Raw genomic sequence first — 57,671 nt, forward strand, 5'->3', positions numbered from 1 at the left:
CCCAAAATGAAACAGTAACATTTACGTACAAGGAACAGCTGCAAAGTCACAATTAAGGTAAAGGATAGCGCCGGAAAAGGCTTATCCAATCTGGTGAATCAGGAAACAACACCACTCGTGATACCAGTGCTGAAAGGTGACAATGTAAGAGTAGAGGCGCCAGTGATAGATGGATATAAAGTTCAGGGAGATAATTTCCAGGAATTCAATCCAATCACGAAAGACGAGACAGTAACATTTACTTACAAGGAACAGCTGCAAGTCACAATTAAGGTAAAGGATAGCGCCGGAAAAGACTTATCCAATCTGGTGAATCAGGAAACAACGCCACTCGTGATACCAGTGCTAAAAGGTGACAATGTAAGAGTAGAGGCGCCAGTGATAGGCGGATATAAAGTCCAGGGAGAAAACTTCCAGGAATTCAATCCAATCACGAAAGACGAGATAGTAACATTTACTTACAAGGAACAGCTGAGCGTGACGATCAAGGTAAAAGATAGCGCAGGAAACGACTTATCCAATCTGGTGAATCAGGAAACGACGCCACTGGTAATTCCGGCACTGAAAGGTGACAACGTAAGAGTACAAGCACCAGCGATAGATGGATATAAAGTTCAGGGAGAAAATTTCCAGGAATTCAATCCAATCACGAAAGACGAGACAGTAACATTTACGTACAAGGAACAGCTGAACGTGACGATCAAGGTAAAAGACAGCACAGGAAACGACTTATCCAATCTGGTGAATCAGGAAACGACGCCGCTGGTAATTCCGGCACTGAAAGGTGACAACGTAAAAGTAAAAGCACCAGTGATAGACGGATATAAAGTCCAGGGAGAAAATTTCCAGGAATTCAATCCAATCACGAAAGACGAGACAGTAACATTTACGTATAAGGAACAACTGCAAGCCACAATTAAGGTAAAGGACAGCGCAGGAAATGACTTATCAAATCTGGTAAATCAGGAAACGACACCACTGATAATTCCGGCACTGAAAGGTGACAACGTAAGGGTACAAGCACCAGTGATAGACGGATATAAAGTTCAGGGAGATAATTTCCAGGAATTCAACCCAATCACGAAAGACGAGACGGTAGAGTTTATTTATCAGGAAGAAATAAAACCAATTGAAAAAGTAATGGTCACCATCCATGTAAATGATACTACCGGAAAAGATCTGAGTAATCTGGTAGATCAAAACGTAAATCCTTTATCCTTAGAAGTGGAGAAAGGGAGCGATATTACGGTTACGGCACCTGTAATTGAGGGATATAAACTACAGGGAAAGGGTAATATTAATTTCTTCCCGATTCAAAATGATGAAATAGTAGAGTTCATTTATGAGGAAGAAGTGAAACCTGCAGAAAAAGTTACCGTGACCATTCTTCCTGTGGATACAGAGGGCAATGATTTAAGCAGCCTTGTGAACACGGAAGACAGACCATTAGTTTGGGAAGTGGAAAAAGGCAGCAATGTGAAAGTAGAAGCGCCTGAGATTGATGGGTATGTGCTTCAGGGAGAAAGTTCTAAAGATTTTTCACCAATTAAGCAGGATGAGAACATTGTATTCACATATGCAAAAGAAGTAAAGCCGGTAGAAAAAGTAAATATAACCATTATACCGGTAGATGAACAGGGCAGGGATTTAAGCAGTCTTGTAAATCAGGAAGAAACACCGCTGCATCAGTCAGTGGAGAAAAATTGTAATGTGATTGTTTCTGCTCCTGTAATTGAAGGATACAAAATCCAGGGAGAAAGCTTTCAAGAATTTAAACCCATTTATCAGGATGAAACCGTGGTCTTTGAATATAAAGAAGCGGAGAAGCCTGTGGAAAAAGTAAACATTACAATTCTTTTGAAGGATGAGTCAGGAAATGATTTAAGCAGTCTTATAGACCAGGATATTTATCCATTGGCGAGGACAGCAGAAAAGGGAAGTAATGTGAGAATAGAGTATCCGGAAATGGAAGGGTATGAAATTCAGGGAGATAAAGTGAAAGACTTCTCACCGATTCTTCAGAATGAAGAGATCACATTTATTTACCGCAAAGAAGTAAAGCCGGTGGAAAAAGTTTTTGTCACCATACTTGTGAAGAATGAGCAGGGAAGAGACCTTAGCAGTCTGGTAAACCAGTCGGTTACACCATTAGTGGTGGAAGCGGAAAAAGGCAGTGAGGTCAGAATAGAAGCTCCATTCATAGATGGTTATGTAGTGACAGGCGAAGATGTGCAACTGTTTTATCCAATTGTCAGAGATGAAACGGTAGAATTTATTTACAAAGAAAAGGAAAAACCGGTTGAAAAAGTTAAAATTCACATTTTGGTAAAAGATGAGAATAACAAAGATTTATCCGGGCTGGTTGACCAGTCCGTATCACCGTTGGAAATTGAAGCGGTTAAGGGGGACAGCATAAAGATCTATGCACCTTCCATTGATGGTTACAACGTAAGCGGTCAGCCATATTATATGATTTCACCCATTACAGGAGATCAATCCGTAACTTTCTATTACAAACAAAAGGTAATACCCGTAGAGAAGGTAAAGATATATGTAAAAGTTTTTGATGAGTACGATAATAATATTAGTAATTTAGTTGATCAGTCCATCTATAAAATGGTGTATGAAATCGACAAAGGAAGCAGTATCGTCATCAATGCTCCATCTATTAAAGGATACGAGGTGATAAGCCAGTCTAAGATCCATTTACAGAATGTTAGGTATGAGCAGTCCGCAGCATTTTGTTATCGTAAAGTGCAGGAAAAACCAAAAAATCCTAAGCTTGTATTGAAACAGGATCGGGCAGAGATTTTTATGGGAGAAAATCTGCTATTAGGACAGATGGTATCAGTTGCCACCGACTCCACAAACCAGGATCTTAGATATAGTTTGAGGTATACGGTATTGCCATCGTTCCTGATTAATGGACAAATATTCTGCTCTCCTATTGCAGGGGAATTCAGAGTAGCCATAACATTGCCACATGCAGCAGGGAATGTAACAAAATATCTGCTGGTAAAGGTGAAAGATCGTCCGAAACCTGATTATGCAAAGCTTACTTTGAAAAAGAGTAAAGTAACAATCAAAGTTGGTAAGAAATTAGATTTAAGAACTCTAATCTCTGTGGCTCAGGATTCCAACGGAAAGAATATCAAAGATAAAGTAACATTCATTGCAGATAAAAAGAAAATGATCAAAAGGAATTACTTTGCAGCATCAAAAACAGGAACTTTCAAAGTTACCTTTAAAATGCCATATCAGAAAGGTACTATGAAAAAGCAGTTAAAAGTTGTAGTTAAACCTGCAAGTCCGGTTCTGCGCTTAAAGAAAACTGAGATTACGGTTAAATCCGGAGAAACAGTAAATCTGAATCAGTATATCAAAGAAGCATTGCAGTATAAGGGCGGTAAAAATGCTATGAAATTAGTAAAATGCAAAGTAGGCTCAGAAAATTTGTCAGAGAATATGAAGTTTAAAGCTGATAAGGCAGGTAAATATAAAGTAATGTATTCTTTGACAAATAAGTATGGTATCACCGTTAAGAAATCCATGTACATTATTGTAAAAGCGAAAAAGCAACTTCCTGTTCTTAAATTATCTACGGATAATTTAAGCATCACTCCTGGTAAACGCGTATATTTGAAAGATTTCATAAAAACAGCCAGTGATGAAAAAGACGGTCCGAACTTAAAGAGTAAAGTCATATGTACATTGAATGGTGAACGGCTTTTGGGCGATACATTCTATAGCTATAATACCGGAAGTTACACTATTTTATATCGGTTAACGAATCAGGCCGGACAGACCGCCATGGCAGAGTTAGTAATTAATGTAAAGCCCTGGAGAAGCTAAATATTTAGTATATTAATAAATTCTCCAAATTTTTCAAGGGATCCGCTGTACACAAATACAGCGGATCTTTTTGTCAAATATCCTCTGACTGGGAAGAAGTTTTTTTGCACTGAAATTCTATTTTTAAGGGTTAAAAGAATTAGAATATATTGAAAACAACAATTCATGCAGATAAATAGGCATTTCAGGACAAATCTGGTATTTCAGAAATGAATCTATGATAAACTACCCTCAGAAAAGATTTAAGGAGGGAAATGAAAATGTATGATTACGATAAAATGAATCTGCACACAAAACGATATAAAAGAGCTGGAGCCATAATGGTGTTGGGATTTCTGCTTGCTTTGTTTTTTAGCATGTCAGCATTGGCTGCACCGGGCGCTCCCTCAGGATTGAGACAGACATATGCGTCAGAAGGATCTGCCAAGGTCGTTTGGAATCAGGTTATGGGAAGCAGCATCCGATATGAGGTAGAATATTCACAAGACAACCGGAACTGGTATTCTGTTGGCTATACGATGACAAGTCTGGATTGCAGCAAGAGCGGACTTACCGCCGGAATGACATATTACTTTAGAGTCAGGGCTTATGAAAATCAATACTCCAATAAGATATATGGACCATGGTCAGTTGGAATAGCAGTTGCTACTACACCGGTTCAGATTCCATATCAGAAAGTAATACAGACAAATGCCGGTACATCAAGTGTAACACTGCAATGGGATAAATCAGCCGGAGCAACTGGATATAATGTATATCAGATTGAAAGTAATCAGGAGATCTATATAGGAAAGACGGCAGCCAATACTTATACCATTAATAATCTAAAGGCAGGCGGAACTTATAAGTATAAAGTATATCCGGAACGGAGCGCAGGCGGTTATACAGCGGTGGCCAGCTATGGTACAACAGTTTATGATGTAAAAACAGTACCGTCAAGTGTAAAGAATATTTTTACCGATTATGGATACGCAAATATCAAAAAAGCAAGTATTCAATGGGAAAGAGCAGAAAACGCAAATGGTTACGAAATTGCTTTATACTCTGCTAAAAACAAAAATATAGGATCCACAAAAGTTATAAACTATAACACTAACAGCTATACATTTTCAAACATAAAAAAAGACTTTTATAAAGTAAAAGTACGTGCCTATATTCAGTTAAAAACAGGTAAGAAGTATAGTTCCTGGTCAACCTCCTACATTGCAATTCAACCAAAGGTGGAAGGTAAAAAATCCGGAACGGGAATTAAGGTCTCCTGGGACAAGATAAATGGAGCAACAAACTATACTGTATACATTTCAAGCAAACGTAATTCCGGTTATAAAAAAGCCACTACAACAAAATCAACAAAAACTATAATAAAAAAATATGGTAGCAGCAGGCTGAAAAAAGGAAGAACATATTATATCTACGTAATAGCAAATAAGAAAGTCGGAAGTAAGACTTACAGAAGCAGTGATAATTACACTTATCAAGTTCGATACAGATAAACCTGTTACGTAGTCTGATTGACAGGAGGAGAAAATGGCGGCAACATTTGGGATTATGATATTAATTGGATTTATAATTATGCTATATGGTTGTATTAAAATTAATACCCATTATGATATCATCATTGATGACTGGGAACAGGAAGCGTACTTAAAAATGATTAATAAAAAGTATTAGTTGATTCTATACTTTGAGTAATAACGGAAAGAATTGTAAAAATACACAATTCTTTCCGTTTTTTTAATTAAAAAAAATATTCCAGTTCAAAATTATAAAAATTGTGGCATAATAATTCATGAATATTCACAAATGGAGGGAATGCAATGAAAAGCCAGAAATATGGATACGTACGCGTATCAACAAAAGATCAACACACAGACCGTCAACTGGCAGCTATGGAAAAAGCTGGTATATTATCAAGTCATATATTCGAAGACAAACAATCGGGTAAAGACTTTGATCGTCCGCAGTATAAAAAGCTAATAAAAAAATTAAAGGCTGGAGATGTATTATATGTAAAATCGATAGATCGCCTGGGAAGAGATTATGATGAAATAATATGCCAATGGCGCAGATTAACGAAAGTAATAAAAGCCGATATTGTCGTCATTGATTTTCCTCTGTTAGATACAAGAGTTAAAGAAAATGATATAACAGGTATCTTTATAGCAGACCTTGTCTTACAGATTTTGTCCTATGTTGCGCAGATAGAAAGAGAAAATATCCGGCAAAGGCAAAAGGAAGGAATTGAAGTTGCCAAGGTAAAAGGAGTACAGTTCGGTCGTCCCAGTAAAGAGCTACCGGCTAATTTTACAAACGTATATGAACAATGGTCTGAAAATAGAATCAGTGGCAGGGAAGCTGCCAGAAGATTAGAAGTAGATCATAAAACTTTTTTTAAATGGGCTTTACAAAGCAATCAATTGAATGAATCCCTATAATAAATTAATTGTAATATATTGTCGAAAATATATTGTTTTTGGAGAAAAAGGTAGACTTTTTTCCCCAGCTAAAAATACATAAAAATGACAGCCAGCATGCAGGCATAATCCAAGAAGGAAGTCGGCAGCTGGCTGTCATTTTACAGACCCTGATAGCTTTGCGTCACAGGCTTTCGCCTGTTTTGCTATTGTCATATATCACGTATTCTTTTGTTACAGTTTTCTTACTTGCCTTATTCTATCACATCTGAAGAAAAAAGTCTGATTTAATCACCAGTAATTTCCAGGAACCTATTAGAATGAATAAAAGAAAAGCCTTTGTTATAGGCAATATTTATAAAATCGGAGGGAGCACAAATGAATAAAAAAGTAAAAAAAATAGTGGCTGTTATGCTTTGCATCGGTATTATCATATGCAGTCCGGGAATAACAGAGGCTGCTGGAACAGCAACAGAAAAATACAATCTTATCGGAAAAGTAAATACGATAAGCGAGTATTCCGGTGAAACAAAAAAATCAGTTTCGGAAAATGAAACAAAACTAGAAAAGGCAACAGATTCAGAAAAGGGGACTGAATTACAGAGGAAGACGGATACAGAAAAATTCACCACAGAAATAAATAAGACCCCTTTGACAGAAAAAAATATATCGAATACAGAAAAAAAGGCAGAAGCAGCAGGGACAGATAAAAAAACTCAGGAATCAAAAGACAGTATAAAGGAAACTACAAAAGAAAGTTCAAAAGATAGCACAAAAGAAAGTACAACAGAAACTACAAAAGAAAGTGCAACAGACAGTACAACAGATAATGCAACAGAAAGTGCAAAAGACAGCACAAAGGAAACTCAGTCGGAATCCAAAGAGAACCAAAGCCAGGAGTCACCGGTGCTCTATTGGGATCCATCCGCTGATGCAGACAAAAATACGGATGATAATAGTCGGGATGGTAAAAGTGCTCAGACTCCTTTGACAAATATAGAGGATATATTCAGTAAGGCAGCTGATTTGAAAAAGTTACCCGGAGATGAGGTTACAGTTTATGTTATGTCCTCAATGAAAATCAATGCTTCTGAAAAAGTAGAATTTGATGGAAGAGGCATCCGGTTTGTTAATTGGGCAGAAAGAAAAGGGGAAGACCAGTCGATATTTCTTATTGAAGAAGGAGGGGCTGTACTTTCTAATATGACATTAGCCTCAGCCGCCGGCAGAGAAAACCAGACACTTATCAGGGTTACGGGCGGAAGCCTTGTGATAGGAGTTGGGCTCAACGTTCAGGGTAATCTGGAATTGGACTACAGAAACAGCCAGGGGAAGAAGCCTTCCATTCAGATTCTGAAAGAATTAGAAAAAGGCAGAACTTACACTATATCTGTACAGGCGGATGCAAATGTAAACGAGGAAATGGCGTTATCAGCACTCTATGAAAATGGGGAAAGCGGAGATAGCTTATTAAGTCATTTTACGTTGGAACAGAGCGCAAAAAATAATTGGAAACTTTGGGTTAAGGAGGACACAGCAAAAGAAATTTATTTAACGCTGCTGTCTAAAACAGATGATAAAGATACAACAAAAGATACAACAAAAGATGAAACCAAAGATGTAGAAAAAGATGTTTCTAAAGTTTCTCCAAAAGATGAAGATAAGACAGACATAAAAGAGCCTGAAAACAATACGGAAAATAAAGTCCGTTCATCGGCTCGCGCAGTGGGCAGCCAGATCGTCTATTGGAATGTAAATAAGGATGCATCAAGTCCCGAAGGTGACCGACCTGCGATTCCGGGAGGCAATGATGGGAATTCGGGTATTGATGATCAGCATCCGGTTCAGAGCTGGGAAAAGGCGAAAGAATTGCTTGGCGGAGAAGGCGGAACTGTTATTGTAATGAGTCCGGTAGTCGTAGGTGATCCGGAGTTTACTCAGAATGGTGTGCCGATAACGGAGCTGGATGGTGAAAATAAGATTGCGTTGTCTCAATGGGAGAAATATCCTACGGAAGTTTTGATCATTCCTCCGGGTGAAACATTTAAAATGTCTAATATTGACGTAGCCTGTAAACAGGGGATCGGTATAAGAATTGCAGGAAGTTATGACGGCGCATCAGGTGATGTTCTTGGCAAGCTGGTGATCGGAGAAGGAATGACCATAACAGGAGGAAGCATCCAGACAGAATTGGATCCGGAATACAGGGACCGTCTGGCAGATTGTACGATAGAACTGGCCGCTGATCCGGGAAACCGTAAATTTAATGTTTATTTTTCGGGGTTAGACGACAATCAGGTATATCAGTATGCAGATGTAATTATGGGACCCGCCGGAAGCGACGCGTCAGATTACCTGGATGCATTTGTTCTCCACAGCCGTAATCAAAATGCCGGGTGGGGACTTCGTAAGGATACGTATGAGGATAGTGACGGTGTATTTGAAAATCATATTGAACTTTATCGTAAGTTTGTCTTTACCGGAGTCTATCTCAATGGACAGAAAGGAAACGATGCGTGGTTTGGAGGAAACTGTAACTGGCCGGTGAATACCTTCGCTCAGGCAAAAAAGATATTATTAGAAAACTGGGATGAGATTGCGCCCGAAAACAGAGTGATCTATATCTGTGATACCGTTGACATTACCGGAACAGAGGTATGGAATTTCATCGATGATTCCGGGAAAGACAGAAGCAGTGAAGCGAAAATTACCTGCTGTAAGACAAATACTGATTACACGACACACCATAAAACGGTGCCGGGTACGCTGGTGTCAGTAAAAGACGGAGGAAACCTAACTACTTCCTCACTTCTGATGGAATATGACTATAAAAATAACAGTAATATCATGATAAATGTACTTCCCGGGGGAACCTATACCTCTGAGGATGGTACTGTTTTAAGAGGTTTTAACAGCTCTTATCTGGGGATCGGAGTTCAGGTTCAGGGAGCATCCGGCAAGGAAACAAGGTTTACAATGAACGGGGGGACGATAACCCGGAAATCACTGGGTGTATCTGTAACAGGTGTAAATAAAAATGATACGATTTTTACTTTAAATGGAGGTAGCATTACCGACAACAGCGGTGCGGACTCAAGCAGATACGGAGCCGGAGTTTATGTAAGCAATGCGCAGCTGGATATGACAGGGGGAACAATTAATTCCAATCTGTCGTTATCTGATTATTATAAAGGCTTTGGAGGCGGTATTTACGCTGCCGGTTCAAACAGTATCCTCAACATCAGTGGAGGAAGCATCACCAATAATGAGGCAAGAGGAACAGGTGCCACATCTGGAAGCAGTTCTTCCTACAATAGTTATGGCGCCGGAATCTATATAACTGGTGGAGAACTAAATGTAAGTGGAACCGCAGTAATATCAGATAATACTGGTACAGGCTATTACGTTTACGGAGGCGGTGTTTATCTGGGTTCCGGTGTGAAAATGGTAATGGATGGTGGAAAGATTTCCGGAAATAAAGCAATTGGAACAAGCAGCAGCAGTCGTTATGGCGGAGGAATCTACAGTACCGGAGGTAATTTAACTATCAAAGGGGGTATTATTGAAAATAATACAAATACTTATTATGGGGGAGGGGTCTATTCTACTGCTGGCAGTTTTTCGATGTCAGGAGGAACAATCCAGGGAAATGAAAGTTATTATGGAGGTGGATTGTATCTCAACGGCGGATACTCAAGCAGTCGTTATTCCATAACAGGCAGTGTCATACAAAAAAACTCCAGCCAGTATGGCGGCGGCATTTATACTTCCAACAGTTATTTAGATATTCTGCAGGGGGTGGAGATAAAAGAAAATAATGCAGTATCCAGTGGCGGAGGATTATATATTAGTGGAAATACGATAAAAGTAACAGAGTCGTATTTAAAAGATAACACAGCTCAGTATGGCGGAGGTGTTTGTACAATCGGTGGAGTGATATATTTGGAGGATACAGAAGTTTCCGGCAATCAAGCAACTGAAAACGGTGGTGGCTTTTTCAACAATGGAGGAACTTCTTATATTGGAACCGGCTCTTCCCTTACAAATAACACCGCGGTGAATCAGGGCAGCAGCTGCTATATATACAGTGCCATGTGGTTTTTAGGCGGAACCTATGATTCGAAAAATACAGAGGCTGGCAAGTTCGGGATATATCTGGATATAAGTACTACTTCTTCCTACAGGATTTACATAGATCCGGAAGCGCTTGATATGAAAGATAAGATCTTTTTAAATACGGCAACAAGTAAATTATATTTGCTTGAAAAAGTGCCGGTAACCGGTTCAGAAGGAAAAATGCCGTTATACTTAAACAAAAATGCTTTTGAAGTGGGCAGTGTAGTCGTTACGCCGGCAAAATATGGCGCAGTTAATGTAATTGATAAAACATATACGTATTCAAATATTCAGGATGCAGAGCCTTATGTTTCCTATTTTACAGGAGGTGAGATACCGCCGAAGACCCAATTGGGAGGATTTAATAAAAATATTATTCTGGTTGGAGAAGGGGTTTATCTGGATGGAACCAATGGAAGTGATTCAAACGCAGGGACCTCTCCGTCTAATGCAGTGCTTACATTTGAGAAGGCAAAAGATATTTTGAAAGACAGGATTGCAGAGGCAAAAATAAATGCCCAAAAGGCTGCGGGAGATCCGGGCTATGATCCGGATGGATTTGAGCCTTACATTTACATATGCGGGGAGGTAAGGATACCAGCAGACGCCGGAGATCAGAAATGGGAGCTGGATTATGAAGCAGAAGAGTTTGTTCAGTCTGACACGACTAATTCCCAAGGGAATGTCATTAATACAAATCTGGCACAGGTAAAACGGTTTGCCAGTTACTATGGCGTTATGGCCAGATTGTTAAACAATGGTTCCGGCAAATTTACCGTGGGCAAGCTTCTGATGGACGGAAATGCAGGCGCTGTAGACGGGGCTAATAATACGATTCAGGCTATGATTTATCTAACCTCCAATACATCGCTGATATTGGAAAACACAATTTTGCAAAATAACTACAGTTTTGGAGTTGAGAGCGCCGGGGGAAGCATTTTAATGAAGGGGCTTAATCCGGATCAATCGGACGGAGCGGTAATCCGTTGGCATGGGAACTGGGCAGTCAGGTTGTTAAGCGGCGGAACTCTAACGATGCAGGATCATTCGGGTATAGAAAATTACAGGTACCTGAATAATAACAACAGTCAGGGGAACCTGCCAGGACTTAATAGCAGTACAGGCGGCATTGGCATACAAGGAGATAATTCCAAAGCTATTATGAATGATTCTTCATATATTCTGGCTCCGGGCAGGTACGGGGCAGGCCTGTTAGGAAGAACGACAGTATCGGATACGCCAATGCTGGAGATGAATCAGGATTCGTCCATTCTACAGTCTGAAACAGGTATATACATGAACGCTGCGAATAATGTTGCATCCTTACATGACAATGCCCGGATCTTGAAAAGCAGTAAAGGTGTTTATGCGATGAATGTTACAAAAAGCAGCCGTTTCAATATGGACGGAAACTCCGCCATTATAAATGAAAATAATTATTATGGTATTTATTTATATAATATATCTGCTACAAATTTTGATGGTGATAATTTATCCGTTGTGTTGGATGGAAATGCAAAAATTGAAGGATCAAGCTACGGTGTATATGGAAGTTCTTCTTATGCGATCAATAACACCAGTATTATTATGCGGGGTAATTCCAGAATAGGTAAAAATAGCTATGGCATATACTTTGATTATTGTACCACTTCAACCAGTACCGCAGTACGTCCTAAAATTATACTGGAAGACAATGCCGTTATTGGAGGGACTTCACGTTCGGAAGCAAATTCCAATTATGGAATCTTGTCCAGAAGATCATGTGCAGTGGAAATAAAAGACAGTGCCAAAGTTTCTAATAATGGTTCATATGGGATTTATCTGGAGCGATATAAGACAACAAGTTCCAGTTATTATTCCGGGCCCAGCAGTATTCTGATGTCAGGAGATGCATCGGTAAACGACAATGGTAATAACGGTATTTTTAATGATGATTATTTATATACAAGCAGTAACATCACGACGATTTATCCAAATGAAATCGAGATAACTATGGAAGGCACCGCTAAGGTTATTAATAATCAGGGGAAGGGTATTATCGTCGGGTCAAAGGGGACACTCACGCTTAAAGATGGTATTGAGATAAAGGGGAATCGCAGTACAGCCATTGGAAATGCGGTGGATTGTGCCGGTAAGCTGAATCTGGGCGGTAAGGCTGAGGTATCAGGAGAGATCTATATACAGGATGTGAATAAGCCGGTTACGCTGTTAAGTGAACCGGATAATCAGAAGTTCAATATCGGGTGCAGCGATAACTTTATCGGACAGGTCTTAGTGGAACCGGATACAGCCCTTACTGCAGGTGCAGATCCTTTTATCGACAACTTTATAAAAACTGCTAATTTTCCAAAAGATAAATCTATTAAGGCACGGACACCGAATCTGATTGTTCAGGGTGAGAATAATGTATATCTGGCGGGACAGGGGGCGCTTACGCCCACTCTGGTACCGGGAAATGACAGTAATAACGGTGGGAGCCGGGGGGCGCCAGTGGCAACATTCGCCAAAGCAGCGGAAATATTAAAAACATTAGATGCCGGAGCCAGTATTATCATCTGCAATTATCCGGTAGATTTCTACTCGTCGTCTTCGGCAAAGCCCCAGGGGGATACCTGGAGCTTTGATGAGGGAGGATCCTTTACAAATGATAAAGGGGATACCTGGAAACCAAAAGTATTAAGGGATGAGCAATTTTTTGGCCATATGATACAGCTTGGCGGAAGTGCAGTATTCACGGTAAAAAACATTACAATTGATGGAAATAAAGAAAATATCCCGTTGAAAACAGCAATTTCCGGTTCCATTATCAATGTCAATAGCAGCAGCGCTGTAGTCAATTTAGAACAGGGGGCGTATTTACAGAATAACCGTAAGACAAATTCCAATGAAGGCGGAGCAGCAATTTTAAATTCTGGCAATGTGAATATTAAGGGTGGAAGTATTGTTGGTAATGAATGCGATGGGCTGTCTTCTAGCTATGCATATGCTGCCGGCATCTATAATTACGGTAAGGTAATCATGACTTCCGGTCATATAGATGATAATGTAAACCGGTCTGCCAGCTATAGTTATGGAGTTGGTGTTTACAATTATAATGTCTATTCGACATTTGAATTTTCCGGTGGGACCATTTCCGGAAACAGAACTGAAAAAATAACATCAACGATCTCTGGAACGGCTTTTTATAATGCCGGAACACTGAATATGTCGGGAAGCGCAGCAATTACAGGGAACATCTCAGATTCGTCAAGCTATTCGGCAAACATAATGGGAACTGTATTTAACAATGGAACCATTACAGTCAACGGCGGAATAATTTCTGATAACGAATTGATCTACAGTGGTACCAATACCTCACCTACTTATGGTGCGCAGGGCGGCGGAATATTTGTTAACAGCGGCCAGGTAACGATAAATGGTGCGGAGATACAGAATAATATATGCAGAGCACTTAGAACGGAAAGCACATCTACTTCCTATAGCAAAGGTGGTGCTATCTCCGTAGTAGGGGGAACGTTAAAATTCCTCAGCGGAAACATCAGGGGAAACAAAGCTAACAGAGGTGCAGGAATCTATTATTACGGAAGTTCCTCTAAGGTGGATGTGGCGGGTGGAGTAATCCGCGATAACATACCACTGAGCACTGCAATACCTGCAGAAAAAATAAATGCCGGTATTTATATTGAGGGACCATCCTTCAATCTGAAGGGCGGCGGAAGTGTAATTTCTGACAGAATTTATCTTTCCAGTACATCCTATCCGTTGGTTTTGGGTGGATCCATATATCAGAGAAACAGGAAATACATGATTGACTGTTCCGGCAGTTTTCAAAAAGGCAGCGTTGTGGTAAAAGCGGATAATGATGTTATTTTAGATGCTACCGGTTACCTTGCATATTTTACAACTCAGGTAGCAGGCTATGTTCTGGAAAAGCAGGCACCAAATCTTGTACTTAAGCAATGTGTTTATATAGACAGTGAAAAAGGTTCAGACAGCAATAACGGTGCTAATCCGGACAGGGCTGTTAAGACTATGGCTAAAGCAATATCTTTGGGGGGCGGAAATAATTATGTAATATATGCCAGCGGTCCGATTGAAGTGAATAAACAAGAGACCTGGGATCTGCCTGATACAGCCTGGATAAGCCGTTATACCGGATTTCCAATTTATGGGGCAGGCAAAGAATGGGCAGCATATACAGGACCGGTTGTCCGGGCAGCTGCGGGTGCAGACCTGAGGCTTGAAAATATCCGGATATTGGGAAGAAGGGAAATAGATGACGTTATAGAAGGAGATTCCTTAATTCGGATAGATCCGGGAGCATCTGTCAGCATGAACACAGATACTAAGTTAAGGCTAAACAATCTCCCAGCGGGTAAAACAGGAGGTGCAGTAAATAATAATGGAGGTACCCTTACCGTAAATGGTGGGACCATACAGGACGTAAGCGCATTAAAAGGAAGTGCAGTCTATCAGGGCGGATCTATGAGCATTGCAGGCTCCTCAACTATTAACGGGGAAGTATATCTGACAGGCAGCGGTGCTGACGAAGCAGCCAGCAGTTACATCAGCGCAGACGAAACTTATAAACCTGTCAACGGTACGGTATTAAAACTGAACATGGACAATCCATATGGAGGACGCCGTGTAATCGAATATCCTGCAGGAGCGGTGCCTGACAGCAACACAAAGAAATATTTCAGCCTGGATTCCTCGATTTTGGCAATTTATCATTTGGAGAACAGAAGCAGCGTTAAGAATATTCTGGAACTTCAGCAAAAAGGGGTTGTTTATCTCAATGGTGAAAGCGGAGATGACAGTGAGGATGGAAAGACGCCAAAAAAGGCAGTCCGTACACTGGAAAGGGCATATGAAATTCTAAAGGCAGGTGCTGAAGGAGGCGTAATCACAATCGTCGGAAAAGTTACCGTGGATGATGAAATCAAAATGAATAATATAAATGATTCAACAGGAGCACACGGATATTATGAAAACGTCGTCAAAGTAATTGATGCAAAAGGTCCGGTCTACTTCCAGAGATACGCACGGCCGGATGCATGGGAAGACTGGGAGAAAGGGCAGTCTGAAGAAGAGCAGTATAAAACAGAGCAGTATAAAACACCTACCTATACCGGCGTAATGATAGAAATAGCTGCTTCCGGAAAATTAACTGTTGATAATGTTTATTTCGACGGCCACAGCCAGGAAGTAGTAGGGAATCCATTATTTGCAGCAGGTAAAGTAGAAGCCGGGGCGCCGATCTTCCAGGTGAAGGGAAGCCTCATTATACCGGCAGGCGCAACGATATACCGAAATCATAATACGGCTGCTGATGTAAAGAGTGCAGGTGTCTATGTTGATGGAGGTACCTTCCAGGCTGTCAGTGTTGAAATCTCGGATGTGAAAACGCCAAACGGCAAAGGCAGCGCTATTTACCAGGACGGAACCTGTATCTTAGACAGGGCACCCAAAATAGAAGGAACGGTGCACCTGACCGGTAGCGGAAGCATCGGCAATACAGCGTCCAGTAAATTTATCGAAATCTCTCTGCGTGGCTTCAAACCGGTGAATGGTGAATTGCAGATAACGATGGATGATCCGTATCTAGGCAGACCGCTGGTACAGTATCCGGGACGGACAAGTACCCAGGAGCCCTATGAGCCAACCCTGGAAGAGGCATCCATGTACCAGCTTGAAAGGTCCGTTACCGACATTTATTCCAAAGGAAGCCGTACAGGAGAAGTAAACATGCTGGAGCTGCAGTTCCGCCGCAGAGTATATATTGATGGTGTGAATGGAGATGATGATACAAATAGCGGAGGGCTGCCTAATGATGCGGTTCGGACACTGAAAAAAGCGTATGAGCTACTGAAGAATATCGGCGGAGGTTATCTGTATGTAGTAGATACGGTAAGCGTTGACAAAGATATTTCCTTATCGTCAACCTCTTATTCGGAGGCAGGCAGTCCGGGCGAAATCAGCATTATCGGGGGTTCCGTAGACATTCGAAGATACGTGGTTCCCGATGCCATGAAGGCAAATCCTAACTTTAGCAGTCCGGGCAGCCATACAAAAGAATTGTTTAAAGTAAAAGAAGGCAGCAGTTTGAGCCTGCAGCAGATTCTTATTGATGGGCACCGCTTGCCGGTTGCCAGCGGAGATCCTATGGAAGATGTTGCGGAAGCAACAAAGTCTGAGGCACCTCTGATTATTACAGAAACAAGAAGTACCCTGAATCTAAATGAGGGAACAATCCTGGAACACAATGATAATACGTTGTCATCAAATGGAAAAGAAGAAGGAGGAGCAATAGCGAATCATGGAAATCTGAACTTAGACGGAGCTGTGATAAAGAATAACAGTGCAGGAAAAGGTGCCGGTATTTACCAGGATGGATATTTTACCATCGTATATGGTGCAGCCAGACTGGCAAATCAGGAGATCTATCTGACAACAGAGAATACTGGGACACAGGACAATCCGGTCTGGGGAGCTGACCGGGTGATACATATCCAGGAAAAGCTGAATGCAAGTGATTATCTGGACATCGGTGCCGACAATCCGGTAAATGGAAGAGATATCGCAGTGTATGACATCAAGGAAGCATATGAGGATGCCGTTGACGATGAGTATTACCACTATAAGCTTGGGACGTCCATTACCTCGGTGAACCCGGCGCTTTATCTGGTGGAATCAACCACGGAGAATGACACTTTGGAACTATACAATTATGAAATTATGGATATTTCAGTGCCATTAGAGGTCTGCCTGGCGGCAGTGGAAAACCCGCTTCAGGCAAGTGCAAAAAACAAAAATATTCGTAATGCTTCATTAGATGCACCGGATTATACCATTACAAACGGTGGAAAATATAAGACAAAAGTCACTGTAGTGGCATTTAGAAATGACAATCATACCGAGGGAATTACGTGGGATCAGATGATACTGGTAGGAGATGAAACGGAACTGACAGGATCAGATCTGGATAAAAAGCTCTATCTGGCAGTAGCGGGAGCAGACCAGGAAAGCAGCAACGGTTTTGCAGGACTTTCGGAATCTGCCCTTTCAAAAGCGAATACCACACCCATAGAATTCGGGGAATTAGAAGCAGGTGCATCGGGAAAATTTACGTTTAAAGGAACAGCTGATACGGCATTTTTCGAAAAATATAATGATACTCTATTTGGTACCTCTTATACGGAGCCAGATACTTATGTAAAAGAAAATGCCAGGGCGAAATACCAGATGGTTTATAAATTTGAATTAGTCCGCTGACAGTAAAGGAGCAATTTATGGAAAAGAAAAAGAGAAAGGTCAAAAAATGGGCCGTTCTGCTGCTGCTCCTTCTTCTGGCGGCAGCAGCTGTGGCAGGGTATTTCCTGCTAAATAGAAATAACATGGATGATACCAGTAAATATTGGTTTGACAAGATGGCAAAGGACGGCACACTGGAGGGGAAAACCCCTACAGAGCTGCAGGGTATGCTGGACGGCATTGTACAAGAAGGGATGTTCAATGTTTCTATGAATGTAGAACCGGTGTTTGAAGATGGTAAAAGTGAAGGTAATCTGGGGATTGAAAATATAAAAGAGAATAGATATTACTGCCGTGTAACGCTTACTCTGGATAAAGACCATACAGTTCTTTATCAAAGTGACGGCTTAAAACCGGGTCAATACATAGACAAGGTAAAACTGGATCATAACCTGGAAGCAGGGGAGTATGACTGCACAGCAGTTGTAACTGCAACCGACCCGGAAAGCCTGGAGGATATCGGCCAGGTGAATGTCAAAGTCAGGGTTAAGATCCTGAACTGACGATCATTTGATTTAAATGGGTTTGCCATTTACCCTTTTAAAATATAAAAAAAATAAAAATACTATTGGAGGAAATTATAATGAGAAGAAAAAACACAGCAAAGAAAGTATTAGGAACCTTAACAGCAGCAGCACTCTGTATGTCAATGACAATTCCGGCTATGGCAGCCACTACGAATTCCGGTGGTGAGGTAGTTACAGTACCCGGAGGTACAGATGTGTATGCCGGTGTTGTAGTGGACGATGAGACAAATGCAGATGCACGTATCCGTGTCACTGTACCTACCGTTTTCGCATTTGTAGTAAACGGAACCTTGGATACTGCTAAAAAAGATAACCTGCTGTCATCCACAGACGGTACAATACTGCTTCCAAATGTGAAAGTAAACGTGTTAGATCCTACTTCAAATACCAGTGATTATGAGATTGCTGTTGAACAGGACAGCACCATGACCTTTACGAATTATTCTACAAAGGCAAATACAGGCGGCGGTCGTGATGGTATTCCGGTGAATCTGACAGGAGCTATTGAAAATAAAGGATCTGATAAAGACCGCAACTACTGGAAGCACAGTGCAAACGCACAAGGATTCAAAGAATTTACCCTCAGCCTGGAAAGCCAGAAATTCAGTAAGGCAGCAGGAGCGAATACTTTCGAAATGGCAAATGCGGTAGTACTGGATGCACCGGATGTATCTGATGCAGCTAATGTAGATGCTACAACGAAACTGGCTAAAACCGGCGCAGCTAAAGACCTGGCATTTGATGTACAGGTTGGCGGAAAACGCGGGGATTACAAACAGATTGAACAGTCTGCAAAAGTAGGAACTATCGTTTGGACGGTAGGATATGAGGTTGACAATACAACAAATAATATTCCTACAGCACCGGGTAATGATTTTTCTGAAACTAACTAATAAATAACAAGAATATGATTGAAATAATAAACTTAAATAAAAAACTTAAATAAAAAACTGAAATAAAAATACTCAAATATTAAAATGGCATCATACCGGGGGATACCAATAAGCAGGTTGGGGCATATCCCAACACGGAATTATCCGTAATATGCTTTGGCGTCCCCGGGAATGGAAAAAGTTTGTTGCAGGCAAATCTGAATGGATAGGTTTTTCTGCAAAAGGTTTTTTCCATAAAATTCTGTTGGAAAGAAGGGATAAACAAAATGAAGATAAAAAGGAAAATAACATTTGCCATGGGAATTTGTATGGCAGCCGGTTTTATGGCGGGAGATGTGTTGTGTATACAGGCAGCCGACCCTGGTCCCAGCCAGAATATATGGCTGGATGTAGCAAAAAAAGATTACAGCCCCCGGATCTCCGTTACCGTTCCCACTACGTTTGCCTTCGTGGTAAACGGGACGTTAGATGCGGGCAGCAGAGTGAAGATATCTGTCGATAACGGGACGCTGCTTTTGCCAAATATCGTTGTAAACGTACTGGACCATGACAATCCGGCAAGCGATTATGAGATTGGTGTGGTGGGAGATTCCAGACTTTGGGTGAAAAATTATTCCACCCAGACTGCGGATCAGGATGCAGATGGAAATGAAAACTACAATCCTGCAGTAAGGCAGGGAAAGGCAGTCCGTTTAAATGCCTGTGTGGAAGGTATCGAAAATCCCGGTGAAGAGCAGGGATACTGGAAAGCAGCGGCAGAAGACAGTAAACTAACCACGGACCAGGGGAATTATAAAAACTTCCGTGTAAGTCTTACAGATGAAAACAGTTCATATATTTTTAACAGTCCGGATACCGCAGATAAAAGCATCTGGCTGGATCAGGAGATATCTTTGCAGGCACCCTTGAATAAAGAGGGCTTCACCCCTTCGGGGACGGCAAATAAACCGTATGAAAAAGAATTGAAACTGGGAGTGGAGGTAGGCGGATACCGGGGACAGTATTCGCAGATTGAGGAATCCGTCAAAGCCGGCAAGATTATATGGCAGGTAAATACTGATTAATTCTGTAGTTACAGCAGCAGAGGACAGAATCAGAAAGGAGCAGACATAAGGTATGGAGCAGAAGAAAAAGGGCAAAAAGTGGCTCATTGTCCTTGCCCTGATCTTAATTCTGGGAGGAATCGCAGGAGGTTTCTATTATCAATCCCAGAAGTCTCAGGGAAAGGACAGGCTTACAAGAGATGAAGACGCCCTGGGCGGGCTTCTTCCGGGAAAAAGCCCTTCGGAGATGGCAGAGCTTCTCAGCCAAAAGGTAGAAGAAGGAATGGTAGATATCGGTATCGCAGCAGAACCGGTATTTGAAGAAGGAGGTAAAAAAGGAAAACTGGGCATAGAAAATGTTCCGGGAAACCGTTACTCTCTTCAGATCGATCTGGTATTAGATGAAACCGGGGAGATAATTTATCAATCGGGTCTGATTGATCCCGGTTATTACATTGAATATGTAGAGCTTAATAAACAGTTAAAAAGCGGAAATTATCATGCAACAGCGGTATTCACCACATACGCTCTGGATGAAACAGAAGATGAAATAGCAAAAACAAAAGTAAATGTTTTACTGCAGATTAAAGATGGAAAAGTTTATTCATGATAAGGATCAGACAGGCATGGAAAAACAAGCTATTATTAGCGGCTTCTGCCATGTGTATGCTGGCAGGAGGATTCTATACCGGACTTGGCATCTACACTGTCTGGAATCCCTCAGAACTTCCTCTGGTCAGGGACAACACAGCCAGAGAAAGAGAGAATGACAGAAAAGAAGAACAGAACAGTCTTCTGGCGGATGCCATGCAATATATAAATATAGAATCCGTTATCTATTTTCAGAACCCGGATGATAAAGGAACGATCCGTTTAGCCAATGGCAGCCGGAACAGGTTCTGCATCAAAGGAAGCATTCTTTCAGACCGGGATGGAAGTGTACTATATGAATCAGATGGGATAGATCCCGGATTTTACATAGATTCCGTATATTTGAATACAAAACTGGAACCGGGTGTTTATCCCTGTACAGTGCTGATACAGTTCTATCAGACGGAAGATGACAGATATATCGGAGAAACAGCCAGAAAAGCAGTTGTGATAATAGAGAGATGAGGTGGTTATGAGGTGATGGTATTATTGAAAAAAACACGTGGTTTTGCAGTTTTGCTGTTAACGGCACTTTTGGCATGGTGCTGCTGCAGTAACGGTGTATCAGCGAAATCAGGAACATCAGGAGAAGTAAGGCCAACTGAGTCCTACACACCGGGCAAAAGCAGCACGGATATAACAGCGGGAGTAGTCGTTGATTATATGGGAAAGCTTAAATTCATTGTCAGGGATGAGGAAACAGCAAAGCCTGTTGAAGGAGCTTCTGTGGAATTGTATGTTCCGGAACTTGGCAGATATGTATTATTTGGACAAAGCGGTACAGACGGTATTTACCAATTGGATGTGGCTTATGGGACAGGAACAGATGCACAAAAGCAATATTTACAGGGGGAAAGCAAGTCCGGGGGAAAAGGGACACTGGCAGAGTTTGAAAATAACCAGATCCGGTGGAAAGTCTATAAGAAGGATTATCTTCCATACCCGGCAGAAGGAGAAGTTCTCCTGGATGCCATTACCCTGCCATACGAAATAGAGGTCAGCCTTTATAAGGAGCCCAGGGAAACGGATGAAACAAAGGCAACAGAGGAACCCGGTGATACGGATGATACAGATGATACAGAAGGAACCGAACCGGCAGAATCAAATAAAACCTCGGAGACCACAAAGACACCTGTTACATATCCCCCCGGTAATAACAATCCACCACACAGCGGACAGATACCCAAGACAGGAGTAGAACAGGCAATTGGTTATGGGGTCATAGGACTTGGATTGTGTGTGGCGGCCATATTATTAATCATACTTTACCTATATAGAAAGAAGGAAAATGAAAAGAAATAAAATTCCAAAGATTCTTCTGGCAGCCTGCCTTGTGATTCTTTTGGCGGGCGCTGTATATTTTGGAAAAAGTATCTGGGAGGATGCCGCACCGCTCCTCGCGTCGGAGGGTTATTACAAAAGTCTTCGAAAAGAGATATATATTCAGAGGGAAAACGGTCAGACACCGGATATGGAAAAGTTAAACGGTCTGAATCAGGACGGGGTTGCCTGGCTTACAAGCCCGGGTACTACCATAGATTATCCGGTGGTACAGGGGAAGGACAATGAATATTACCTTCATCACCTGTCGGATGGAACACCTAATGAAATAGGGGCTGTTTTTTTAGATTACCAGAACAATCCGGATTTCACCGGTGAGATATCTATGATATACGGACACCATATCACTTTGGGGAGAATGTTTTCCCCACTGTCTTCGTATAAAGAGCAGCGCTATTACGAGGAACATCCCCGGATGATACTCTACACGAAGGAGAAAACCTATCATATAGAATTATTTGCAGGAAATATCCTGAGTGGAAGCGAGGGATTCCCTTTGAGCTTCCAATCGGGTAAAGATAAAAAAGAATGGATTCAGGAGATCATCCGTAAATCCACCTTTTCCAGCAACATTACACCGGCAAAGAATGACAGAATTCTGATTCTGTGTACCTGTTCTTATGAATTTTCCAATGCCCGGTATGCGGTGTTTGGAAAACTGACGGAAGTGAAGTAAGTTCTGTACAAACAGGGTCGTATACTTAGGAGATGAAGCATGAAGAAACAAATATTATTTACAATATGCGCCGTTATGGCAATGGCAGTACTGGAAGGCTGCAGCACCAATCAAAACTATGTAATGAAAAGTGCGGACATATCAGAAACGTTTCCGATTGAAGCCACAGATGCAGGAGAGAATCCCCAAACGGCGAAGAGTGATGGACCTTATGCCATTTTCCATACTACAGCCGGAGATATAACCGTGATCCTCTATCCTGATCAGGCACCGGAAACGGTTGCGTATTTTATAAGCCTGGCAGAACAGGGATATTACAATGGCAGCCCGTTTGACTACATTGATAAAGATAATACCATACAGGCGGGAACAAAAGGAACCGATGAAGAAAAAACCGATGAAGAAAAAACTGATGGAGAAATGACTGCTGGAGAAAAAACTGCTGGAGAAAAAACTAATGGAGAAATGACTGCCGGAGAAATGACTGGTGCGGAAAAGTCTCCGGCAAAAGAATATGATGACGGCCTTCACCATTTTCCAGGTGCGCTGGCTATGGCGGGAGGCAAAACGGATGCGGAAAAAAGCCAGTTTTATTTCATAGTAAACCAGGAGATACCGGAAGACCAAAAGTTAGTTTCTGCAAATTTGTACATGAATGAACTGGTTCAGGATGGTACGTTGGAATTAAATGAAAAAAACAAAGAAAGCAAAATGAGTGAAGAAGAAATTAAAGAATACGAAGACCAGTTAAATCAGAAGATACAATCAATTGGTACAGAAGGCGTACCGGAAAACGTTTTGCAGAGATACCAGACAGCATTAGATACTTATATGAAGATTGGCGGAGCTTACTATCTGGATTATAAGAGTACCGTATTCGGTCAGGTGATCAAAGGCCTGAATGTAGCCGAAGATCTTTCTAAGGTTCATGTAGACGCAGTAAAAAAACCAAAGCAAGAGCTGGTGGTTAACAGCATTGAGATAAAAGATAATCTGTAGTAAAGGAGGTACCGGTACATGCAGAGAAAACATGAGCAGATGGGTGTGCGCAGATGGAAAAAGGGGGTATTGTGGGGCGGAGTGTGTATAATCGTGTGTCTGGCAGGTGGATTTCACATATATGAAGGTTACAAACTGGATCAGAATGCAAAAACAGGGGTACCTGTAATAGAAGACCTGCAAAAGAAGGCGGATACGGAAAATTTCCGGTTTCAGATATTGGCGCATCCTCAGTTTGAAAGTGCAGATGAAAAGGGAGAGGTTATGATTACAAATCCGGCAGAGAATCCCTACAAGATGTCTGTGAAAATAACACTGGATGAGTCTGATAAAGAAATATATGCATCCAAGATATTAAGTCCGGGTGAGCGGATCCGCTTTGCCAGATTATCAGGCCATCTGGACAAAGGAGAATACCCGGCAACAGCTGTCTTTTCTGTTCTGGATCAGGAGACGGAAGAGGTGGTAGGGGCAGTGGAAGCAGGAATGATAATCACTGTGAAAAGCTGAAGAAAAGTTAAATATAATGAAAAGAGATGACAGATATGCAAAAATATGAAAGCAAAAAACAAAATATATATTCTCTCGATGTTCTGGGAGATGTGGAGACAGGAAGAAAAAACCTGGGGCCGGAGATGCCCGTAATTGTCTATCGTTTATTTATGTACAGTATGAGGGATACATTGGAGCAGCAGTATGGGATAGAAAAAACAGTTCAGATCCTGAGGATCTGCGGTAAAAAAGCCGGTATGGAATTTGCAGAAAAAGTGCTGGATCTATCGCTGGATATGGATACATTTCTGATCCACCTGCAAAAAACTCTTTCCGATTTTAAAATAGGGATTCTGAGAATGGAATCCTTTGATGACAAAAAACGCAAGGCGGTATTTACTATCAGTGAAGATGTGGACTGTTCCGGACTTCCGATACTGGGGATGGCAGTTTGTAACTATGATGAGGGATTTCTGGATGGCATTTTGGAAAAATATACGGGGAATTCCTACACGGTTACAGAAATAGACTGCTGGGCAAAGGGGGATCGTGTCTGCAGGTTTGAGGCTGTGGAAGGCAGCAATTAAGATCATGAAAACAGGTGACGTTTATGGATAAAAATATAGAACGGATGCAGAATTATGTAAATCATGTTCTCTATGACCATCCCTCGGCTTATCTGGATCCGGAGCAGTTCGACCCGCCGTACAGGGAATTTTCCCAATCATTACTGTTTTTGGGGAAATCTATATTGGACATGTATGAATATATCTGTGAAATGTCAGATGGGGTGCTGGACCGGCAGATGGAAAGACAAAATCCGCTCCTTGGGCCTTTAAAAGATTTACAATCGAAACTTAGCCATATTACATGGCAGACCAAGCAGGTGGCAAAAGGAAATTTTGATATCCAGATCCAGTATCTGGGAGAGTTTTCGGAAGCATTTAAAATGATGGTGGATCAGCTGAGAAAACGCGCTGAGATAGCAAGACGAAATGCGGAGATGGAGAAGCAGATTCTGGAAACAGAAAAACAGCTTCTGGAACATGAGATGGAAAACCAGGTAAGGCATTATAAGTCAATCGTGAACATGAATCAGGAAATAAGGGCATACCAGCACGATATAAAAAATCATTTATTATGCCTGGGAAGCCTGTTAGAAGACGGCAATACAGAAAAGGCAAAAGAGTATCTGAAAGGGATCTCAAAACAGGTATACCACAATGAAAAGATTGTACATACGGATAATTACATATTAGATGCCCTTATATCAGAAAAAGCCCAGATAGCAAAAGAAAAAAATATCCGGTTGACAATGGATCTGAAATTGAAGAAAGAACTGAACATACAGCCGGCAGATTGGTGTGCAATTTTTGGAAATGCTTTGGATAATGCCATTGAAGCATGTGAAAAGGTAGAAGAAAGTAAAAGATATATCCATGTAGTTGCATACTGTGCGGGGAGCCTGCTGAAAATTAAAATAGAAAACGCAATGCAGGGAACCATCGAAGTCAATGGCAGCGGGTTTGAAACTACCAAAAAAAGAAAAGAGTATCATGGATTTGGATTAAAGAATATAGAAAAAACAGTACAGCGTTATGACGGCATCATGGAACTGACTACCGAAAAAGGAATATTTATTATGCAGATACTGCTTTGCGATATTATGAGCCAGGCTGTTTAAATATTTAAAAGAGACAGGGAGTGATATTATGGTAAATATTTGTTTATGCGATGATAATACCGTAATCTTGGAAAAATATGAAGCATGTTTGAAGAAAATTGCTGAAAAATACAATCTTGATGTTTACATTAAGTTATTTACCAGTGGTGAGGAAGTCATTGATTATTTTGAAATATTTTCAGAAAGCCATATAGATATTATTTTTATGGATATAATTATGGACAGGATGAATGGTGTGGAGACTTCAAGGATGCTGAGAGAAAAAGGATATAAAGGAGAAATTATTTACCTAACCTCCAGCAAAGAATTTGCGGTAGATGCGTATGATACTTTTCCCTTCTACTATTTAATGAAAAGTGAATACTCAAAAAAACTGGAAGATGTGTTCCTTCAGGTAATGGGACGTAAGAAAGAAAAAATTAAAGACGGAATATTATGTAAAAAAGGCAGTGTGATGAAGAGAATCCAGCTGGATGATATTCAGTTTATGGAAGTTTACGGGAGAAATATCATCATACATATGCAAAAAGATGTGTTTGAATTTATTGCGAATATGGAAATAATTGAAGATAAGATTAGAAACAAGGGATTTTTAAGAACCAGCAGGTCTTATATTGTAAACTTAAAATATGTGAAAAATATCATGAAAAATAAACTGGAAATGTATTCCGGGGACATGGTTCCGCTGAGTACAAAGAATAGTCTTGCAGTAAAAAAAGAAATTTTACAGATAAATCCGGATAGTTGGAATTAATATTATGATTAACGAAACAGAAAGCAGGATGGTGACCATGAAAGATATGTCAGATTCCGGTATATCTGCGGATGAGAAGACACTATATATTTTATTATGCAATGCATCCTTTTACCTGCTGCAGGTTTATGAGAGCCTGATCCGGTATGTAGCACACAAGTATGGATATCAGACAAATTTTCTTGTATATGAAAATGGAAAAGAAGCAGTTTTCTGTAAAGATGACTGGATGCAGGAAGTAGATATTTTAGTGATTGGATGGGAGCCAGGAAGGATGAAAGGAATAGAAATCGCAAGGGCTTTTCGTGAAGATCAATGCCAGGCCCAGATTCTTTTTCTGGGCAATCAGAAACAAGATATTATAGAATCTTATGAAGTGAATCCATTCTACTATTTTATCGAAAATGAGGTTACTCATAAGAAATTTGAATTGGTTATGAAAAAATGTTTTTGGGAGATTGTGAGAAGCAAGAAGAACTCCCTGCAATTTATCAGCAATGGGAAAATACAGCGTGTTCAATTAGAACTTATCGTATATCTGAAAGTGGACCACCGTATGATTAGTATAACATGCAGGGATAAGAGAGAGATTCTTTTTTATGACAGTTTAAAAAATATTGAAGAGAAAATAAAAGATGACACATTTATGAGGACTCACAGAGGATATATTGTGAATCTGAAATATGTAGATTATTTAGATAAAAATGAATTGTTTTTAAACACCGGAGAATCAATTCCTATTGCCCGAAAATATAAACAGGAACTTGTAGAACGGATGATGGATCAGGAAAAGAATATACTGATCTGATCATAACAATAGAAAGCCGGTAAAGCAGGCTTTCTGTTTTGAAATGAGCGGTAAAGGAGGGAAACGCATGCAAACACTAACAATAAATACAATGCAGAAAATTATATTAAGATTGTATCAAAATCTGCCAAGAGAGGTCTATATTCATCAGAGTTTTACAGCAAAGAATGCCTGCCAGCTTTTTAAGAAATCCAATGAAGAACAGATCTATCCGGATGAAATCGCACAGATTTGTCTGGAAGGCATAAGACTGGGTGCACTTTATCATGATGCCGGTAAGATATTGGTACCGAAAGAAGTACTGTGCAAAAAAGATCTGCTTACGGAAAAAGAACGCTCTATGATTTACTGGCACGCGCTGTATGGCGGAGATATTGCGATCAGCTTGTTAAAGGAATCACATCATAAATATCGGCAGACAGTATGGGCAATGGCGGAGTACCATCATGAGCGCTGGGATGGTCAGGGTTATCCGAAAGGCCTGAAAGGAAAGAAAATCCCTGTAGCGGCAAGAATCTGTGCAATAGCAGACAGTTATGATGCCATGATAAGCTGCCGTCCCTATAACAAAGACATTTCAAAGGAATATGCCTGCAATGAAATAGAGCGTAATGCAGGGAGCCAGTTCGATCCCCTGCTGGCAAAATTGTTTTTATCCTATCAGAAACAAGAAGATGCGGTTTTATGTATCTGAGGATTTAACCGGGGAAATTTGATCTGTCAGTTTCACAGACGCATTCTGAATCAGTGCCACGTCTTCCAGCAGAAAATCCAGATATTTTTCTCCCAGAGTGGTTTTGTTATGACCTTTTTTCTTGATGTAGCCAAGATGCAGCCTGCTAATTTCCTCCTGGAGCGGTTTGGCAAGGATTTCACCCATGCCTTTGTGGAAAGTATCGGCATTGCTGTTGGTTAAATCGGGTCCTATGCTGAAACAATCCGTTTTTCGCACCAAGGCAATCTTAGTACAGCGGTCACAGACATGGACATTTTTATTCAAAATGTTAAAAAATAAAGGCTCTTCTGTGAAGTGTGAGGTTTTTGTCTCCTGATCATAGGTGACAAAAGGGAAATCCTCCAGGTCTTTTAATGTGATCCGGGATTTTCCGGAAAGGGGATGGCCGTTACGGAAGAATACGTAATTCTGCATCAGGGCAATTTCATGGAACTCAATATCATAGGAAGTTAATAATGTCTGAAGTGTACGAAGGTTGGATTCCTGTATTGCCAAAATGCCCAGTTCGCTTTTGCTGCTGGAAACATCATGGATCACGGAATTTGTATCACATTCCCGTATTGCCATATCATAGGTATTAAAATCCAGTTCTGATAAAAACCGGGTAAATGCCCGAATAGCGAAAGGAAGATGCTGGGAAGATACAGAAAAGCGCATTGGGATAGAATTTCTGGCTCGATAGCGCTGTTCCAGATACTGTGTCTGTCCAACGATTTCCTTTGCATACCGGATAAAATCTTCTCCGTCATAAGTCAGGGTTATGCCGCGGTTGGTGCGGTGAAACAGTGTAATCCCCAGATCCTGTTCTATTTCTTTTACGGCTGTAGAAAGTGTGGATTGGGAGACAAACAATACCTGAGCGGCTTTTGAAAATGACTGGTAATTAGATATTTCAATAATATATTTTAAGTTCTGTAAGGTCATGACCGTATCCTCCTTTGGTTTATACTATCAAAAAAATTGATAGCAGGCAATAGAAAAATACTTTTAGATAAGCGGTTGTATTAATAAAGTTGATATGTTATATTAAAAATAGTTTAAGCAGAATATTTTATGGAAGCCGGTCTGAAGCCGGCGCGGTGCCGCCACTGTAGGACGGAGCTGTAACAAAAATGACACTGGAGGAAACTCCGGGAAGTCTGTTGCAGCAGTGAAGTCGAGCCAGGATACTTGAATATTTTGCCGGAACCCTTTATTTAACGAAACATTGAATGAGGGTATAGCAAAGGGGAGTACCTCTCTTTTTTGCATATCCTTTTCTGATGTTCGGAAAAGGATTTTTTTAATTTAGAAAAGTGAGGATAAGAACATGAAGAAGGAAATGCAAAAGAACAGCACAAGCAAACTGACAGGCAAAATTGGTAAAAAGGCAGCAGCTGTGATCCTGACAGCGGCTATGTGTATGTCACTGTTTGCCGGATGCGGGCCGGGAACAAAAACAGGTGAAACGAATGGGGCGCAGGGAACCGCTGCAGAGGAAGCTGTCCGGGAAGTAACGGATGCGGCAGGAAATGTAGTAAAGGTGCCGGCAGATATTTCAAAAATTGCAGTAACGCCGCTGCCCTGGTCGTCCGTTATCTATGCGATAGACGGAAGTTCTGACCGAATGGTTTCCATTAATCCAGGAGCTATGAAGGCATATACCGGTAATTTCTTTGAAAAGCTGGACAGCCATTACGGCACACTGGATACTTCCAGTATCGGGAAAGATTTTTCAATCAATATGGAAGAAATGGTAAAGGCAGGCGTACAGGCTGTAGTCATCTGGGATTATCAGACAGATGAAGCGAAGCAGTTGAAGGATTTGGGAATAGTTCCGGTCATGGTGAAAAACGAAACCGTTGAGGAGCTGCAGAACAGTTTTAAGGCAATCGGACAGCTGCTTGGCAAGGAAGACAGGGCACAGGAATTTATTGATCTCTATGGGAACACCTATGACCGTATCAAATCTTATCAGGACAAGACAGCCGGAGCTGAAAAGCCAAAGGTTTTGTATTTAAGGAATACCGAATTAAAGCTGCAGGGAAATGATAATTTTATCAAAGAAGCGTTGGAATTGGCAGGAGCAGATAATGTGGCAGCCGATATCTCTGATATTACCATGGAAGAAATAATAAAAATCAACCCGGATATTATTTTATTGAGCTGGTTTGATGATTTTGTCCCTGAGGATTTATATGAGAATAAGATTGACGGTCAGGACTGGAGTAATGTAAATGCCGTAATCAATAAAAAAGTGTATAAGACGCCCCTGGGAATTTACCGCTGGGATGCTCCCGGTGTGGAAACCCCTCTGATGATGATGTGGCTGGCAACGTTAATACAGCCGGATATTTTCTCCGATATCAATATAGAACAAGAAGTGAAAGATTATTTCACTAATTATTTCCAATATACATTAACGGATGAGGACTTGGCACAGATCATGAGTGACGCGGCTAATGCAGACAGTGTAAAATAGAAACGGGAGAGGCACCTTATGGAATCAAAAATAAAAAAGAAGAAAACCTATGGGGTGATTTTAACTTTCATGATATTGCTGCTGCTGGCACTGACAATAATGGCGATTGGATTGGGGAGATACTTTATCTCTCCAATTGATGTTATAAAAATAATTTTTTCAAAGATTCTGGACATTCCCCAAACATGGGAGAAGCAGGCGGAAGGAGTTGTTTTTACGCTGCGGCTACCTCGTATCCTGGCGGCGCTTCTTGTAGGAGCAGCGTTATCCTTATCGGGTGGATCTTATCAGGGAGTTTTTAAAAATCCATTAGTGGCACCGGATATGCTGGGCGTATCCGCAGGCGCCTGTGTCGGGGCATCTTTGGCAATTTTGTTTCAGTCAAATCAACTGGTAATCCAGATAGCTGCTTTTGGAGGTGGAATAATAGCCGTAATGGCGGCCACTGCAATTCCCAGATTTATCCGGAATAACTCCATGATGACTTTGGTGCTGGCAGGGGTAATTGTGGGAGGACTGATGAACTCTGTATTAGGGCTGCTAAAATACCTGGCAGACCCGGATACACAGCTTGCATCCATAACCCACTGGCAGTTAGGAAGTCTTTCCAGCATAGTGTGGCGGGATATTATTTATGCAGGACCCGCGATTATTGTGTCTATGCTGGTATTATTGCTGATCCGCTGGAGGATCAATATTCTTTCCCTGGGAGAAGATGAGGCAAAAACTCTGGGGACAAATATAAAAAAATCCAGAGGGCTGGTTATATTTTGTGCTACGGTTCTTACAGCCAGTGCGGTATGTATCAGCGGAACAATCGGATGGATCGGTCTGGTCATTCCACATTTTGGAAGAATGCTGGTGGGGCCTGATAACAGAAAACTGCTTCCGGTTTCTGCAGTACTGGGTGCCATATTTTTGCTGTTGATTGATACGCTGGCAAGAAATTTAACCAGTGCAGAGCTGCCGCTTTCTATCTTGACAGGATTAATTGGAGCGCCGTTTTATTTTTACTTATTATTAAAGCAAAGGATGAAGCTGTCATGATTTTAGAAGTAAAAGACCTTGCATTTTCTTATCATAGTGATCATAGCCGGATGCTGTTTCAGGATGTTAATTTCACTCTGCAAAAAGGAGAAATCTTCTCCATTTTGGGAGCGAATGGTGCAGGAAAATCCACTCTTCTGAATTGCCTGGCTAACTTATTGCGTCCGGCAAAAGGACAAATATTATTAAACGGACATAATCTCACTGATTCTTCTCTGAAAAAAATAGCCCAGACAATCGGCTACGTTCCCCAATCCCATACCCCGGCATATGCTTACTCCACCGAAGAGTTTATCGTCATGGGTAGGGCACCCTACCTTGGATTATGTGCACAGCCAGGGGAACAGGATTATGAACTGGTCAGGGAAGCGATGGGGGAATTGGGGATTACTCATCTGTCAGAACGTCCTTATACGGAATTAAGCGGAGGGGAACGGCAGCAGGTAATCATTGCCAGGGCAATCGTACAGCAGCCCGATATAATCATGCTGGACGAGCCAACCAACCACTTGGACTACGGCAATCAACTGCGCATGATCCAGCTCATTCAAAGATTAGCACAGAAAGGTTATAGTGTCATTATTACAAGCCATATGCCCGATCACGTTCTGCTATTAGGAGGTGCGGTGGGTATGCTTGGAACGGATGGCAGACTGCAGGTGGGAAGTACGGAAGAAATCATGACGGAAGAGAATCTGAAACGTCTGTATGATATTGATGTCCATATGGTTTATATAAAAGAAGTTGGAAGGAAAGCCTGTGTAGCCGGGATGGAAGGCAGTGAAAAGGAAGGCAGTGAAATGGAAGGCATTTAATAGTTATGCAGTTAATAGGAATGCAGTGAATAGGAAGGTAGTAAAAAGAAAGGCAGTGAAATGGAAAGCAGTAAATATGGAAAGCAGTAAAATTGCAGGGGAATCTGCAGTAAGATATGGGGAGAAAGATGAAAACTATTAGAATTGCATTTTATGGAAAAGGAGGTATCGGGAAATCAACGATTGCCTCTAATGTATCGGCAGTACTGGCCTTGGAAGGGAAAAAAGTATTACATATAGGCTGTGATCCCAAAGCGGATTCCACAAGAGGTCTGACAGGGAAGAGGATACCCACTCTTTTGGATCAGCTGAATCAGAAAGATGAGTTATTAGTCCGGGAGGATGTGCTGTTTGCAGGAGTAAACGGTGTGCAGTGTCTGGAGGCAGGTGGCCCTCAGGCAGGCTGCGGCTGTGCAGGACTTGGAATAACGGCAGCTATGGATGAACTGGAACGTATGGGAATCCTGGATGAATCATGGGATGTCATTGTGTACGATGTTCTGGGAGATGTGGTATGCGGCGGCTTCTCAGTACCGATGAGACAGCACTATGCGGATCAGGTATATATTGTTACTTCACCGGATTATATGTCCATTTATGCTGCAAATAATATTTTAAAAGGCATCAGGCGCTATTCAGCAGAGGATAACAGTTTATTGGGCGGTCTGGTTTTGAATCATGTGAAAGATGAACGGGATATACGGATCGGTGAGAGGTTTTCTGTAAAAACCGGAGCACCGATCACCGTAACAATCCGGGAGAGCAGCGAAATGAGGATGGCTGAATTTCAAAGAATGCTCTTTACGCAGGAATTTCCGTACGGCATGAATACGGCTGCATTAAAAAAATTTGCAAATGCTCTGTCTGGACACAAGGCAGTAAGGTGTTTCCGGGGATTGGATGCAGAGGAAATGGAGCAGTTTGGAATGGAGATATTTAGAGAGGAAATATCGGAATGGGATGAGGCTGCGGAAGGAACATCCTATTAAACACCGGTAAGGAAAATGGATGATGAATAAATGTGAAATTGAAATTGTTCTGACAGACGAATCACCTGATATGCAGAAAATTCCGGATCAGATTTTAAAGGAGAAAGGGCTGGCATTGGTAGCAGCAGGCTCTTTAGCCTGTGTACGGATACTATATTTTCGGGCCTGCAAGCTGGGAAAGCTGCAGCAATTTTTTGGCTGTCCGGTGACTGCCCGGGAATATGGAATGGGAATGCAGGGCAGAAAACTGAGAAATTGCATCGGGAAGGCGCTGAAAATGGAAGGCATACGGGGTGTTATTGTCTATGCATCCTGTATGGAAGTTCTGACTCTATGGGATTTTCAAAAAGAGTTGGAACAAGTATCCAATCCACATAACATTCCGGTCAAAATACTGTACCGGGGCCCGCTGGTGAAAAGAAGAAAACCTCCGGCGGAATCCTTACGACGAATCCTGTCGGAGATAGAGGAGAATCAGGAGGCAGCTCAGCCAGAGCAGCAGCCAGATATCCCGCTGCCTCCGCCTGCGCCGGATTTTTCCGGCATTGCGTCACTGCTTCAGGAATGGAACTGTGAGACTTTACTGCTTACACCCGGAGGATGTAAAAGCTGTATTGAAAGTGCTGATGGAACAGACGGTATGCATGACCTGAAAAGCACCAGATTTCATGATGCCAACGTCTGTCTGGGATGTGAAAAACAGCTTATAGATGCAGCTGTCCATCAACTTACCGGTAAGGGACTTTTATGCCTGTTGGGAAGTGCGGTCATTAAAACGGTTGGAATGGATGTAAGAGGCATAACCGGAGAACTTGAAAAATCCGGCAGACCCTGTGTATATCTGCCAAGCGACGGATTTGAGGGAGCGCCCCCGGCAATGGCTCAGGCATGGCTTATGCTGGGACAGAAACTGCTCTTAAAGCATCCGTCTGATGAAAGGAACAGCTGTGACATCTGGATTTTGGGATATTCAAGATTAGGAACAGGTAAAATCGAACATCTGAATCCTATAATAGAACGATTAAACAATATGGGATGCAGTGTTACGATCTGGAGTAACAAGGAAACAGAAAGCAATGCCCCACTCCCTTTTCTGACTTGGGTTGTGAGTACGGAAGGATTGAAACTGGCACAGTGGATGAAAGATAAATATAACATACCATATGTGGATGCATTGCCGGTGGGTGAAAGGATGCTGGAAAGTTTTATCAATAAAATCGCTTCCATCAAAAATAAAACGCAGTATTTGGAACAAGTAATGAAGCACGCTGAGAGTTCAGACAGTAGAGACAGCAGAAATGTTGTGATCATTGGTGAACCTGTGCTGTCTAATGGAATTAAATATTATCTTCAAACGGAAAGAGGATTTACAAATGTGCAAATATCAGCATATGCCCCAACCCAGGGGATGCAGTCCTTTTACCGCCAATATGCAAAAGAGGTGTTACAATTCACCTCTCCTGAAGAATTGTGTGGGCAATTGTGTGGACAAAAGGCAGACATTGTAATTGCAGATCCTTTGTTACTACAGGTATTTAATAGAAATATTGTGCGCATACCATTACCCTATCCGATATTCAGCGGACGCATTTTTGCAGAAGATTTCTATGAATATGCGGGTGGGCGTGGAGCAGAGTATTTGAATCGTTATTTAGATTAATAGAGTAGGCATGTCCCTTCATCTGTTGTGAAATATGACACGGATTGAAGGGATATTTTTTATCAAAAAGTATTTTTACACAAAAACAGGGTGTTTGACATTTGCAAATTTATAAATATATGATAATATGGTAACAGTTGACAGGACAGTTTATACAACGAAAATACAGCTGTATAAAATAACAGTGCAAAGGACAGGTACCATTTAAATATGAAAGACCATGACAAAGAAAAAAGGAAAAAAAGATTGGAGTTAAATCTTAAGATGAGGGTAAAAATATTAATCCTGTGCCTGGGATTGACTTTGTTTGCACTTATTTTACAGACCATCCTGTTTGAAAATTCTTCATCCGGTCTGATCTATAATCAGGCGAAAGAGGAAAGTTTTGCTTCGCTGCAGAACATGCAGAACGAAATATATGGATTTGTAAAAAATATGGAAAGCAATATGATCGAAATTTACAGTGAAAAAGACTTGATTCAAGGACTGAAAAATAAAGAGAAAATAGAAAATCTGAGAACCGATTTTTATCGTTTGGCTTATAATTTTGGCACCAGCCATTTTGCCACTACAGATGGAGTGGTGGCAATGTATCTATACAATCCGCAGCACGAGATTATCAGCACTTATCGAAGGGCAGTTACGCCCAAGCATAATTATCAGACGGATATTTATGAGGATGCGGAGAACCAAAACGCAGGGGTTGTGAAAGAGTATGTGGAGTCGGATGATACGACGATGCTGATATCCAGTTATTATAATCAATACCGGGAAACGGATATTATTCGGTTGGTTTTGAAGATTTATAATAACAGCAATTTAAATGATGTAATCGGATATGCGGTCTGCGATATTGACAGCAAAGTTATCCGTTCCATCATGGAAAAGTACAGTACGGATAAAACCATGTTTATGTGGATTCAGCCATCCGGAGACAGGCCGGCGGTAAGTATCGGCAGCCTGGAAGGCAAGGATGTGGAATACTACAATGAAATCAGCGCCAAGATACAGACTACATCATCCAGTGATGTAGCAAAATTATTAACTACATCGAAACGGGTGTTTTTCCAGGTTCCTCAGAAGAAGTATAACATGGATGCATATTCTCTTATGCCCAGGTCACTGCTGGTGCAGAATCAGAAGGCGCTTACAAAGAATCTGATTTTCATTGCATTGATTATGATTATAGCCGCTGCCATATTGACGATTCTGGTATCCCGGGGACTGACAAAGCCTCTGGATAAACTGATGCAGACCATAGAGCGGATCAAAGGCGGAGAAACCCATTTGCGGGTAGATGTACATAACAGAGATGAGGTGGGGATTCTGGGACAGAGTTTCAACGAGATGCTGGATCAGATGGAGGTACTGATTAGCCAGGAGTATGAGACGAAGCTGCTGCTAAACAGGGCAGAATACAAGGCGCTTCAGGCGCAGATCAATCCACATTTCCTGTACAACACCCTGGACACCATGAGCAGTATCGCTCAGATTCAGAATTGTCCCGAAGTCAGTGGACTCAGCCAGTCCCTTTCTAATATTTTCCGGTACAGCCTGGATATGAAAAATCCCTTTTCTACGGTAGCAAAAGAAATTGTGCATCTGAAAAATTATGTTTATGTTATGAATGTAAGGATGCGGGATAATGTAAAATATAGCTTTGATATAGATGAAACAGTGCTTCAGGATACAGTTCCCAGAATTTCTATACAGCCATTAGTGGAGAATGCTTTAAACCATGGACTGCGCAACACCAGGGGGGACAAGGAGATTATAGTCTGCGCCCAGGTGCGGGAGGGAAATTTATGGATCAGTGTGCAGGACAACGGAGTTGGAATGGATGCTGCAAAAGTGAATGAGATTCTGGAGAAAAACGATATTAACCTGGTGGAAAAAGGAAGCTCCATCGGATTAAATAATATTAATGCCCGTATGAAAATGCTGTATGGCAGAGAGTATGGAATCCATGTGGAAAGTGAGGTGGGAAAAGGAACCAGAATATATCTGAAAATACCAAGAGTAAAAATGGAGGAGGTCAGTTCATGGATGCAGCAGCCTATAAAGTCCTGATTGCAGATGATGAGTATTGGACAAGGGAGAAAATAAGGAATATGATATGTTGGGAGAAATATTCCTTAGAGTTTATGGAACCGGCAGTAGACGGGGAAGATGTGTTAAATAAAATCCAACTGGAAGAGCCGGATATACTGATAACCGATATAAACATGCCTTTTATAAATGGAGTAGAACTTCTGTCCATTATCAAAGACAAATACCCTGATATAATTACTTTCGTCATAAGTGGGTATGATGATTTTCAATATGTAAAGGATACATTTATGTCAGGGGCAATAAACTATCTGGTAAAGCCTGTGACCAAAATCGATCTGGTAAATGCGCTGTCGAAGGCGCTTGAAATTATCAGCACCCGCAGGTGTGCAAAACAGGAGGAAGAAGAACGGCAAATGAAGCTGCTAAAAGCAGCCTCGCTGATACAGGACCGTGAATTCAGCCTTTTGGTGGAGCGGGAAGATACGCCGTTTACACCAACCATTACTATGAACAGTGAAATTAATTTTGCAGGCGCAAGCCTGATGCTGATTAAAATACATAACTTGAATGAGCTTATGAAGAAGTATCAATATGATATGAATAAGCTTTCTTATCATGTGAAAAAGGAAATCAAAAATATTGTTTCAAAAGAGAGCTCTATGGTATTTAATCATATTTTCCGATCCAACGAGTTTATTGTAGTTTCTGAAATCGAAAATGAAGAATTGAAGAAGGCGGCTGAAAAACTTATCATATATCTTGCACCGGCAGCGAATTCTCCGGTAACAGCCTGCATCAGTGAGCACAGCTATACCATGGACAGCATACATATGGCATATGTTCAGACCGTGGCGCTGTTTATGACCAGAATTTACGAAAATAGAAATGAGATTCTCATTGCCGGCAGGGGCACGGAAAACCAGAAAAAGGTTCATAACCAGTTGAGCAGTGAGTATGAAAAACAGATTAAGAGTCTCTTGCAAAGGGGAAATAAATCTGCGTTAAAACAATTGATCTTTGATACTATTGGACTGCGAAGATGTCAGGAAGAAAAGTGGGAATATCTGGAGGTAAAGCAGACAGTCAAGAAAATTCTTAATATTTTTACAGATTATACCGCAGAGCAGGGAAATCCGAAAAAATTAATGGATATGGAAAATATGGCAGATGTGGCAGATAAGATCATCGAACTTCTGGATGCGGATGTGCTGTGTGAAGTGCTTTGTGACATTATAGAGTTTGCCGTCACCAATCAGGGAGAAGCTGCAACAGACTCTATACGAAGTGTAGTAAAACAGGCAGTACAGTTTATAGACAGCAACTACTTTGAAGAATTGAGCCTGTCCTCTCTTGCTCAGCAGTTCAATGTGGAAAGTTCCTATTTTTCCAAGATGTTCCGGCAGGAAACAGGGGAAAATTTAATGGTCTATATCACTCGATTAAGAGTTGAAAAGGCAAAAGAATTTATGGATAATAAAGAGGTAAGCCTTACCGAAATTGCCTTTATGGTTGGGTACGATGATTACACTTATTTTAGCCGTGTATTCCGGAAAGTGGAGGGGAAAAGTCCGAGAGACTACAGAACGGGTATTACCGGACAGAGGGAAGTATGAGAGAATATCATGTATACAAAAAAACAGCCCGCAGCATCCCCTTCATGCGGGCAAATTCTCCTGCAAACTGTGATGTACAGCCAACGGAAAGCAATTTTAAAACATGCCAAAAAATAATCCTGATGTGCATAGCTGTCCTTTTGTTTCTTACAGGATGCGGGCAGAAGGAAGTGCCGGTGTACCATCAGGACGAAGACGGGATTTTGCTGACGGTTCTGGCGGGACAATCGACTTCCGATGCAGGTATAGAAGATATGATTGATGAAGTTATCGCTGAAGAATATCCAAATGTAAAACTCCAGTGGGAGTGCGTGGATTGGGGAGAAAAATTCAATTCCCAAATGCAGGGCAGGTTTGCAGCAGGAGACATTCCCGATATTATGATTGGAAAAGCACAGGACGTTCAGGCATATGCCCATACCGGGAATCTGTCTGTTCTGCCAAAGGATTATACAGACAGAATCAGAGCAGAAGCGTTAAAAGCAGTGACGGTAGACGGTGCCGTGTATGGAATGCCATATAATGCCTGGTATCAGGGAGTCATTTATAACAAAGAGATATTCAGAAAATATAATCAGATAGTGCCGGAAACACAGAAAGAGCTGAGTGATATTATAAAAGTTCTAAAAGAAAATGGTGTAACACCCTTTGCCAGCCATTTCAGGGAGAGCTGGAAAGTGGGAAATATGACCATGCAGTTCTTTATGAATGAAATATTCAGCAGCACACCTGAATGGGGAGACCGGTTCAGGCAGGGTGGGGTTAACTTTGCAGACAGCCCGGTTATAAGACGCTGCCTGTCTTATAACAAAATGATACTGGATGCCAGCTGGCAGGACGCACTATTGATTGATCAGTTTGAAAGTGACAGCCGGTTTACGCAAGGACAGGCTGCAATGTATCTGACCGGATCCTGGTCCATGCAGTTTACGAGCCAGTATAACGAGAATATGGAGCTGGGAATCTTTCCATTTCCCAATGAAAATGGTGATGCCCGGCTTATCAGGGAGACAAACATGACCTTTATGAAAAGTTCCAAAACAAAGCACAGTGAATTGATTAACGATATCTTCAACACCCTGCTGACAAGCGAAAAACTGGAACGTGAAATTCTGGACTTTACCCAGACGGCTTCAGTCGTAAAAGGAGTAGAACCGGCCAGCCGCAGCAGGATTCAGGATGACATAGACAGATATGAGAAAAATGGCCAGGTCGTAGAAGTGAGCCTGGGCAACTCTCAGTTTGTCTGGTCCTTTCAGAATGATCTGGCTGCCCAGCAGCTTTTATGGCTTCAGGGTGAGAAAACCCTGGATGAAGTATTGGCATATGCGGATCGGGAACGGGAGGAGAGTGCGTATTGAATGAGTAGCTGAAAATATTGATTATATTTTATCACATAATAGGTTAGATTATAGGTTGTTTATAAGTTAGATTATAGGTTAAATGATAGCTAAATTAGAATCAGATGTCTCCCTTTTCAGATTGATTAGAGAATGGTATAATGTTTATAATTAATAATATAGTGCAGCATATGTTAAGAAGAATATGACACTTATAGAAAAGTCATAATGATTGCAAATAAATATGTTGGATAGAGATGAGGTGGGTATTTGGAACTTAAAAAATTACCGGTTGGTGTAGAGGATTTTTGTGAGATGATAACAAAAAAATTCTATTATGTAGATAAAAGTATAATGATTAAAGAACTCCTGGATCTAAAAGGAAAAGTAAACTTATTCACAAGGCCAAGAAGATTCGGTAAAACCCTGAATATGAGCATGTTACAATATTTCTTCGAAATTTCGGAAGAAAATAATAAAGAAATCTTTTTAGATTTAAAGATTGCCCGGACCGGGGAACAATACATGAAATATCAAGGAAAGTATCCCGTCATTAATCTTACACTAAAGGGTGCAAAACAAGCAAACTTTGAGTATGCTATTTTGAGCATTAAGAGAGCAATTTCAAGTGAATTTCAGAGGCACAGGAAAGAAGTACTCAAATATGAAGCAGAAAAAGACCGTGTTCTAAAGATATTAGACGCAGAAGGTGATACAGGTGTTTATCTGGATTCCATACAGCTTTTATCCAAGTGTCTGTATGAGTATTACCAGACGCCGGTAATCATACTGATCGATGAATATGATGTTCCTTTGGAAAATGCATATTTCAGAGGATTTTACGATGAAATGGTTTCTTTTGTTCGATCCTTATTTGAATCGGCGTTAAAAACTAATAAATATCTGGAATTTGCCGTAATGACAGGCTGTCTGCGCATCTCAAAAGAAAGCATTTTTACAGGCTTAAATAATCTGGAAATAATTTCAATCCTAAGTGTGCACTACTCAGAGCATTTTGGTTTTACAGAAATTGAAATGGATGATATGTTGAAGTATTATGGTTTGGAAGAAAAGAAGGAAACTATCAAAGACTGGTATGACGGTTACTTGTTTGGAAACACAGAAGTCTATAATCCTTGGAGTATCGTGCGTTATGTAAAGGACAGTTACTATGGGTCACATGGTTTTCCCATATCCTATTGGGGAACAACCAGTTCCAATTCAATAGTCCGTACAATGGTAGAAAAGGCAAATGATCTCCAGACAAAGAGCGATCTGGAAATGTTAATGCAGGGAGATGAAATAGAGAAGCCCGTACATGAAGATGTCACTTATGATGAAATATACAACAGTACCAATAACCTATGGAATTTTATGTTTTTTACAGGGTATCTCAAAAAGGTAAGTGAAAGATTTGATGATAACGGAGATCATTTCATAACATTGAAAATACCAAATAAAGAAGTAGCTTACATTTTCAGACACAAGATAATGGGATGGTTTCAGGAAATGATTCAATCCAGAAATTTACAGAATTTGTATTTAGCAATTATCAAATCAGATGAGGCAGAGGTCGAGCAGGAATTAAAACAGCTGTTAAGAGATACCATCAGCTACGAAGATTATAATGAAAACTTTTATCATGGATTTCTGTTGGGATGCCTTTCCGGAATGAGTGATTATTATGTCAAATCAAACAGGGAAAGTGGAGATGGACGCAGTGATATTATCATTCGTCATCCGGATTTTAACGAAAAGGCCGTCATCCTAGAATTAAAGTGCACTGCCAGTCCCCGGAAGATGGAAGATAAGTGCCAGGAAGCCTTGAATCAGATTGAAGTAAAACACTATGATGATGAACTGATAGAAGAAGGGTATGAAGATATTATTAAATACGGTATAGCATTCTGTAAGAAAAATTGTCTGGTGAGAGTTAAAAAATAGTGTTAAAATTATAAGGCCATCCGGTTGCTGGCTGGCCATCTTTGGCCTGTATTACTTTATTTATTGGTGGTATTCAATTATTTTGTATAGGGATACTAGGACAATATATGGCCAATGCCTATCTGAAAGTGAAGGAACGTTCAATTTTGTTTGTAAAGAAAAATGCTGTTCTGGCTGATCCCATCAGGTGGGAAGGTCAGACTGGTGCAAGAATTTCTAAAACATGCTCCAGGAAAACAGATAATAGAAAAAATAATAACGGAGTAAATATCTGATGGAAAAGAAAAAACATGGTAAAATAATTGTAGGCATATTAGTGGTTCTTATTTTGCAAAGCCTAATTTATATTTATTTTGGGAATCAAAAAGTAGGATTTCACATAGATGAATTTTATACATATGCATTATCTAACGGTCAGGAACGTGCCAATGACTTCATAGAAGATGGCAGAATCTATTCTGGCGGCAGTCCATTTACAGAACATTATACAACTAATAAGGATAACAGATTTGATTATGAGATGGTTTGGAGGAACCAGGCAGAAGATGTCCATCCACCATTGTACTATTTTTTTATACACACAATTTCTTCTTTTCTTCCTGAGGTATTTACAAAATGGATAGGATTAGGAGTTAATATATTTTTTTCTCTAGTTGTGACAATATTGGTTTATTTAGTGTCAAAAGAACTTTTAAAAGATAAAAAAGCAGTTTTTTTGTCTACAGTTCTTTTTTCAATATGTCCGGCCGTCATTAACAGTATCATGTTTTTACGAATGTATATCCTTTTAAATATTTGGATATTAGCGGTGGTGTGGCTATTCTTATTATACTATGACAAGAAGAAGCTGGATAAAATTTTTTATGTGGCTTTATTGTGTATTACAGTTCTGGGGACATTGACACAATACTATTTTCTTATATTTTTGTTTTTCTTTGTCTTTATTTTGGAATAAATCTATTGATAAAAAAAAGATGGAAGGATGTGGTTGGGTATATTTTTACCCTTGCTGCGGCAGGGATAATATCCATAGCAGTATTTCCAGCAATGCTTAATCAAATCTTTGGCGATGGTTACAGGGGAGAGCAGTCATTTGAAAACCTTGCTAAAGGAGGAGATTTTTTTGAGCGCCTTGATAAATATTTGGAGATATTCAAAAATAGTTTCTTTGGGAATAAGTTTGGAATTTTTGCATTTATTATAATAATATTAGCGGTAATAGCAATTTTAATGAATATAAAAGACTTGAAAAAGAAGACTGTAGTTTGTTTTTTTAAAGGCAAAGTGATGATGGTTATTTTCACTGTTTTGGCATATACAATATTGGTCATTAAAATATCTCCATTCCAGACACCTCGTTATATATTCTGTATTTATCCATTTATTATAATCGGACTTACAGGCATTTTATTTCGTAGTATGATAACCATATTCAGAGGCAGGGCAAACACTATAGTATTGACCATAGTCAGCCTTATATGTTTATTATCTTTTTATTCCAGTTATAAACAAGGGATGTCCTATTTATTTCTGGAGGAAGAGAATATAATTGATATCGCAAAACAACACAAAGATGAACCAATGATTTGCATCTATGATGGTAAGCAGTGGAAGCTAATGGGAAGTTATTTTGAATTATCTTATAATGAATCAATAATTTATATATCAAAAAAGAATCTTAAGAAACTAGAGAATATAGATATTACAGGTTTTGATAAGATGCAGGTTTATGTAAGTGACTCATTAAATCAGGATAAGATGGTCAATAAAATTTTATCTAAAAATAAAAATTTTAAAACCAGTACACTATTATATAAAGTATCTTATGGGAGTGTTTATGAGTTAGAGTAAGACGTGAAAAATAGATTAGTTTCATTTTAGGTTTTTCCAATTTTATAAATTTATGGATGCATTTTTCTTCAAAATATATTATACTGTTAATCATAGAGAACACTTCTTTTGTATGTATTTGGTTTGGTCGCCTAATACAGTTTAACACAAAGTAGTGTTCTCTTTTTATATTTTTCATCAAGGCGAATAAAATTTTACGTTAGTCATCCCTTTTTCCAATCAATTCGGTCATCTCCCCCACAAACATCAGCGTCAAACGGTGCATCGCCCGCGTGCAGGCAATATAAAGCAGGTTTCTGTCATATGCAGTAGTATAGGTTTTCCTGTCTGCCTCAGGAATGATGACTTCATCAAATTCAAGACCTTTTGACATCTGGATAGAGGTGATGGATACCCCGTTAATAAAATTAGTACTTTCCGGTGTAATCAGATGTATAGGGCAAGGGCAAGTTGCTGCAAGCTGGTCATAGAGAACTTTTGCTGCCTGATTTGTCTTGGTTATGATTCCAAGAGAAGCATTTTCACGTTTCAGAAACTGTTCAATTTCCATTTGGATTCGTTTGATTTCGTTTGAGCTGCTGCTGCATTGTATCAGGCCAGGGGAATCACCGTGGCGTTCCATAGGTTCCAGGGATATCACATGCTGTATGCGTTTGGCAAAGGTTATAATTTCATATGTAGACCGGTAACTTTTATTTAGTTCGATTAGTTCGGCATCCTCATATAATGCCTTTAAATCCTCCAATGTATGCACATGGTTTGGATTGATAAACTGGCCAAAGTCCCCCAGTATTGTTTTCTGGCATTTAAACAAAATATTGATGACCGCATATTGGATGGGCGTGTAATCCTGCATTTCATCAATAACCAGATGTTTGATCCTTTTACTTTCCTGCAACCCGGCAAATGCCCCGTGAAGGTATAGAAATGGATATACATCGGCCCATTCCAGAGTCTTGCCGGACGCCATTACAAGCATGTCCGAAGCTTTCAGCTGTCTGTAGAATTCCCGGTATAGTGAAAGTGTATTTTTAATTTTAAGCATAGTATTCAGACTTTTCAGTATGGAGTTGATCCTGGGTAAATCATGTTCCATGATATTATCGGTCTCAAAGCGGTCACGGATATCTTCTGCGATCATTCTCAGACGCTTCTTTACAGGGTAGCTGCCGTAGGCATGGTAGCGTGCATGTATCCAATTAGATTTAGCGGTAAATGGTCCAAAAGTATAATCTGTGGGTTGGAATATCTGGTCATGCATCTGTCCGATATACTTGTCCATAAGCCGGACAAATTCAAGTGTTGATTTAAAACGGACTCTTCTGTTCCAGGATTCATCCTTTGACTCCAGCGGATCATGGTCAGGTTCAAATCCAATCACTCCTTCTAACTGAATTTCAGCGATATCAGCAAATCCGGATTCATAAATAGGTTCCTCTCCAAGCTCGGGCAGGACGCTGGAAATATAATCGCCAAAAACTTTATTAGGGGATAGTATCGTGATATTTTTGGCGGACAGCCGGTCTTTAAATCGATAGAGCAGAAAAGCAATCCGGTGCAGTGCGATAGAGGTTTTTCCTGACCCGGCAACACCCTGGATGATCAATGTTCCGGATTTTTCATTTCGGATAATGCGGTTTTGATCTTTTTGAATAGTGGAAATAATAGATTTCATCTTTTCATCTGAGGTGTGGCTAAGTTCCCGTTGTAAGACATCATCCTGAATATTAACGGAGCTTTCAAGAGCATACTCCAGCTTCCCATTTTTGATTTTAAACTGGCGTTTGCGGGTTAAATTGCCGTTTACCCTTCCGGAGGGGGCATCAAATCCTGCAGGACCTGTCTCATAGTCATAAAACATGCCGGCTATGGGCGCACGCCAGTCGAAGACAAGGAGTTTATTCTCATGGCTGAATGTGAAGCGGCCAATATAATGCTTCATTGCATGGTCTTCTTCTTCCGGGCAAAAATCAATGCGGGCAAAATATGGGGAATCTTTCAGTTTGTATATTTTATCCCGTACTCCTACCGCAAATGCTCCAATGTGGTCTATTTGCTTTAAAGCAAGTTCATTCTGAAACATTTCGTGGGGGTCAATTTCACCACGGTAATCTGCCATGTAGCGTTTGGCTTCCATATAGTCTTTATCCAGCCGGTCTACTTTCGATTCCGCTTCCTGCAGAGCGTCTTTCAGTTTTTCGTTAATTTCAGCCAGGTGGGTGATTTCATCCGGAAAAGGAATTTCATTATTCAGATCGTTAGACATTTTTCCCCTCCCCCGGCAATACAAATCGTTGAGTGGGATAGCCGTATTCTACCAACAGCTCCGCCTCTGCAAAACCCAGCTCCAGAATTTCTCTGCGATGTCCGGTGTCCGCCCTGTCACCTTCTCTGTAGGTGGTAATGCTGATGTCTTTCCCTTTTAGCAGTTCACTCATTACTTTATCCAGAAAAGCCTTGGGAACGCCCTTTTTACGATAGAGCGGGTGGGTCCCCATGAAATCAATGCTTCCGTTCTGATAAGAAAAAAGCATAATTCCCGTTGCAATTCCGCCATCTTTTAAGATCAATGCCTGCTTTGTGTCGATTCGCTGTTTAAGTACCTGAATATATTCTTCTTCATACAAATGAGGAAAACCATCAATAACAAGCCGGACTAAATCCATCCAGCATGGAATATCTTCTTTTGATGCAAAAGTAACTTCCCATGCAGGTTTTTTATCACTGTGAAGCATATGATACCTCCCTTTAAACTCAAATTTTAATTGCAGCGGGTAAAATTTTTCGTTTTCCCTGTATTTATTAGGAGGCTGCTTGTACATCGCAGTAAAAATATTTGTAAATGCCTGCTGGCTCTCATATCCTGCAATCAGGGCAATTTCCAATATCGATTTATCAGAAAATACCAATAATTTAGCTGCTTCTGTTAATTTTCTCCGCTGGATGTATTCATGAATAGTAAGACCGACACTGGTAGTGAATGTGCGGTGTAAATAGTACTTTGAATAGTGGACGGCGTTAGCAACCACATCCAGATCGGTTTTTTCTGACAAGTGTGATTCGATATAATCAATAGCGGATATAATTTTTTCAATGCTCTTATTCTGCATTCTTTCTCCTCCTTTCAACTGCAATAATTTAAGATTATAACAAAAATGTACGGCTTATTTTTAATCATTCTTGCTGTTTTTCCGGGTGGGTTAAAATGAGTTTTTTACACAAGTTCTTGCTTTATAAAATAAAAACGGCGGCTTTGATCGTTTCAAAACCGTCGTTAAGCTATTTGTTTTTTTCTGGCAATGTAATTCTGCTTCACCAAAAATGGTTTTTGTGTTACCGCTGGACAGCAGTGGCATGATAATTATTTTGATTTCAAGGCTGAAATTATCCGGTTAAATCCATATTTATCTTTTACGCTGCCGCTAACCCCGCGCAATCCGTTCATAATGCTATTGTTACCAATAGAGTAAACCAATGTGGAGCTAACAGAAGGTAATACCACCGGATTTTAAGCATCAGCGGGTTAAGCTGCAAATGCGTAAACCGCCTTCTTATTCTCATCATCTCTAATTATATACATACATACAAACAATATCAATAAATAAACTTCAAACCGCGGAAATCCAAACAGATTCTAATTCTGCCGGTCAAATTCATTTATTTTTTGCTGCGATTCTAAGATATTTTTCTCCACCCTGCTCAGATTCTCCTGTAATTCATCATCGGTTTTTTCCATAGATGCCAGTTGTTCCTTTATATTTTCAATATTATCTTTCATTGGCTGTATGATGCTTGTGATTGCCTGCAATAATTCATTATCTGTCATGGGGTCACCTCCTGTTTTATATACGACTGTTCTTTGAGTGAGTCAACACACCTTAGTGTTCCACCGAATTTTCCAAATATTCACAAGAAAGTACAAGTCTGTTTTTCAATTTTGTCCTACAAGAACATTTTGCAATGCTGTTAAAATAAAGCTATCAAATTGCAAGGAGGAAGAAAATGAAGAAGAAAGCAGTTAAGAAACTATTGTCGGCAGTTTTAGCAGCAGCTATGGTTGTGACATCGGGAGTACCCACGGCGTCTTTGACGGCGCAGGCTGCAGGTAATGAAAACAGTCCTGTTTTAACGGTGGATATGTCCTCGCAAGGGCGGGCACTGAAGCATGGGGCTACCGGATGGCTTTACGGACAGGGAGATGACCAGGTTCCAACATCCAATATGATTACACCGTTAAAACCCAACACGGCTGTGCAGAAAGCGCCAAATGGCATGCAGCATCCCAACGGTGATGTTCTGGATACGGCGAAGACATTTCTGGATTCAGGCGGCAAGCATATTCAGATCTATGTACCGGATTATTATGCCCTTTGGTTCTATGAGTTTACCGGTACAGAGTACTATCTGGAAATTCTGAAAATGCAGGCTCAGGCTTGTATCGATCAGGGTATCCAGGATGAAGCAGTCTATGTATTATACAATGAACCCAGTGAAAATTGGGTAGGCGAATATCATGATGACAAAGGAAATAAGGTAACAGGCTGGAATAGTATGTTCTGGTTCTGGAATGACATGGTTAACGCCCTCAGAGAAGTATACCGGGAAAACGGCATAGAGACAGAACCAAAGACAGCAGGGCTTAACCTGGCTGGCTACAATAATTCAGTTATGGAGCAATACATTAAGTTTTGCGTAGAACATAGCTGTATGCCGCAGATTATCTCCTGGCACGACTTATCCACCTGGCAGTTTAACAACTTTGGCAATGAGTACGATCATTACCGCAGTCTTGAGGCGAAGTACCTTACCGAGGAAAACCAGGAGAAATACGGGGTGGATATTACCCCAAGGGAAATTGTAATTAATGAGTATGCAGACCGTTATGAATGCGCCTCACCCGGCAATCTGGTTCGCTGGATAGGCTTGTTCGAGGATTACGATGTTGCCGGATGCCTTCCGTTCTGGCACTTTTCCAATAACTTAAATGGCCTTGCCGCGGATAACAACGAGGGCAGCGGAGCATGGTGGCTGTTCAAATGGTATGGGGATATGTCGGGCAGTTATTTGAATGTCCAGACATCCAACGCAGAAAAATCTGATTTTTATGGTGCGGCATCCATTGATGAGAACAAAAAAAGCGCAAATGTTATTTTTGGCGGAAAAAGCGGAAATGCAAATATTGTGCTGGACAACTTAGACAGTACACAGACTTTTGGTGAGACGTCAAAAGTCCATGTAAAGGTAGAAGCTACGGATTACACCGGTTTCCATGGTGTTGCAGATGAGCCGCGTACGGTAAAAGAAGGCGCTGCGACTGTAGAGAACGGAACCGTAACAATTCCCATGAGCGACATGAATTCTATGAGCGGATACCGTGTAACGGTGACTCAGGCAAGTGATGATGAGGCAGCCGGGCTTCTTAGCAGCACCTGGAAAGCACTGTATGAGGCAGAAGATGGTATTCTGGGCGGAAATGCCAAAATTGGAAGTGCGGATCAGTTCTATGCGTGCTCCAACAGAAAAAAAGTGGATTACGTAGACACCGCAAATGACAGTGTAACTTTAAATGTATCTGTTCCAAAAGACGGTTACTATAAATACGATATGGTTTATTCTGCGGCAACCGGTGTAAATACCGGAGATCCGGACAAGAACACGCCATATACGGCGATTCAGACTCTGACCGTTGATGGCAATGAAACGATACAAATGGAGCTTCCCAATACCCTGCATTGGTCAATGGGAGGTATGTACAGCACGTATCTGAAACTGACAGCCGGTAACCATACACTGAAAATTGCAGGTTCCGACAGCCAGGGTAAGGCGACTCCGGACTGTGTTTACCTGACTTACAAAGGAACAGAGGAAGAAGATACCCAGTATAATACGACATATGAAGCGGAACTGGGAGAATTTAATGAGTTGATGGGTGAGCAGACAACCCTTACAACAGTAAAGGAAGGCGCAAGAGGCTATATAACCGGACTTGGAGACCGCAAAGTTACAGAGGGCGGCGGTGTCCGCTTTAACGTAGTCGTTCCTGAAAACGGTATGTATACCATTTCCCTGAATTATTCGGCAGAACAGGATGGGACAGCCAATATTTATATTGATAATGATGCAGTGAACCTGGGCAATCTGCGGGCATCCATTGCACTTGTGGCAACCGGTGATAACTGGATGAAAGCATACCAGACCGTTTTCCTGCAAAAAGGAATTAACATACTGGATATTGATGCTGACGGCAGCGTAAATCTGGATTATGTAAATGTAAGACTTGCCGGAGACAGCCAGCCAGTATCCGTGGTAGAGGCAGAATCGGGAGAACTGACAGGAGCAGCAGAAGTGGGAAACAGCCGGAATGTACAGGCATTTGCATCAGAAGGCGGTTATGTAAGCGGTATTAAGGCTGCAAACAGCGTAGAATTAATTCCGGAAGATGATCCAGACTTTACCATCCTTGGTTTGGGACGTGTGAAAGACCTGGGAGAAGCTGCAGATCAGAACAGTCTGGTACTTCACGTAAATGTGCCCGAAGACGGCGCTTATAAAATGGCTGTTTATCAATCCAGCGGTGAGCTGTTTGGAAAGCATGACTATAATGCACAGATGACGGAACGCTATGCATCCTTCTCTGTAAACAGCGGTGAAGCAGTAAAATATGTATTCAGAAATACTTACAGCGATGAAACATTCCGTGCACAGGTAGTAGATGTAAGCCTGAAAGCCGGAGATAATACAATTCGTATTTTCAATGACAATTCCAAGGTCGTTACAAATGGAGTGCTGAAAGAAGGAAAATGGGAACACCGTCCGGAGAACATTGATTATGGCGTATTGACAAATTACACCCCCAATTTTGATAAGTTTGAAATTTATAAAACCACAGGTGAAACTGCTGTGGAAGAAAATACTACCTGTAAAGTCACCACAAAGTCTACAGACGGAGGCCAGGTAAACGCAGACAGAACTAATGTACAAAAAGGAGAGGACGTAATACTGACCTTTACAGCTAATCAGGGGTGTTCTCTAACGGAAGCTTTTGCCGGTGGAGAAAGTATCATGGATCAGCTGACGGCAGATGGAGGAATTGTCCGCATCACCGATGTGCAGAAAGACATGGATGTGCAAGCTTATTATGAAGTTAAAGATTATAAAACCCAGAAGAAACAGCTGGAGTATGTATACGCAGTAAATGCGGGAGATGTTGACCCATCTACGGTAAGTTCGGGAGACAGCTTTGGTTCCAGAAATACGGTAACAGACCAGTTCTATGGGGAAGATCCCGCAACCGGATACAAATGGGGCGTGGTAGATAATTATGTGTATAATGACCGGTATCCGAATCTCTTAACCGGTGAGAAGACATGGCCATGTGAAAATGATGGTGCTACCGATGCATCACCCAAATCCAAATCATTCCGCTATGCGAAGGATCAGAGTGTGGACGATATAGGAGTTGAATATCAGTTTGACCTGGATGCAGGAACCACTTATGATGTGGAAGTGGGATATTATGTGCCGGCTAACTGGACAAATGCAGGGAACCCCAGAACAATGAAGCTGACATTTAATAACGAAGTAATTGAAGACGGTTTTAAGGCTTCTAATGATTCCAACAATCCATATATCATTAAAGCAAAGGCCACACCAGATGAAAACGGTCAGCTGGTAATACAGACTTCCTGTGCAGCAAATGCCGTTTGGGGACCTGTGATCAGCTACATCAATATCATGAATCAGGCGGATACCAACGAATTACAGGCAGCAGTTGACAAATATTATGATCTGAAGGAAGAAGACTATGATCAGGATACCTGGACAGCGTTTGCCAGTGCTTATGAATATGCCGAAGGGATCATTGGTTCTGATGATATTACCATGAATGATGTGAATAATGCACTCTACGATCTGGAATTAGCAGTAGAAAAACTGGAAAAAGCAGTCCATAAAGATGAATTGGATAGTTTATTTAAGAAATATGAGCATTATGAAGAGGAGACCGGACAGGGAATTACATCTGATGAGGACTGGAACGAGTTCCTGATCTCTATGGAAAATGCAGCCTTTATTCTGAATAAAGACCAGGTACGCCAGGAGAGTGTGGAAGCAGTTCAAAGCCGCCTGGAAAATGCAGCAGATAAGCTGAACGCAATCGCCCGTATTGAAATTACGAAGACGCCGGACCGGATGTCTTATTATGTAGGAGACGGTTTTGATCCGTCCGGACTTGTTGTTACAGCTGAGGATACAAAAGGAAATAAAAAAGTGCTGGCAGATGATGCGTATACCTTAAGCGGGTATGATTTTGATACCGCGGGAACGAAAGAAATCACGGTTTCTTATATGGGTAAATCCGCAGCATTTACAGTAGAAGTATCGGTAGCACCAATACCGGATCCTGTATTAAGGAATATTACTGCATGGGTAAATAAGGCAGTCTATATGACCGGGGAAGCATTTGATAAATCCTCTCTGTGGGTGACTGCGCTTTACAGTGACGGGACCACCAAAACGGTATCCGATTATACGATAGCGGGATTTGATTCAGGTAAAGGCGGTAAAATAACCCTTACCATAGGCTATCAGGGATATACTGCAAATGTAGATCTGTATATTCAGGAGAAAACTACGCAACCGGAACCTTCACCGGATAAAGCAGTTCAGTCACCAAAGGTAAAAGCGTCATCGGCTGGTTATAATAGTATTCAGGTAAAATGGAATAAAGTCAGTGATGCGGATGGCTATGTCATTTACCGCTCCACAACGAAAAAAGGAAAATACAACAAGGTAAAAACCATCACCAAAGGCTCTGTCATAACATATAAAGACACCAGGCGTGTGTTTAACCGCACCTATTACTATAAAGTAAAAGCATACAAAAAAGCGGAGGGTCAGACAAAGTACTCCGATTATTCCAACATAGTAAGTGTGAAGACAAAAGTAGCGGCACCTGTTGTAACTCTGAAAAAATCATCATCCACCAGTCTGCGCGTGTCCTGGAAAAAGGTGAGTGGTGCCTCCGGTTACCAGATTGCTTACTCCACCAAAAAAAGCTCCGGATATCAAACGGTTAAGGTGAAAAAGAGCAGTACCGGATATACCATAAAAAATCTTAAAAAAGGCAAAACCTATTATGTAAAAGTGCGGGGGTACCGTACCGTAAAAGGGAAAAAGTCAATGGCAGCTGGTCGGCTGTTAAGAGTATCAAATTGAAATAAGATGTGCATAAACGGGAGCCGGTTCATGGTGATACATGAACTGGCTCCCGGTTTTTGGTAACACATAAAACAAAAAGATTTTTAATTTTCAAAATTGTACAACTTATTTTTTCCGTTTTGTCCTACCTCCCACCTAATTGAAAAAGATATAATTTAGACATAACAAAGACAAGTCCTAAGGAGGAATAAAAAATGAAGAAGAAAACAGTGATCAGTTTTATGTTAATTACATCTATGACAGCTTCCATGCTGGCAGGCTGCGGTGGAGGAGCAAAGGAAACAGAAGCCAAAAGCGAGGCGAAGACAGAGGGGCAGACAGAAGCGAAAACAGAAGCGAAAACAGAAGCAAAGACAGATGCCGTGACGGAAGCGAAGACAGAAGCAAAGACAGATGCGGCAGAACCCCAGACAAAAGCAGAGGGCAGTGCAGCAGCTGTTAATCCGGAGGAAGAAGTAACCCTTTCCGTATTGGCAGGACAGTCAACCACGGATGCAGGTATTGAAGATATGATTGATGCAGCATTAGCTGAGAAATACCCAAATGTTAAACTGGAATGGGAATGTGTAGACTGGGGAAATGATTTTCAGCCTAAAATGCAGCAGTACATGCAGTCAGGGCTGCCGGATATCATGATCGGAAAGGCTCAGGATGTAGCCACTTATGCACCCCAGGGTGTGTTGGGAGAAATCGACAGTACATACCTGGACAGAGGGCTGGATGCAGCCAGAGAAAATGTAACGATTGACGGCAAGACTTATGGTATGGTTTACAATGCACTTTACCAGGGTGTTTATTATAACAAGACTATGTTCAAAGACAACGGATGGGAAGTTCCTAAGACAATGGACGACCTGCAGAAAATAATTGACGACTGTAAAGCGAAAAACATTACCCCATTTGCAAGCCATATGGTGGATACCTGGTCTATCGGAAATGTAACCATGCAGTTTGCCATGAATGATGTATTTAACAAAGATCCTGAATGGGGAAATAAATTCAGGGCAGGAGAAGTATCCTTCAGCGACAGCACAGAAATGCAGGCGGCTTATCAGAATAACAAATTAATCTTTGACAACACATTTGAAAATACATTCTCCATGGAACAGACAGATTGTGACGCAAAAATGGTATTAGGCGAAGCGGCAATGAAAGTTTCCGGATCCTGGTCCATTCAGAATTTCCTGGATATTGATGAGAACTTTGACTTTGGCATTTTCCCATTCCCGAATCAGACCGGAGATTCCAAATTAATATTCGAACCAAATATCACAGTTATGACAAGTGCAAAGAGCGAAAATCAAAATGCGATCAACTGTGTACTGGATGTACTTACATCTGACCAGGATCTTGCAGTAGAAATCTATGACTATACCAAGACAGCATCCATGTTAAAAGATGTATCACCAACCTTTACAAATCCCAGCCAGGAAGATATTGATCAGTATGCAGCTGATGGTATGATCGTAGACGTAACTCTTGGAAATAACCAGTTGGTATGGGGCGGATTCCAGGAAGAGAATGCAAAAGATATCGCAGCATGGCTTCAGGGAGATGAGACTTTTGAAGAATGCCTGAAAGCGTCTGATGCAAGGGTAGATGCCAGCTCAGCAAACTAATTCCTTCCGGACATTAACAATAGTGACAGCACTGTCCGGCTGGAGCACACTTTATAGCAGGCTTCGGGGGAAAAGGAATTTTCCCCCGCTGTCTTTTACACTTTTCAATGAAAGGAAGCGGAAATAATGACTAAATATAAGAAAAAAAGCATGGATAAAAAACTGTTCCGCCAATACCTGATACTGGTTCTGCCGGGTTTTATTATTTTTACGATCGGATTAATTATACCAATGTTAATGGCATTTCGGTATTCTCTCACCAGCTGGGACGGTATGTCTGCGGTGAAGCCATTTGTAGGATTAAAAAATTATATTGACCTGTTTCAGGATTCCGATTTCAGGTCGGCATGGTGGTTCACAATATTATTTACTATTGGCAATACCGTCATCCAGAATATTGTAGCACTTTTATTTGCAGTAGCTCTGGACAGTGGAATTAAAGGTCAGAAAATTTACCGTACCGCATTCTTTGTGCCTTGCCTGATCAGTGCGGTCATCGTAGGTTTTGTATGGCTGAAAATGTATTCCAATGTACTGCCGGCAATCAATGATGCACTTGGAACCAATATCAACTTTATGTTGTTTGGAGACGGGAAAACAGTATTGTCAGGATTATTGATAGCGAATAACTGGCAGTGGATCGGTTACTGGATGCTGATTTATCTGGCTGGACTGCAGTCAATTCCGTCAGAACTTTATGAAGCAGCCAAAGTGGATGGGGCCGGAGCGGTGAAAAGATTTTTTAATGTTACGATTCCGATGCTTGCACCTGCAATCACAATCTGCGTGGTAGGTATCACAACAGGTTCCTTAAAAGTGTATGATTTGTTGGTTTCATCCACAAAGGGTGGTCCGGGAAGGGCATCCACATCCATTATTTATCAGACTTATACTACGGCAATTAACGGGCGGCAGTATGGTTATGGTTCGGCAATGTCAGTAACACTTGTCCTGGTATTATTTCTGGTAGCGCTGATACAGGTTAAAGGATTAAAGAAAAAGGAGGTGCAGGCATAATGTTAGGAAGAAAAAAAGAAAAAGATGATACACCTTCCCAGCCATATACAAAAAGCACCTTCATCATTCAAATCGTAATGAGTCTGTGTGCAATTGTCTTTATGGCACCGATATTCATGATTTTGAATTATTCCTTTAAAACAAAAAAAGAGCTCTATCTGAGCAGCCCCATTGCACTGCCCGAAAATTTCAGCCTGGATAACTATGTACAGGCATTTAAAAAGCTGAATCTGGTAACAACTTTTGGAAATACGTTTCTATATACAGCAATCAGCGTATTAATACTGGCACTGCTGTGCGGAACAACTGCCTGGGCAATTGCCAGATGCAATCACAAATTTTTCAAATTCTGCTATATCTATTTTATAATAGGAATTTTGATTCCTTACCAGGCATTATTTTTACCAATCTACATTATAGGTTTCAATATGCATTTGACAAATACCAGAATCGGAATTATCTTTATGTATATAGCCACAGGAGTATCATTCGGTGTCTTCCTGATGAACAGTTTCATGTCAACTGTGCCGGTTGAGCTGGAAGAATCCGCTCGTATTGACGGCTGCTCCGTATTTAAAACTTATTATAAGATCGTTCTGCCGCTGCTGAAACCTGCTATGGCTACACTGGTAATCATGCAGTCATTCCAGATCTGGAATGATTATCTGCTGGCAAGCCTCTATGTGAGCAAGAAACAGTTAAAAACGTTGACAGTTGCAATCCAGTCCCTGTTTTCTGCACAGTCCAGTGATTATACCACGGCTATGGCGGCGATTGTTATATCGGTTCTTCCCATAGCGATATTGTTTATCTGCCTGCAGAAGTATTTTATTAAAGGAATGACAGTAGGAGCTGTAAAGGGCTGAATTTTTGCAGTATAGCAGAGGAGCACAACCCAGACTGTGCTAGTCATTTGGTTAAGTGTGAAAGAAAATCGCTTTCACACTGCTGATTTTGGAATAGAACAAGCCATCTTGCGCTATTCATTGGGTAAAAATTGAAAGAAAATAATGAGGAAGGATGCCACTGGATAAATCTTTCAAATCATTTATTGTGGCAGTATAGCGGACTACCAGCTATATAAAGAGGTGAAAACATGATTCAGATTTTAGAAGAATATTTATTTGGCGATATGACGGCAAGATATGTAACAGACCAGAAAAAAGAAAAGGTCGGACTCATACTGCTTCCAGCGTCAGAACCGGCACCTGCCGATATTGAAAAAAAACAGGAACCGGATTCCCTGGTTCAGATAAAGGTTGCCGGAGATACCTATGGAGGCGCATATTCACAGGGCAGTACCCTGCGTAATTCCCAGACGGTGCAGCAGTTAAAATTTTGGAAACAGGAACATTTGCAGGAGGAAAAAAAGCAAACAGTCGTTACCAGTTTAAAGGATGAGCGGGGGTATGTTGTCCGCCATTTTCTCACATGGACAAAAGGTGACCTCTTCTGCCGAAGCTTTTGTGAATTTGAAAATAACAGCGGTGAACCGGCAGAGCTTGAGATGTTCGAAAGTTTTTCTCTGGGAGGAATTTCTCCATATATAGAAGGTGACTGCCACGATCAGATTGTAGTTCACAGACTGCGCAGCAGATGGAGTCAGGAAGGCCGCCTGGAATCCCTGCCCATTGAACGCCTGGAGTTAGAACCGGCATGGGCAGATCATGCGGTACGATGCGAACGGTTTGGGCAGGCAGGATCCATGCCGGTGAATAAGTTTTTCCCTTACCTGGTTCTGGAA

Annotated in this window: 40 protein-coding genes and 2 riboswitches (1 of these 42 running past the window's edge); of the genes, 36 read left to right on the plus strand and 4 right to left on the minus strand. The window is 41.0% G+C overall.

The window, feature by feature from the left end; translation table 11 throughout:
* The first annotated feature begins 93 nt into the window (after nucleotides 1-93).
* The 19 genes from RHS_RS16280 (at nucleotide 94) to RHS_RS16365 (ending at nucleotide 28,258) form a co-directional block, all read left to right on the plus strand.
* A complete protein-coding gene (locus RHS_RS16280) occupies nucleotides 94-3,852 on the plus strand; it encodes a hypothetical protein (RefSeq protein WP_395022657.1) in 3,759 nt (1,252 codons plus the stop codon).
* Nucleotides 3,853-4,112: 260 nt separating this feature from the next.
* On the plus strand, nucleotides 4,113-5,345 hold the full coding sequence (locus tag RHS_RS16285) for a fibronectin type III domain-containing protein (protein WP_047833776.1): 1,233 nt from the start codon (nucleotides 4,113-4,115) through the stop codon (nucleotides 5,343-5,345).
* Between the two features lie 34 nt (nucleotides 5,346-5,379).
* Nucleotides 5,380-5,523, plus strand: a complete 144-nt coding sequence (locus RHS_RS31190; RefSeq protein ID WP_395018797.1) for a hypothetical protein — start codon at nucleotides 5,380-5,382, stop codon at nucleotides 5,521-5,523.
* A gap of 146 nt (nucleotides 5,524-5,669) precedes the next feature.
* Entirely contained in the window at nucleotides 5,670-6,287 is a 618-nt protein-coding gene (locus tag RHS_RS16290) for a recombinase family protein (RefSeq protein WP_044295627.1), read from the plus strand.
* Between the two features lie 120 nt (nucleotides 6,288-6,407).
* A riboswitch (cyclic di-GMP riboswitch) is annotated at nucleotides 6,408-6,484 on the minus strand.
* Nucleotides 6,485-6,644: 160 nt separating this feature from the next.
* Nucleotides 6,645-17,657, plus strand: a complete 11,013-nt coding sequence (locus RHS_RS16295) for a hypothetical protein (protein ID WP_047833777.1) — start codon at nucleotides 6,645-6,647, stop codon at nucleotides 17,655-17,657.
* Between the two features lie 17 nt (nucleotides 17,658-17,674).
* Nucleotides 17,675-18,199 carry a hypothetical protein gene (locus RHS_RS31195; protein WP_052377646.1) on the plus strand — a complete coding sequence of 175 codons (525 nt, stop codon included), beginning with the start codon at nucleotides 17,675-17,677 and terminating at the stop codon, nucleotides 18,197-18,199.
* Between the two features lie 80 nt (nucleotides 18,200-18,279).
* Complete coding sequence (locus RHS_RS16305; RefSeq protein WP_047833778.1) at nucleotides 18,280-19,116, plus strand: hypothetical protein; 837 nt, start codon at nucleotides 18,280-18,282, stop codon at nucleotides 19,114-19,116.
* 266 nt (nucleotides 19,117-19,382) lie between these two features.
* Entirely contained in the window at nucleotides 19,383-20,180 is a 798-nt protein-coding gene (locus RHS_RS16310; protein ID WP_047833779.1) for a hypothetical protein, read from the plus strand.
* A 52-nt stretch (nucleotides 20,181-20,232) separates the two neighbouring features.
* On the plus strand, nucleotides 20,233-20,769 hold the full coding sequence (locus RHS_RS16315; protein WP_047833780.1) for a hypothetical protein: 537 nt from the start codon (nucleotides 20,233-20,235) through the stop codon (nucleotides 20,767-20,769).
* Nucleotides 20,766-21,275 (plus strand): hypothetical protein, encoded by a 510-nt coding sequence (locus RHS_RS16320; RefSeq protein ID WP_047833781.1) that lies wholly within the window; start codon nucleotides 20,766-20,768, stop codon nucleotides 21,273-21,275. Before RHS_RS16315 ends, RHS_RS16320 begins: the two co-directional genes overlap by 4 nt.
* A gap of 15 nt (nucleotides 21,276-21,290) precedes the next feature.
* Nucleotides 21,291-22,112: an LPXTG cell wall anchor domain-containing protein gene (locus RHS_RS16325; protein ID WP_047833782.1), complete on the plus strand. Its 822-nt coding sequence runs from the start codon at nucleotides 21,291-21,293 to the stop codon at nucleotides 22,110-22,112.
* Nucleotides 22,099-22,827: a class B sortase gene (srtB, locus tag RHS_RS16330; RefSeq protein ID WP_395022661.1), complete on the plus strand. Its 729-nt coding sequence runs from the start codon at nucleotides 22,099-22,101 to the stop codon at nucleotides 22,825-22,827. Before RHS_RS16325 ends, srtB begins: the two co-directional genes overlap by 14 nt.
* A 39-nt stretch (nucleotides 22,828-22,866) precedes the next feature.
* Nucleotides 22,867-23,826, plus strand: coding sequence for a peptidylprolyl isomerase (locus RHS_RS16335; protein ID WP_047833783.1), 960 nt, complete (start codon nucleotides 22,867-22,869; stop codon nucleotides 23,824-23,826).
* An 18-nt stretch (nucleotides 23,827-23,844) separates the two neighbouring features.
* Nucleotides 23,845-24,336, plus strand: a complete 492-nt coding sequence (locus RHS_RS31200; RefSeq protein ID WP_052430856.1) for a hypothetical protein — start codon at nucleotides 23,845-23,847, stop codon at nucleotides 24,334-24,336.
* A 35-nt stretch (nucleotides 24,337-24,371) separates the two neighbouring features.
* The gene (locus RHS_RS16345; RefSeq protein WP_044295615.1) at nucleotides 24,372-24,905 is read left to right on the plus strand and encodes a V4R domain-containing protein; all 534 of its coding nucleotides are present in this window, start codon (nucleotides 24,372-24,374) and stop codon (nucleotides 24,903-24,905) included.
* A gap of 23 nt (nucleotides 24,906-24,928) precedes the next feature.
* Complete coding sequence (locus RHS_RS16350) at nucleotides 24,929-26,002, plus strand: GHKL domain-containing protein (RefSeq protein WP_047833784.1); 1,074 nt, start codon at nucleotides 24,929-24,931, stop codon at nucleotides 26,000-26,002.
* A 28-nt stretch (nucleotides 26,003-26,030) separates the two neighbouring features.
* A complete protein-coding gene (locus RHS_RS16355; protein ID WP_027292492.1) occupies nucleotides 26,031-26,756 on the plus strand; it encodes a LytTR family DNA-binding domain-containing protein in 726 nt (241 codons plus the stop codon).
* A 4-nt stretch (nucleotides 26,757-26,760) separates the two neighbouring features.
* Nucleotides 26,761-27,564 carry a LytTR family DNA-binding domain-containing protein gene (locus tag RHS_RS16360; protein WP_047833785.1) on the plus strand — a complete coding sequence of 268 codons (804 nt, stop codon included), beginning with the start codon at nucleotides 26,761-26,763 and terminating at the stop codon, nucleotides 27,562-27,564.
* A 67-nt stretch (nucleotides 27,565-27,631) separates the two neighbouring features.
* Nucleotides 27,632-28,258, plus strand: coding sequence for an HD-GYP domain-containing protein (locus RHS_RS16365; protein ID WP_395022667.1), 627 nt, complete (start codon nucleotides 27,632-27,634; stop codon nucleotides 28,256-28,258).
* Here RHS_RS16365 and RHS_RS16370 read toward each other — a convergent pair.
* Nucleotides 28,247-29,224 carry a LysR family transcriptional regulator gene (locus tag RHS_RS16370; protein ID WP_395022670.1) on the minus strand — a complete coding sequence of 326 codons (978 nt, stop codon included), beginning with the start codon at nucleotides 29,222-29,224 and terminating at the stop codon, nucleotides 28,247-28,249. The two genes, RHS_RS16365 and RHS_RS16370, sit on opposite strands and share 12 nt — an antisense overlap.
* A 77-nt stretch (nucleotides 29,225-29,301) precedes the next feature.
* Nucleotides 29,302-29,493: riboswitch (cobalamin riboswitch) on the plus strand.
* Nucleotides 29,494-29,609: 116 nt separating this feature from the next.
* Here RHS_RS16370 and RHS_RS16375 point away from each other — a divergent pair.
* The 12 genes from RHS_RS16375 (at nucleotide 29,610) to RHS_RS16425 (ending at nucleotide 44,072) form a co-directional block, all read left to right on the plus strand.
* Nucleotides 29,610-30,761 (plus strand): ABC transporter substrate-binding protein, encoded by a 1,152-nt coding sequence (locus RHS_RS16375; protein WP_395022672.1) that lies wholly within the window; start codon nucleotides 29,610-29,612, stop codon nucleotides 30,759-30,761.
* An 18-nt stretch (nucleotides 30,762-30,779) separates the two neighbouring features.
* Entirely contained in the window at nucleotides 30,780-31,808 is a 1,029-nt protein-coding gene (locus RHS_RS16380) for an iron ABC transporter permease (protein WP_047833786.1), read from the plus strand.
* The gene (locus tag RHS_RS16385) at nucleotides 31,805-32,623 is read left to right on the plus strand and encodes an ABC transporter ATP-binding protein (protein ID WP_044288884.1); all 819 of its coding nucleotides are present in this window, start codon (nucleotides 31,805-31,807) and stop codon (nucleotides 32,621-32,623) included. Before RHS_RS16380 ends, RHS_RS16385 begins: the two co-directional genes overlap by 4 nt.
* The gene (locus RHS_RS31205) at nucleotides 32,589-32,765 is read left to right on the plus strand and encodes a hypothetical protein (RefSeq protein WP_156042762.1); all 177 of its coding nucleotides are present in this window, start codon (nucleotides 32,589-32,591) and stop codon (nucleotides 32,763-32,765) included. Before RHS_RS16385 ends, RHS_RS31205 begins: the two co-directional genes overlap by 35 nt.
* Nucleotides 32,752-33,612, plus strand: coding sequence for a nitrogenase iron protein NifH (locus RHS_RS16390; RefSeq protein ID WP_044288885.1), 861 nt, complete (start codon nucleotides 32,752-32,754; stop codon nucleotides 33,610-33,612). Before RHS_RS31205 ends, RHS_RS16390 begins: the two co-directional genes overlap by 14 nt.
* A gap of 19 nt (nucleotides 33,613-33,631) precedes the next feature.
* Nucleotides 33,632-35,272: a nitrogenase component 1 gene (locus RHS_RS16395; protein WP_395022676.1), complete on the plus strand. Its 1,641-nt coding sequence runs from the start codon at nucleotides 33,632-33,634 to the stop codon at nucleotides 35,270-35,272.
* 264 nt (nucleotides 35,273-35,536) lie between these two features.
* Nucleotides 35,537-37,342, plus strand: a complete 1,806-nt coding sequence (locus RHS_RS16400; RefSeq protein WP_047833807.1) for a histidine kinase — start codon at nucleotides 35,537-35,539, stop codon at nucleotides 37,340-37,342.
* The gene (locus RHS_RS16405; protein WP_047833788.1) at nucleotides 37,315-38,937 is read left to right on the plus strand and encodes a helix-turn-helix domain-containing protein; all 1,623 of its coding nucleotides are present in this window, start codon (nucleotides 37,315-37,317) and stop codon (nucleotides 38,935-38,937) included. The genes RHS_RS16400 and RHS_RS16405 overlap by 28 nt, the downstream gene beginning before the upstream one ends.
* Complete coding sequence (locus tag RHS_RS16410) at nucleotides 38,934-40,298, plus strand: ABC transporter substrate-binding protein (RefSeq protein WP_047833789.1); 1,365 nt, start codon at nucleotides 38,934-38,936, stop codon at nucleotides 40,296-40,298. The genes RHS_RS16405 and RHS_RS16410 overlap by 4 nt, the downstream gene beginning before the upstream one ends.
* 249 nt (nucleotides 40,299-40,547) lie before the next feature.
* Nucleotides 40,548-42,221 (plus strand): AAA family ATPase, encoded by a 1,674-nt coding sequence (locus tag RHS_RS16415; protein WP_047833790.1) that lies wholly within the window; start codon nucleotides 40,548-40,550, stop codon nucleotides 42,219-42,221.
* A gap of 274 nt (nucleotides 42,222-42,495) precedes the next feature.
* Nucleotides 42,496-43,176 (plus strand): glycosyltransferase family 39 protein, encoded by a 681-nt coding sequence (locus RHS_RS16420; RefSeq protein WP_047833791.1) that lies wholly within the window; start codon nucleotides 42,496-42,498, stop codon nucleotides 43,174-43,176.
* Between the two features lie 5 nt (nucleotides 43,177-43,181).
* Complete coding sequence (locus RHS_RS16425) at nucleotides 43,182-44,072, plus strand: DUF6056 family protein (RefSeq protein ID WP_047833792.1); 891 nt, start codon at nucleotides 43,182-43,184, stop codon at nucleotides 44,070-44,072.
* A gap of 199 nt (nucleotides 44,073-44,271) precedes the next feature.
* Here the strand turns inward: RHS_RS16425 and RHS_RS16430 are convergent, their stop codons facing one another.
* The 3 genes from RHS_RS16430 to RHS_RS16440 all read right to left on the minus strand — a co-directional run bounded on the left by RHS_RS16430 (nucleotide 44,272) and on the right by RHS_RS16440 (nucleotide 47,898).
* Nucleotides 44,272-46,338 carry a 3'-5' exonuclease gene (locus tag RHS_RS16430; RefSeq protein WP_047833793.1) on the minus strand — a complete coding sequence of 689 codons (2,067 nt, stop codon included), beginning with the start codon at nucleotides 46,336-46,338 and terminating at the stop codon, nucleotides 44,272-44,274.
* Nucleotides 46,331-47,182: a helix-turn-helix domain-containing protein gene (locus RHS_RS16435; RefSeq protein WP_047833794.1), complete on the minus strand. Its 852-nt coding sequence runs from the start codon at nucleotides 47,180-47,182 to the stop codon at nucleotides 46,331-46,333. Before RHS_RS16435 ends, RHS_RS16430 begins: the two co-directional genes overlap by 8 nt.
* A gap of 524 nt (nucleotides 47,183-47,706) precedes the next feature.
* Nucleotides 47,707-47,898 (minus strand): hypothetical protein, encoded by a 192-nt coding sequence (locus RHS_RS16440; protein ID WP_047833795.1) that lies wholly within the window; start codon nucleotides 47,896-47,898, stop codon nucleotides 47,707-47,709.
* Nucleotides 47,899-48,074: 176 nt separating this feature from the next.
* Here RHS_RS16440 and RHS_RS16445 point away from each other — a divergent pair, with 176 nt between their 5' ends.
* The 5 genes from RHS_RS16445 to RHS_RS16465 form a co-directional block, all read left to right on the plus strand.
* Complete coding sequence (locus RHS_RS16445; RefSeq protein WP_047833796.1) at nucleotides 48,075-53,288, plus strand: bacterial Ig-like domain-containing protein; 5,214 nt, start codon at nucleotides 48,075-48,077, stop codon at nucleotides 53,286-53,288.
* Nucleotides 53,289-53,485: 197 nt separating this feature from the next.
* Nucleotides 53,486-54,910 carry an ABC transporter substrate-binding protein gene (locus tag RHS_RS16450; protein WP_047833797.1) on the plus strand — a complete coding sequence of 475 codons (1,425 nt, stop codon included), beginning with the start codon at nucleotides 53,486-53,488 and terminating at the stop codon, nucleotides 54,908-54,910.
* Between the two features lie 126 nt (nucleotides 54,911-55,036).
* A complete protein-coding gene (locus tag RHS_RS16455) occupies nucleotides 55,037-55,927 on the plus strand; it encodes a carbohydrate ABC transporter permease (RefSeq protein WP_027292507.1) in 891 nt (296 codons plus the stop codon).
* Nucleotides 55,927-56,793 carry a carbohydrate ABC transporter permease gene (locus RHS_RS16460; protein WP_052430854.1) on the plus strand — a complete coding sequence of 289 codons (867 nt, stop codon included), beginning with the start codon at nucleotides 55,927-55,929 and terminating at the stop codon, nucleotides 56,791-56,793. Before RHS_RS16455 ends, RHS_RS16460 begins: the two co-directional genes overlap by 1 nt.
* Nucleotides 56,794-57,023: 230 nt before the next feature.
* On the plus strand, nucleotides 57,024-57,671 hold the start of the coding sequence (locus RHS_RS16465) for a glycoside hydrolase family 36 protein (RefSeq protein ID WP_047833798.1). 1,458 nt of this gene lie beyond the right edge of the window; only the first 648 of its 2,106 coding nucleotides appear in the window; the start codon lies at nucleotides 57,024-57,026; its stop codon lies off the right edge, out of view.

Source organism: Robinsoniella sp. RHS (genome assembly GCF_001029355.1).
In the GTDB taxonomy this organism is placed as follows: Bacteria; Bacillota; Clostridia; order Lachnospirales; family Lachnospiraceae; genus Robinsoniella; species Robinsoniella peoriensis.

What these genes read in the sequence shown, in the direction of transcription:
- RHS_RS16285 (WP_047833776.1), top strand. Translation starts at nt 4,113, where the DNA reads ATGTATGATTACGATAAAATGAATCTGCACACAAAACGATATAAAAGA.
- RHS_RS31190 (WP_395018797.1), top strand. Translation starts at nt 5,380, where the DNA reads ATGGCGGCAACATTTGGGATTATGATATTAATTGGATTTATAATTATG.
- RHS_RS16290 (WP_044295627.1), top strand. Translation starts at nt 5,670, where the DNA reads ATGAAAAGCCAGAAATATGGATACGTACGCGTATCAACAAAAGATCAA.
- RHS_RS16295 (WP_047833777.1), top strand. Translation starts at nt 6,645, where the DNA reads ATGAATAAAAAAGTAAAAAAAATAGTGGCTGTTATGCTTTGCATCGGT.
- RHS_RS31195 (WP_052377646.1), top strand. Translation starts at nt 17,675, where the DNA reads ATGGAAAAGAAAAAGAGAAAGGTCAAAAAATGGGCCGTTCTGCTGCTG.
- RHS_RS16305 (WP_047833778.1), top strand. Translation starts at nt 18,280, where the DNA reads ATGAGAAGAAAAAACACAGCAAAGAAAGTATTAGGAACCTTAACAGCA.
- RHS_RS16310 (WP_047833779.1), top strand. Translation starts at nt 19,383, where the DNA reads ATGAAGATAAAAAGGAAAATAACATTTGCCATGGGAATTTGTATGGCA.
- RHS_RS16315 (WP_047833780.1), top strand. Translation starts at nt 20,233, where the DNA reads ATGGAGCAGAAGAAAAAGGGCAAAAAGTGGCTCATTGTCCTTGCCCTG.
- RHS_RS16320 (WP_047833781.1), top strand. Translation starts at nt 20,766, where the DNA reads ATGATAAGGATCAGACAGGCATGGAAAAACAAGCTATTATTAGCGGCT.
- RHS_RS16325 (WP_047833782.1), top strand. Translation starts at nt 21,291, where the DNA reads ATGGTATTATTGAAAAAAACACGTGGTTTTGCAGTTTTGCTGTTAACG.
- srtB (WP_395022661.1), top strand. Translation starts at nt 22,099, where the DNA reads ATGAAAAGAAATAAAATTCCAAAGATTCTTCTGGCAGCCTGCCTTGTG.
- RHS_RS16335 (WP_047833783.1), top strand. Translation starts at nt 22,867, where the DNA reads ATGAAGAAACAAATATTATTTACAATATGCGCCGTTATGGCAATGGCA.
- RHS_RS31200 (WP_052430856.1), top strand. Translation starts at nt 23,845, where the DNA reads ATGCAGAGAAAACATGAGCAGATGGGTGTGCGCAGATGGAAAAAGGGG.
- RHS_RS16345 (WP_044295615.1), top strand. Translation starts at nt 24,372, where the DNA reads ATGCAAAAATATGAAAGCAAAAAACAAAATATATATTCTCTCGATGTT.
- RHS_RS16350 (WP_047833784.1), top strand. Translation starts at nt 24,929, where the DNA reads ATGGATAAAAATATAGAACGGATGCAGAATTATGTAAATCATGTTCTC.
- RHS_RS16355 (WP_027292492.1), top strand. Translation starts at nt 26,031, where the DNA reads ATGGTAAATATTTGTTTATGCGATGATAATACCGTAATCTTGGAAAAA.
- RHS_RS16360 (WP_047833785.1), top strand. Translation starts at nt 26,761, where the DNA reads ATGATTAACGAAACAGAAAGCAGGATGGTGACCATGAAAGATATGTCA.
- RHS_RS16365 (WP_395022667.1), top strand. Translation starts at nt 27,632, where the DNA reads ATGCAAACACTAACAATAAATACAATGCAGAAAATTATATTAAGATTG.
- RHS_RS16370 (WP_395022670.1), bottom strand. Translation starts at nt 29,224, where the DNA reads ATGACCTTACAGAACTTAAAATATATTATTGAAATATCTAATTACCAG.
- RHS_RS16375 (WP_395022672.1), top strand. Translation starts at nt 29,610, where the DNA reads ATGAAGAAGGAAATGCAAAAGAACAGCACAAGCAAACTGACAGGCAAA.
- RHS_RS16380 (WP_047833786.1), top strand. Translation starts at nt 30,780, where the DNA reads ATGGAATCAAAAATAAAAAAGAAGAAAACCTATGGGGTGATTTTAACT.
- RHS_RS16385 (WP_044288884.1), top strand. Translation starts at nt 31,805, where the DNA reads ATGATTTTAGAAGTAAAAGACCTTGCATTTTCTTATCATAGTGATCAT.
- RHS_RS16390 (WP_044288885.1), top strand. Translation starts at nt 32,752, where the DNA reads ATGAAAACTATTAGAATTGCATTTTATGGAAAAGGAGGTATCGGGAAA.
- RHS_RS16395 (WP_395022676.1), top strand. Translation starts at nt 33,632, where the DNA reads ATGATGAATAAATGTGAAATTGAAATTGTTCTGACAGACGAATCACCT.
- RHS_RS16400 (WP_047833807.1), top strand. Translation starts at nt 35,537, where the DNA reads ATGAGGGTAAAAATATTAATCCTGTGCCTGGGATTGACTTTGTTTGCA.
- RHS_RS16405 (WP_047833788.1), top strand. Translation starts at nt 37,315, where the DNA reads ATGGATGCAGCAGCCTATAAAGTCCTGATTGCAGATGATGAGTATTGG.
- RHS_RS16410 (WP_047833789.1), top strand. Translation starts at nt 38,934, where the DNA reads ATGAGAGAATATCATGTATACAAAAAAACAGCCCGCAGCATCCCCTTC.
- RHS_RS16420 (WP_047833791.1), top strand. Translation starts at nt 42,496, where the DNA reads ATGGAAAAGAAAAAACATGGTAAAATAATTGTAGGCATATTAGTGGTT.
- RHS_RS16430 (WP_047833793.1), bottom strand. Translation starts at nt 46,338, where the DNA reads ATGTCTAACGATCTGAATAATGAAATTCCTTTTCCGGATGAAATCACC.
- RHS_RS16435 (WP_047833794.1), bottom strand. Translation starts at nt 47,182, where the DNA reads ATGCAGAATAAGAGCATTGAAAAAATTATATCCGCTATTGATTATATC.
- RHS_RS16440 (WP_047833795.1), bottom strand. Translation starts at nt 47,898, where the DNA reads ATGACAGATAATGAATTATTGCAGGCAATCACAAGCATCATACAGCCA.
- RHS_RS16445 (WP_047833796.1), top strand. Translation starts at nt 48,075, where the DNA reads ATGAAGAAGAAAGCAGTTAAGAAACTATTGTCGGCAGTTTTAGCAGCA.
- RHS_RS16450 (WP_047833797.1), top strand. Translation starts at nt 53,486, where the DNA reads ATGAAGAAGAAAACAGTGATCAGTTTTATGTTAATTACATCTATGACA.
- RHS_RS16455 (WP_027292507.1), top strand. Translation starts at nt 55,037, where the DNA reads ATGACTAAATATAAGAAAAAAAGCATGGATAAAAAACTGTTCCGCCAA.
- RHS_RS16460 (WP_052430854.1), top strand. Translation starts at nt 55,927, where the DNA reads ATGTTAGGAAGAAAAAAAGAAAAAGATGATACACCTTCCCAGCCATAT.